48 protein-coding genes and 1 tRNA gene (1 of these 49 running past the window's edge) are annotated in these 57,671 nt (G+C 66.7%); 30 read left to right on the top strand and 19 right to left on the bottom strand.

Annotated elements, in window-relative coordinates:
• Window positions 1-602: hypothetical protein (locus tag KF785_14650; GenBank protein ID MBX3148002.1), on the bottom strand; the 602-nt coding region annotated here is incomplete at its 3' end.
• 180 nt (window positions 603-782) lie between these two features.
• Here KF785_14650 and KF785_14655 point away from each other — a divergent pair.
• The 8 genes from KF785_14655 (at window position 783) to KF785_14690 (ending at window position 11,206) form a co-directional block, all read left to right on the top strand.
• Window positions 783-1,577, top strand: coding sequence for an SDR family oxidoreductase (locus KF785_14655; protein MBX3148003.1), 795 nt, complete (start codon window positions 783-785; stop codon window positions 1,575-1,577).
• A 3-nt stretch (window positions 1,578-1,580) separates the two neighbouring features.
• A complete protein-coding gene (locus KF785_14660) occupies window positions 1,581-2,516 on the top strand; it encodes a proline racemase family protein (protein MBX3148004.1) in 936 nt (311 codons plus the stop codon).
• Window positions 2,517-2,824: 308 nt separating this feature from the next.
• Window positions 2,825-4,726, top strand: coding sequence for an ATP-binding cassette domain-containing protein (locus KF785_14665; GenBank protein MBX3148005.1), 1,902 nt, complete (start codon window positions 2,825-2,827; stop codon window positions 4,724-4,726).
• 77 nt (window positions 4,727-4,803) lie between these two features.
• A complete protein-coding gene (locus tag KF785_14670; protein MBX3148006.1) occupies window positions 4,804-5,475 on the top strand; it encodes an outer membrane beta-barrel protein in 672 nt (223 codons plus the stop codon).
• 111 nt (window positions 5,476-5,586) lie between these two features.
• The gene (locus tag KF785_14675) at window positions 5,587-7,428 is read left to right on the top strand and encodes a hypothetical protein (protein MBX3148007.1); all 1,842 of its coding nucleotides are present in this window, start codon (window positions 5,587-5,589) and stop codon (window positions 7,426-7,428) included.
• 140 nt (window positions 7,429-7,568) lie between these two features.
• Window positions 7,569-8,231, top strand: a complete 663-nt coding sequence (locus tag KF785_14680; GenBank protein ID MBX3148008.1) for a TetR/AcrR family transcriptional regulator — start codon at window positions 7,569-7,571, stop codon at window positions 8,229-8,231.
• Window positions 8,228-10,354 carry an alpha/beta fold hydrolase gene (locus KF785_14685; protein MBX3148009.1) on the top strand — a complete coding sequence of 709 codons (2,127 nt, stop codon included), beginning with the start codon at window positions 8,228-8,230 and terminating at the stop codon, window positions 10,352-10,354. The genes KF785_14680 and KF785_14685 overlap by 4 nt, the downstream gene beginning before the upstream one ends.
• A 69-nt stretch (window positions 10,355-10,423) precedes the next feature.
• Window positions 10,424-11,206: an isoprenylcysteine carboxylmethyltransferase family protein gene (locus KF785_14690; protein MBX3148010.1), complete on the top strand. Its 783-nt coding sequence runs from the start codon at window positions 10,424-10,426 to the stop codon at window positions 11,204-11,206.
• A 7-nt stretch (window positions 11,207-11,213) separates the two neighbouring features.
• Here KF785_14690 and ggt read toward each other — a convergent pair whose 3' ends face one another.
• On the bottom strand, window positions 11,214-12,887 hold the full coding sequence (ggt, locus tag KF785_14695) for a gamma-glutamyltransferase (protein ID MBX3148011.1): 1,674 nt from the start codon (window positions 12,885-12,887) through the stop codon (window positions 11,214-11,216).
• 136 nt (window positions 12,888-13,023) lie between these two features.
• Here ggt and KF785_14700 point away from each other — a divergent pair, with 136 nt between their 5' ends.
• Window positions 13,024-14,928 carry a CocE/NonD family hydrolase gene (locus KF785_14700; protein MBX3148012.1) on the top strand — a complete coding sequence of 635 codons (1,905 nt, stop codon included), beginning with the start codon at window positions 13,024-13,026 and terminating at the stop codon, window positions 14,926-14,928.
• Window positions 14,929-15,011: 83 nt separating this feature from the next.
• On the opposite strand, the gene KF785_14705 is transcribed toward KF785_14700, so the two are convergent.
• The 4 genes from KF785_14705 to KF785_14720 all read right to left on the bottom strand — a co-directional run bounded on the left by KF785_14705 (window position 15,012) and on the right by KF785_14720 (window position 21,975).
• Window positions 15,012-16,202: a hypothetical protein gene (locus KF785_14705; GenBank protein ID MBX3148013.1), complete on the bottom strand. Its 1,191-nt coding sequence runs from the start codon at window positions 16,200-16,202 to the stop codon at window positions 15,012-15,014.
• Window positions 16,203-16,327: 125 nt separating this feature from the next.
• Complete coding sequence (locus KF785_14710) at window positions 16,328-18,832, bottom strand: hypothetical protein (GenBank protein ID MBX3148014.1); 2,505 nt, start codon at window positions 18,830-18,832, stop codon at window positions 16,328-16,330.
• A gap of 126 nt (window positions 18,833-18,958) precedes the next feature.
• Window positions 18,959-20,980 carry a hypothetical protein gene (locus KF785_14715; GenBank protein ID MBX3148015.1) on the bottom strand — a complete coding sequence of 674 codons (2,022 nt, stop codon included), beginning with the start codon at window positions 20,978-20,980 and terminating at the stop codon, window positions 18,959-18,961.
• 77 nt (window positions 20,981-21,057) lie between these two features.
• Window positions 21,058-21,975, bottom strand: coding sequence for a hypothetical protein (locus tag KF785_14720; protein MBX3148016.1), 918 nt, complete (start codon window positions 21,973-21,975; stop codon window positions 21,058-21,060).
• Between the two features lie 59 nt (window positions 21,976-22,034).
• On the opposite strand from KF785_14720, the gene KF785_14725 reads away from it, so the two are divergent.
• Complete coding sequence (locus KF785_14725) at window positions 22,035-23,552, top strand: serine hydrolase (protein ID MBX3148017.1); 1,518 nt, start codon at window positions 22,035-22,037, stop codon at window positions 23,550-23,552.
• Here the strand turns inward: KF785_14725 and KF785_14730 are convergent.
• Both KF785_14730 and KF785_14735 read right to left on the bottom strand, forming a co-directional pair.
• On the bottom strand, window positions 23,539-24,411 hold the full coding sequence (locus tag KF785_14730) for an MBL fold metallo-hydrolase (GenBank protein ID MBX3148018.1): 873 nt from the start codon (window positions 24,409-24,411) through the stop codon (window positions 23,539-23,541). The two genes, KF785_14725 and KF785_14730, sit on opposite strands and share 14 nt — an antisense overlap.
• Window positions 24,408-25,232, bottom strand: a complete 825-nt coding sequence (locus tag KF785_14735; protein MBX3148019.1) for an NUDIX hydrolase — start codon at window positions 25,230-25,232, stop codon at window positions 24,408-24,410. The genes KF785_14730 and KF785_14735 overlap by 4 nt, the downstream gene beginning before the upstream one ends.
• Window positions 25,233-25,432: 200 nt before the next feature.
• On the opposite strand from KF785_14735, the gene KF785_14740 reads away from it, so the two are divergent.
• Window positions 25,433-25,663, top strand: a complete 231-nt coding sequence (locus tag KF785_14740) for a hypothetical protein (protein MBX3148020.1) — start codon at window positions 25,433-25,435, stop codon at window positions 25,661-25,663.
• 20 nt (window positions 25,664-25,683) lie between these two features.
• Here the strand turns inward: KF785_14740 and KF785_14745 are convergent, their stop codons facing one another.
• A complete protein-coding gene (locus tag KF785_14745; protein MBX3148021.1) occupies window positions 25,684-27,558 on the bottom strand; it encodes an amidase in 1,875 nt (624 codons plus the stop codon).
• Between the two features lie 105 nt (window positions 27,559-27,663).
• Entirely contained in the window at window positions 27,664-28,914 is a 1,251-nt protein-coding gene (locus KF785_14750) for a hypothetical protein (protein MBX3148022.1), read from the bottom strand.
• Window positions 28,915-28,972: 58 nt separating this feature from the next.
• Here KF785_14750 and KF785_14755 point away from each other — a divergent pair, with 58 nt between their 5' ends.
• Entirely contained in the window at window positions 28,973-30,994 is a 2,022-nt protein-coding gene (locus tag KF785_14755) for an Ig-like domain-containing protein (protein MBX3148023.1), read from the top strand.
• Between the two features lie 132 nt (window positions 30,995-31,126).
• Here KF785_14755 and KF785_14760 read toward each other — a convergent pair whose 3' ends face one another.
• A complete protein-coding gene (locus KF785_14760) occupies window positions 31,127-32,644 on the bottom strand; it encodes a beta-lactamase family protein (protein ID MBX3148024.1) in 1,518 nt (505 codons plus the stop codon).
• A 382-nt stretch (window positions 32,645-33,026) separates the two neighbouring features.
• Between KF785_14760 and KF785_14765 the strand changes: the two genes are divergently transcribed.
• The 3 genes from KF785_14765 (at window position 33,027) to KF785_14775 (ending at window position 34,796) form a co-directional block, all read left to right on the top strand.
• Window positions 33,027-33,500 (top strand): hypothetical protein, encoded by a 474-nt coding sequence (locus KF785_14765; GenBank protein MBX3148025.1) that lies wholly within the window; start codon window positions 33,027-33,029, stop codon window positions 33,498-33,500.
• Window positions 33,500-34,720, top strand: a complete 1,221-nt coding sequence (locus KF785_14770) for a TlpA family protein disulfide reductase (protein MBX3148026.1) — start codon at window positions 33,500-33,502, stop codon at window positions 34,718-34,720. The genes KF785_14765 and KF785_14770 overlap by 1 nt, the downstream gene beginning before the upstream one ends.
• 5 nt (window positions 34,721-34,725) lie before the next feature.
• A tRNA-Cys gene (locus tag KF785_14775) sits at window positions 34,726-34,796 on the top strand.
• Window positions 34,797-34,873: 77 nt separating this feature from the next.
• On the opposite strand, the gene KF785_14780 is transcribed toward KF785_14775, so the two are convergent.
• Window positions 34,874-36,286, bottom strand: a complete 1,413-nt coding sequence (locus tag KF785_14780; protein ID MBX3148027.1) for a Glu/Leu/Phe/Val dehydrogenase — start codon at window positions 36,284-36,286, stop codon at window positions 34,874-34,876.
• A gap of 31 nt (window positions 36,287-36,317) precedes the next feature.
• The gene (locus tag KF785_14785) at window positions 36,318-37,505 is read right to left on the bottom strand and encodes a DUF3500 domain-containing protein (GenBank protein MBX3148028.1); all 1,188 of its coding nucleotides are present in this window, start codon (window positions 37,503-37,505) and stop codon (window positions 36,318-36,320) included.
• Window positions 37,506-37,681: 176 nt separating this feature from the next.
• On the opposite strand from KF785_14785, the gene KF785_14790 reads away from it, so the two are divergent.
• Together KF785_14790 and KF785_14795 are read left to right on the top strand one after the other, a co-directional pair.
• Window positions 37,682-38,656, top strand: a complete 975-nt coding sequence (locus tag KF785_14790; protein MBX3148029.1) for an aldo/keto reductase — start codon at window positions 37,682-37,684, stop codon at window positions 38,654-38,656.
• Between the two features lie 95 nt (window positions 38,657-38,751).
• Complete coding sequence (locus KF785_14795) at window positions 38,752-39,660, top strand: serine hydrolase (protein MBX3148030.1); 909 nt, start codon at window positions 38,752-38,754, stop codon at window positions 39,658-39,660.
• An 83-nt stretch (window positions 39,661-39,743) separates the two neighbouring features.
• Here the strand turns inward: KF785_14795 and KF785_14800 are convergent, their stop codons facing one another.
• From KF785_14800 to KF785_14810, 3 genes are read right to left on the bottom strand one after another with little or no spacing between them, the layout of a single operon-like run.
• On the bottom strand, window positions 39,744-40,202 hold the full coding sequence (locus KF785_14800) for a hypothetical protein (GenBank protein ID MBX3148031.1): 459 nt from the start codon (window positions 40,200-40,202) through the stop codon (window positions 39,744-39,746).
• Between the two features lie 3 nt (window positions 40,203-40,205).
• Entirely contained in the window at window positions 40,206-40,649 is a 444-nt protein-coding gene (locus tag KF785_14805; protein MBX3148032.1) for a cbb3-type cytochrome c oxidase subunit I, read from the bottom strand.
• Window positions 40,649-40,987 (bottom strand): hypothetical protein, encoded by a 339-nt coding sequence (locus KF785_14810; GenBank protein ID MBX3148033.1) that lies wholly within the window; start codon window positions 40,985-40,987, stop codon window positions 40,649-40,651. Before KF785_14810 ends, KF785_14805 begins: the two co-directional genes overlap by 1 nt.
• A gap of 99 nt (window positions 40,988-41,086) precedes the next feature.
• Here KF785_14810 and KF785_14815 point away from each other — a divergent pair, with 99 nt between their 5' ends.
• From KF785_14815 to KF785_14840, 6 genes are all read left to right on the top strand, one after another.
• Complete coding sequence (locus KF785_14815) at window positions 41,087-41,785, top strand: Crp/Fnr family transcriptional regulator (GenBank protein ID MBX3148034.1); 699 nt, start codon at window positions 41,087-41,089, stop codon at window positions 41,783-41,785.
• A gap of 42 nt (window positions 41,786-41,827) precedes the next feature.
• Window positions 41,828-42,370 (top strand): DUF2249 domain-containing protein, encoded by a 543-nt coding sequence (locus KF785_14820; GenBank protein MBX3148035.1) that lies wholly within the window; start codon window positions 41,828-41,830, stop codon window positions 42,368-42,370.
• 219 nt (window positions 42,371-42,589) lie between these two features.
• Window positions 42,590-44,635 carry a patatin-like phospholipase family protein gene (locus KF785_14825; protein MBX3148036.1) on the top strand — a complete coding sequence of 682 codons (2,046 nt, stop codon included), beginning with the start codon at window positions 42,590-42,592 and terminating at the stop codon, window positions 44,633-44,635.
• Window positions 44,635-44,841, top strand: a complete 207-nt coding sequence (locus KF785_14830) for a hypothetical protein (GenBank protein MBX3148037.1) — start codon at window positions 44,635-44,637, stop codon at window positions 44,839-44,841. The genes KF785_14825 and KF785_14830 overlap by 1 nt, the downstream gene beginning before the upstream one ends.
• A 72-nt stretch (window positions 44,842-44,913) precedes the next feature.
• Window positions 44,914-46,443 carry a hypothetical protein gene (locus tag KF785_14835; GenBank protein MBX3148038.1) on the top strand — a complete coding sequence of 510 codons (1,530 nt, stop codon included), beginning with the start codon at window positions 44,914-44,916 and terminating at the stop codon, window positions 46,441-46,443.
• Window positions 46,444-46,525: 82 nt separating this feature from the next.
• Window positions 46,526-46,777 (top strand): hypothetical protein, encoded by a 252-nt coding sequence (locus KF785_14840; GenBank protein ID MBX3148039.1) that lies wholly within the window; start codon window positions 46,526-46,528, stop codon window positions 46,775-46,777.
• Between the two features lie 43 nt (window positions 46,778-46,820).
• Here KF785_14840 and KF785_14845 read toward each other — a convergent pair whose 3' ends face one another.
• Complete coding sequence (locus KF785_14845) at window positions 46,821-48,104, bottom strand: HlyC/CorC family transporter (protein MBX3148040.1); 1,284 nt, start codon at window positions 48,102-48,104, stop codon at window positions 46,821-46,823.
• 335 nt (window positions 48,105-48,439) lie between these two features.
• Here KF785_14845 and KF785_14850 point away from each other — a divergent pair, with 335 nt between their 5' ends.
• From KF785_14850 to KF785_14875, 6 genes are all read left to right on the top strand, one after another.
• Window positions 48,440-49,039, top strand: coding sequence for a nitroreductase (locus tag KF785_14850; protein MBX3148041.1), 600 nt, complete (start codon window positions 48,440-48,442; stop codon window positions 49,037-49,039).
• A gap of 25 nt (window positions 49,040-49,064) precedes the next feature.
• The gene (locus KF785_14855) at window positions 49,065-50,573 is read left to right on the top strand and encodes a serine hydrolase (protein MBX3148042.1); all 1,509 of its coding nucleotides are present in this window, start codon (window positions 49,065-49,067) and stop codon (window positions 50,571-50,573) included.
• A 217-nt stretch (window positions 50,574-50,790) separates the two neighbouring features.
• The gene (locus KF785_14860; GenBank protein ID MBX3148043.1) at window positions 50,791-51,780 is read left to right on the top strand and encodes an ATP-grasp domain-containing protein; all 990 of its coding nucleotides are present in this window, start codon (window positions 50,791-50,793) and stop codon (window positions 51,778-51,780) included.
• A 2-nt stretch (window positions 51,781-51,782) separates the two neighbouring features.
• Entirely contained in the window at window positions 51,783-52,832 is a 1,050-nt protein-coding gene (locus KF785_14865) for an LLM class flavin-dependent oxidoreductase (protein ID MBX3148044.1), read from the top strand.
• 78 nt (window positions 52,833-52,910) lie between these two features.
• The gene (locus tag KF785_14870) at window positions 52,911-54,005 is read left to right on the top strand and encodes an NADH:flavin oxidoreductase/NADH oxidase (GenBank protein ID MBX3148045.1); all 1,095 of its coding nucleotides are present in this window, start codon (window positions 52,911-52,913) and stop codon (window positions 54,003-54,005) included.
• A gap of 437 nt (window positions 54,006-54,442) precedes the next feature.
• A complete protein-coding gene (locus tag KF785_14875) occupies window positions 54,443-54,850 on the top strand; it encodes a hypothetical protein (GenBank protein ID MBX3148046.1) in 408 nt (135 codons plus the stop codon).
• 1 nt (window position 54,851) lies between these two features.
• Here KF785_14875 and KF785_14880 read toward each other — a convergent pair whose 3' ends face one another.
• Complete coding sequence (locus KF785_14880; protein ID MBX3148047.1) at window positions 54,852-56,117, bottom strand: hypothetical protein; 1,266 nt, start codon at window positions 56,115-56,117, stop codon at window positions 54,852-54,854.
• 161 nt (window positions 56,118-56,278) lie between these two features.
• On the opposite strand from KF785_14880, the gene KF785_14885 reads away from it, so the two are divergent.
• Window positions 56,279-57,670 carry a DEAD/DEAH box helicase gene (locus KF785_14885; GenBank protein MBX3148048.1) on the top strand — a complete coding sequence of 464 codons (1,392 nt, stop codon included), beginning with the start codon at window positions 56,279-56,281 and terminating at the stop codon, window positions 57,668-57,670.
• Here the strand turns inward: KF785_14885 and KF785_14890 are convergent.
• Window positions 57,667-57,671, bottom strand: the 3' end of a protein-coding gene (locus tag KF785_14890) for a DUF2207 domain-containing protein (protein MBX3148049.1). 1,723 nt of this gene lie beyond the right edge of the window; only the last 5 of its 1,728 coding nucleotides appear in the window; its start codon lies off the right edge, out of view; it ends in the stop codon at window positions 57,667-57,669. The two genes, KF785_14885 and KF785_14890, sit on opposite strands and share 4 nt — an antisense overlap.

Consider the following 57,671-nt stretch of genomic DNA (forward strand, 5'->3'; position numbering starts at 1 on the left):
CGAGTTGCGACCCGAAGGCCGAGGTTGAGACTGTGGTACCGGGTGCCCTCACCGAAGCCCCGGGTCCAGGTAAACTCAGGCCCGAGATCCAACTTGCCGGTTCGGACGAGATAGCCGATCGACGCCGCCGCCGTCGCGGCTACGTCCCGGCTGATTGGACTGCACGTCATGTGGCACACGGTGCCGCCCGGCTCCCGCATCACGCCGGCCGCGAGCGAGAGAGGAATCTGCCGACTGCGGCCGAGCCGCAGCTCGAAGCCGGCCGTGGCCCATTCCACGTTCGCGCCGTCCGGCGCACGTAAAGCGCTGACGTGAATCATCGATCCGAGCCGGTCCGTGTGAGACAGCGTCACCTTGGCCCCAACCGACGCGCCCCAGTACCAGTCGGCATAGGTTGATCCTCTGGCCGACCGGTAGCTCGATCGGAGCGCGGCTGGTCCGGCCGTCAAGCTGAGCCATGACGGCGTGTCCGGCTCCGTCGACTGTGCCCGCAGCACGCCAGGTGCGAAGAACGCGGCAACAGTCGCTGCCAGTAGCACGGCGCAGCAGGTTGTCGCTCGGCACGGTTGCCCGCCGCGGTCGTGCGGTGATGGTTTCGTCATAGAGCGAAGGTACGCCTTTGCCCCCGCTCGGTGCTGTGATCCCGGTCACCGGCGCTCAGTCCATCCGGTCGGAGTGGTTCTGACTCGACGCGAGTTTATCTTCTTCCCCTTCTCGAGGGCGAGTGAGCTCCGGCATTCCCAGGCCGGGGTCGCCCCTCTTCACCCGGAATACCAGGACCAATGGCGCGAGAACTCGAAGGCAAAGTGGCGATCGTAACCGGCGCAGGGTCGGTCGGCGAGGGTGTCGGCAACGGCAAGGCGACGGCGATTCTCTTCGCGCGCGAAGGCGCCAAGGTGCTGGCCGTCGACTACAACCCGGCGGCCGCCGCCGAGACCCAGCGACTGATCCAGGCCGAGGGCGGGGACTGCACCGTCCACCAGGCCGACGTGAGCCTGGCCGCTGCGTGCCAGGGCATCGTCGACGCCTGCCTAACGACCTACGGCCGGATCGACATTCTACATAACAACGTCGGAATCGAGCTGGCCGGCGGACTCGCCGAAACCACCGAAGCCGACTGGGACCGGACCCTGACCGTCAACCTCAAGAGCATCTTCCTGCTCTGTAAGGCCGCGATCCCGGTCATGGTAGCGCAAGGCAGCGGGGTGGTCATCAATGTGTCGTCGATCAATTCGATTCGGACGCTTCCCGCGTTATCACTCGCCTACGCCGCCTCGAAGGCCGGCGTCAACGCGCTCACCCGCGAGCTGGCCATCGAGTATGCCAAGACGGGGGTCCGGGTCAACGCGATTCTCCCCGGGATGATGAACACGCCCTTCGTGCGCGCCGCGCTGACCGAGGCCTACGGCGGCGACATCGCCGAGATGACCCGGTTTCGCGACGCCCGCTGCCCGACCGGGAAGCAGGGCGAGTCGTGGGATGTCGGCAACCTCGCGGTGTTCCTCGCGTCCGAGAAGGCGAAGTACATCACCGGCGCCGAGATGGTCGTGGACGGGGCCCAGACCCTCAGGATCTAGCCGATGATGATTTCGACGATCGACACCCATACGGCCGGCGGCCCGACCCGCATCGTGCTGGACGGTTTGCCGCCGCTGACTGGCGCGACGGCCGCAGAGCGCATGGGTGTCTTCCGAACCGAGCACGACGCGATTCGGAAGTTCCTGCTCAACGAGCCGCGCGGTCATCGCGGCATGTACGGCGCGGTGGTCAGCCCGTCAGATGATCCCGAGGTGGACCTGTCGGTCTTTTTCATGACGACCGGCGGGTATCTCCCGACCTGCGTTCACGGCTCGATCGGCGTGGCAACCGCAATGCTCGCCGAGGGGAGGCTCCAGCCTCGGCCCGACGGTAACCTGTACTTCGACACCCCGGGCGGACGAATGCCGCTGACCCCGCGGTATCAGGGCGGTGCCTTGGCCGCGATCTCGTTGCGGACTCAACCAGGGACGGTCACTCAGCCCCAGGTCGAGCTGGACGCTGACGGCGCCCAGATCGTGGCCTCGGCGGTGTTCTGCGGTGTGCCTTTCCTCCTCGTCCCCGCCGATCAGACTGGCAAGGCGGCAGTCCAGGACAACCTGGCGTTCTTCGTAGACCTCGGGGTGCGGCTGCTCGCCCAGGCGGGGCCGAGCTACGTCCTGGCGCTGTTTTACGAGGCGCTACCGGGTGGAGGGTTCCGCGATGTTGTCATCGGACGGACCGGTGGCATCGATCGATCGCCGTGTGGCGCCGGTGTCGGCGCGCTGGCAATCCACGAACACGTCGCGGGCCGCCTTCCGGTCGGTGCCGAGCTGACGGTCACGGGGCTCATCGGAACTCAGTTTGCGGTCCGCGTGGTGAGCGCCGACGCGGGCGGGGTGACCCCCGAGATTTCGGGGAGCGCCTGGGTCACCGGCACCCATCAGTTTGTGCTGGCCGAGTCGGATCCGTTGGCGGAGGGTTTCGATCTGGGCCGGTAGCCGGCGGCCGCCGCTCAACGCCCTGGGCGTTGAACTCGGACAACGGATCTTTGAAGTCGGGGAGTATCGGTGCCTGCCGGTGACCACTGCATGCCGAGACAAGTCAGGGTCCAGACGGCTTCGATCCGCTCTTCCCGGGAATAGCGCAGCCACTCCAGGTCGGTGAGCGGTTGAGTTTCCCCCGGACGTACGACGCGGCTAACGATATGGCGATGGGAACGAGGGGTCTCGGCCATGTCGCAATATAGTGATTGGGCCTCGGCTGCAGCCTGTGCCATCCTGTCGGTTCCGTCCCCTTATCTTCGGGCATGCCTGCTCTGAGTTTGCGCGAAGTAACCGTAGCGTTCGGTGGTCCCCCCCTCCTCGAGAACGCCAGCTTTGTGCTCGATGAGGGCGAACGTGTCGCTGTCCTGGGCCGGAACGGAGCCGGCAAGAGCACCCTGCTGAGCCTGCTCGATCGAACCCTTCCCCCGGACAGCGGCGAAGTCATCCACCGGTCCGGACTCACGGTGGCGCGGCTGGGGCAGAACATCCCGACCGACCTCGATGGCTCGATCTACGACGTCGCCGCCGGCGGACTCGGCGATGCCGGCACCCTCCTGGCTCGCTACCACGAGGCCAGCCACGCAACCGCCGCCGGCGACGAGGCCGCCCTCGAACGAATGGGCCGGCTCCACCACGAACTCGACGCCCGCGATGCCTGGCAACTCGGGACCCGGGTTGAGACCGTGCTCTCCCACCTCGGCCTCGATCCGGACCTGCCGTTTCGCGCCGCCTCGGGCGGACGCCGTCGTCAGGCGCTGCTGGCCCGCGCCCTGATTCGCGAACCCGACGTGCTGCTGCTCGACGAGCCGACCAACCATCTCGACGTCGACGCGATCGAGTGGATGGAGAACTATCTCATCGAGCGCGGCAGCACCCTCGTGTTCGTGACCCACGATCGCGCCTTCCTGCGCAGACTCGCCACCCGCGTCATCGACCTCGATCGCGGCCGCCTGGTCGACTGGGCCGCCGACTACGATACCTACCTGGCGCGCAAAGAGGCCGCCCTCGAGAACGAAGAGCGCGAGTGGGCCCTCTTCGACAAGAAGCTCGCGAAAGAGGAGGCCTGGATCCGTCAGGGCATCAAGGCGCGCCGCACCCGCAACATGGGCCGAGTCCGTGCGCTCCACGCCTTGCGCCAGGAACGCGGCGCTCGGCGCGAGCGCGTCGGCACCGTCACCATGCAAGCGCAGGAAGCGGAGCGCTCCGGCAAGCTGGTGATGGAGACGAAGGGTGCCGGTTACACCGTGGCGGGCCGGACCATCATCTCAGGGCTCACCACCACGATTGCCCGCGGCGACCGGATCGGCCTGATCGGGCCCAACGGCTCCGGCAAGACGACGCTCCTCCGCCTCCTGCTCGGTGAGCTGGCGCCGAGTGACGGTACCGTGCGCCATGGCACCGGGCTCGAGATTGCCTACTTCGATCAGCTCCGCGATCAGCTCGACCCCGAGCGCACCGTCTTCGACTCGATCGCCGGCGGCGCCGAGTTCGTGGATATCGGCGAGAATCGCCGTCACGTGCTGGGCTACCTGCAGGACTTTCTCTTTACTCCCGACCGCGCTCGCACCCCGGTTGGTGTGCTGTCGGGCGGCGAGAAGAACCGGCTCCTCCTGGCTCGGCTCTTTACTCGAAGCTTCAATTTCCTGGCGCTCGACGAGCCGACCAACGATCTCGACATCGAAACGCTCGACCTGCTGGAGGAGCTGCTGCTGGCGTTCAGCGGCACCTTGCTGATCGTGAGTCACGACCGTGCCTTTCTCGACAATCTGGTGACGAGCACCATGGTACTCGAGGGCAACGGCATGATTGGCGAGTATGCTGGTGGTTACACCGACTGGCTGCGGCAGCGTCGAGCGCCAGCAGCGCAGATCGCGGTGGCGCCCGCCAAGCCGGCTGCCGCGAAGCCGGAGCCGATGCCGCCCAGGCGTCGCAAGCTGAGCTTCAGGGAAACCCGTGAGCTGGAAGGGTTGCCCGATCGGATCGATGCCCTGGAGCAGGAGCGCGACGAGCTCTATCGCTCGCTGGCCGACGCTGAGTTCCTCAAGAACGGATCCGCGACCGCCGCGGCCAAGGCGCGACTCACCGCCATCGACGGCGAGCTCGCCGCGGCGGTCGCGCGCTGGGAAGAACTCGAACTGCTGGCGGCGAGCCTCCAGGCTCCTTGACGGGGGCGTCCCCTGGCACCGGACCGGGTGGGACGGGCGGGTCACGATTGGGTTCGGGCGGCTTCCTATCTTGGGGCATGACTACTCGTAACCGTTGCGATGCACGCATCGCCAGCCGCCTTGCCGCCGCCTTCGTGTTCGCGGCCGCTGCCCTCGCCACCTCGCAGGCCCCTGCCGCCGCACAGATCACCGTCGCCGGCGGCTACACCTATATGCCTGGCCGGATCGGCGATGCCCGGTCGGAGCACGGCCCGACGCTCCGTCTGGACTTGCGCCTCGTCTCCAACCGGTGGGCCCGGCTGTCGGTGGAGGGTAGCGTCGATCGACTGAATCAATCGCGGATCCAGGGCGGCAACGACGCGTGCCTGCTGCCTGGCAACGTGGTCGGGCGGTGCAACCTGGATATTCGGAATCGCGATCTGGTGCTGACCGGGGCAGTCGTGACTCGGTTCGGTCCGCAGGGGTCGGGCGTCAATCCGTATCTGCTCGTCGGCGCCGGGGTCACCTCCGTGCGGACCAAGCTGGATCAGGTCGGGACCGATAACGCGGGCAACGTGCTGCCCAACTTTACCGTCTCGGGCACCTCTACCGATGGCGGCCTCGTGGCCCCGCTCGGCGCAGGCGTGGCCATTCCATGGGGTGGTCGGGCCTTCACGATCGAGGCACGGGCTACCCCGATCCTCCACAACTACTCGGGCGGGCCCCAGTTCAACGTGATCCCCAGCCTGACGGTCGGGTTGCGGTTCTGATCCCGACGCCGCCACCGCGGTCGCCGGCATCCAGCCGGCGGCGCGGAGCGGCTGATCCACCGGTCTCCACCCGCTGGCGCCGCGCGGCTGGCGGCGTATCTTCTCGCCACCATGTCCTGGCTGCTTTCCATCCTCGTAGGCTTCCTCGCGGCGGCCGCCGGCGGCGTCATTGCCGGCGCCATCGCGTCGGGGGCGGTTTCCTGGTACCGGATCTCGAGCTTCGAAGGCGGCTCCGGCTACTTCGTCGTCGGCATGATCATCCTCGGCCTGATGGCCGGCCTGCTGATCGGTGTGATCGGCGCCAGGATCGTGGCCGCCGGCCCGAATCCCGGCTTCCTCAAGGCGCTGGGTGTCGGGGTCGGTGTCGTGGTCGGTCTGGGCGTTCTGATCGGTGGGGCGGCCCGGCTCCTCGCCGACGTACCGCCGACGGTTGGCGGGCAGGAGTTGCACGTCATGGTCGAGGTTCGCTGGCCCGAGGGTGAGCCGGTTCCGGACCCGGAGAGCACCAGGGCCCGGATCGCGCTCGGCTCGGTCAGTGGTGCTCGGGTGCTGCGCGGGTCCTCGGATGGTCCGCTCTGGCTCGGCGACGTTCGACTCGAGGAGGGGCGGCAGGTCGTGCCCGGTGCGGTCGAGCTGTTCACCGAGCGCGGCAAGCGGGTCATCGACATCCAGGTCGGCGACTCGAGCCTCGCCGGTTTTCTGCTGCCGATACCGCGCCGGCCCGGGCGGAGGCACTTCGAGTGGAGTCCCTGGTACCCGACGCCGCGCGGCGGATCCGAACCGTGGCCCCCGCACAAGTTCTCGATTCGCTACCGGATCCAGCCGCGCGACCAGCCGGTTCGGGTCGATCGGATCGGTGACTTCGAGGTGGCCACGATCGCATGGGGATTCTGGGCCGAATCGGGGGGGCGCCTCGCCGCCAGCGCCGAGTACCTGATCAGCCACCGCGGCCAGCCGGTGGATTTCGCGGTCGACACGGCCAGCAACGGACCGGTGCCGGGCGCTGCGCATCGAGCGCAAGCTGTCGGAGTCGTCGTCGGCGCGACCCCGGCGCTGGTGGCGGCTGTACCCGGCAGGGCAGCGTCCCGGCACTGCTATCTGGTGGTCCCGGCCGGCGACTCGGCGCGGGTCGAGCGGATCGGCCCCTGCGGCTACACGGTCGATGCCGATCTGCTGACCTCCGATACGGCACAGTTCTGGGCCCACCGGTCCCGCACGACGGTGCGGGGGACGATCGACCGGGTCACCTATCGCGAGCCCGGTCGCTATCAGGTGGGCGACGCGGTGCTCGATACCCGCCGCCTCACGATCCAGCCGCTGCCGCAGTTTCCCAGCGAGACCAGTCAGCCGTCGGACGTTCCGCCGCTCGGCATTTCACCGGATGAGCGGAGCCTGGTGCGCTTCGTCTATCATGGCTATTCGGTCAGCACGACGGTGTTGCTCGACGTGGATCTGGTGGCGGGCACGGCGACGATGTTGCCGATCGACCGGAATCGGATGCGCTACGCCGAGGGAAGCGAACTCGACCCCGCCTGGGTGCTGCACCACTTCGAGTGGGTCCGCGGCGCCGACGGGATCGATCGTCTCAGGGAGCGACCGAACTTCACGCCGCTACCCTATCGGGGTCGGATCTCCACCGCGCACGACGGGGGGCACTACTACACCTTGAAGCCGGCCGGCCAGGCGCTGGCGGACGCGGTGGTCGAGTTCCTGGTTGCGGAGCTGGGAGGGACGGTGCTGCCTCGCGGGGAGTACGCCACCTGGGACAAGGTCCGGATTGGCGAGCGGACCGTCAGCGTGATGGCTACCGGCAGCGCCGCCGAGGCATACGTGATGGTGTCGCTCGAAATCGGCGAGAAGGACCCGGCTCTGATTCCGGACGTGGCGCGTCGGTTCGATGCGGCGCTCGCGACCGGCCGGTACGACGCGCTGTTCGGCGTTCCCGAGTCGTGAAGGCTTGACGGCCTGCGAGGGAGGCCTTAGCATATCTCAGAATTAGTCAATTGACTAAATCGTACGACTAAGCAGAGCCAACCGGGGGCACGAATGGCGACGATGCGGGGCGTTTCTGGTGCCCGGAAAGCAGTGCGAGGATGACCAGCCACTCGGAGCGGGCCGCCGCCGCGCGGCAGGACACCGAGCAACGGTTCCTCGATGCCGCCGAGCGGCTGCTGGTGGAGGTCGGCTACGCCGCCATCACGACGCGTCGCCTGGCGGAAGAGACGAGGGCCAACCAGGGCCTGATCCACTACTACTTCGGCTCGATGGAGGAGCTCCTCCTCCGCGTGCTCGAGCGCTTCACGGAGCGGCTGGTGGCGCGGCAGCGTGAGATGTATGCCTCGCCGGCGCCGTACCTCGAGAAGTGGCGCACGGCGATGCGCTACCTCGACGACGACCGTCCCTACCAGAAGATCTGGTGGGAGCTGCAGGCCATGGCGTGGAATCGGCCGGAGTTCCGCGAGCGGGTGGCCCGGGTGCAGGCTGCCTGGTGCGATGCGATGCGGCCGGCGGTCGCTGAGGCGGTTCGGCGTTACGGGCTCGAGGGTCCGCTCTCGGCCGACCATTGGGTCACGCTGGTGGTCGCGCTGAACGAGGGGATCATTCTGGAGCGGCTCTCGGGCACCCGGCGCGGCCACGCGGAGCTGCTTGCTGCGATCGATGCCTGGCTGGTCGCGCTGGAAAGTGGGGTGCAGGCGTCGCGGCCTCCCGGGCTCCCGGCGAGCGAGGGGAGCCGCGCCACCGCGAGGACTCGATGAGGGCCGTCGAGCCGGTTCGGGCCGGGTACGCCGAGCGCGAGGGGGTACGCCTCTATTACGAGGTGTTCGGCGAGGGCAGCCGCCCGACCCTCTTTCTGCTCCCCACCTGGTCGATCATCCATTCGCGGCAGTGGAAAGCGCAGGTACCATACCTCTCGCGCCACTTCGGCGTCCTGACCTATGACGGACGCGGCAACGGCCGCTCCGACCGACCCCAGACCCCCGAAGCGTACACTGCGGCAGAGTACGCCCGGGACGCGCTGGCGGTGATGGACGCCGCCGGGACGGAGCGCGCCGTGCTGGTCTCGCTGTCGATTGGTGCCCAGCATGCGCTCCGGCTGGCGGCGGACCACCCCGAGCGAGTGGACGGGATGGTCTTCATTGCCGCGACCGTTCCGCTTGCCCCGGGACATTCCGTGCGCAGCGCCCACTCCTTCACCGAGCCGCTCGCCACCACGGAAGGGTGGGCGCGCTACAATGCCCCGTACTGGCGTCGTGATTTCGTCGGCTTCCTCGAGTTCTTCTTCTCGCGGATGTTCAGCGAGCCGCATTCGACCAAGCAGATCGAAGATTGCGTGGCCTGGGGGCTCGAAACGGATCCCGAAACGCTGATCGCCACGGCCCGGGCTCCCTGGCTCACCGAAGCGGAGACGCTGGCGCTGTGCGGCCTGGTTCGCTGTCCAGTGCTCGTGCTGCACGGCGACCAGGATGAGATCAGTCCGCCCGCTCGCTCCGTGGCGCTGGCCCATGCCACCGGAGGGGCGCTGGTTACCCTCGAGGGCTCCGGCCACGGTCCCCACGGGCGCGACCCGGTGACGGTGAACCTTCTGGTGCGAGACTTCGCCGGGAGCATCGCTGCGCATCAGGATGCGCAGCCGAGTGCTGCGCCGCCGCCCGCAGTCTGGCGGCGGGCGCGGGCCCGGAAGCGGCGGGCGCTCCTCGTGTCCTCACCGATTGGCCTGGGCCACGCGCGCCGGGGTCTCGCGATTGCGAGGGAGCTCCGCCGGCTGGTGCCGGACCTCGAGATCGACTGGCTGGCGCAGGACCCCGTGACCCGCGTGCTGGAGGCGGAAGGGGAGCGGATCCATCCCGCCAGTGCGCACCTGGCCAATGAGTCGCGTCACATCGAGAGTGAGTCGGGCGAGCATGACCTGCACGTCTTCCAGGCGTGGCGGCGCATGGACGAGATCCTGCTTGCCAACTTCATGGTCTTCCTCGATCTGGTGCGTGCGGAGCCGTACGACCTCTGGATCGGCGACGAGGCGTGGGAACTCGACTACTACCTGCACGAGAATCCCGAGCTCAAGACCGCGGCCTACGTCTGGCTGAGCGACTTCGTGGGATGGCTGCCCATGCCGGACGGCGGGGAGCGGGAGGCCGCACTCACGGCCGACTACAACGCGGAGATGATCGCTCAGATCGCGCGGTACCCGCGGGTCCGCGACCGCTCGATCTTCATCGGCGACGCGGACGACATCGTTCCGGAGCGCTTCGGCCCCGGCCTGCCGTGGATCCGCGAATGGACCGAGGCGCACTTCCGGTTCTCCGGCTACATCGGCGGTTACGACCCGGCCGAACTTCCGGAGCGCAGCCGGCTTCGTGCCGAGCTGGGCTACGGACCTGACGAGCAGGTCTGTCTCGTCACGGTGGGTGGCTCCGGCGTGGGACGTGACCTGCTGGCGCGCACCGTCGCGGCCTTCGACGAGGCGCGCCAGCGGGTGCCGGTGCTCCGGATGGTGGCGGTTGCCGGCCCGCGGATCGACCCGCGTGGTTTCGGGGAGCGGGAGGGACTCGAGGTCCTTCCCTATGTGCACGGACTCTATCGCCACCTGGCGGCGGCCGACTTCGCCGTGGTGCAGGGTGGGCTCAGCACCACGATGGAACTCGTGGCGGCCGAACGACCCTTCCTGTACGTCCCGCTGCGGCATCACTGTGAACAGAACTTCCACGTGCACCACCGGCTGCTGCGCTACGGCGCCGGTCGGAAGCTGGATTTCGACGAGGCGTCGCCCGCGGCCATCGCGGAGGCGATTGCGAGTGATATCGGCCGCACCGTCCGCTACCGACCGGTCCGGTCCGGTGCTGCGCGGCGAGCGGCAGAGATCATTGCCGAACTGCTCTGACTGAAGGCTTTCGGGCGGGAGCCGGTTCGTCCCGCCGTGTCTCCATACTCCTTCGACCGGGAGGCTCTGATGCGTCGCACTCTCTACCTTGTCTACGGGCTGGTCGCCTACGCGCTCTTCTTCGGCACCTTCCTCTACGCCATCGGATTCGTTGGCAACCTGGTGGTGCCGAAGTCGATCGATTCCGGTACGCCGGGCTCGCCGATGGCCGCGTTCCTGGTCAACGCCCTCCTGCTCACCCTCTTTGCCGTGCAGCACAGCGGGATGGCGCGACCCGGATTCAAACGCTGGTGGACCCGTCTCGTGCCCGAGCCGGTCGAGCGCAGCACCTATGTGCTGCTCGCCAGCCTGACGCTGCTCGCCCTCTTTGCGTTCTGGCGTCCGCTCCCGCAGGTGGTCTGGGACGTGGGCGGGGGTACCCTTGCCGGCGCGGTGCTGCTAGGCCTCTTTGCGCTGGGTTGGCTGATCGTGCTGCTGTCGACGTTCATGATCGGGCACGCCAACCTCTTCGGCCTCGAGCAGGTCTGGACGAACCTGCTTGGTCGGATGCGCGGCGACGATCAGTTTCGGACGCCGCTGCTCTACGGACTGGTGCGTCACCCGATCATGCTGGGCTTCCTGATCGCGTTCTGGGCCACACCGGTCATGACGGTTGGGCACCTGCTCTTCGCGGTCGCCACGACGGGATACATTCTGATCGCCACGCGGCTCGAGGAGCGCGACCTGATAGCCCATTTCGGCGATCGCTATCGCGAGTACCGGCGCCGGGTCCCTGCGTTCCTGCCCGTGCCGCGGGTCGGGCGTCATGCCGAGGTCCGGGACGGGGAACGGGGACGGGCCGGCGCGAGCTGAAGGGGCGTCAGTAGCCGGCCGCCACGCCGTCCCGGCGCGACTCGGTGCCGCCGATGTAGCCGCGCTCGCTCCGCATGATGGCCTGGGCGCCGCCGAAGAAGACCGGCAGGCCGTTGAACACCGTCTTCGAGTCGAAGCGCTCGTGACCCATCGCCATGAGCCGGGCAATCACGTCCGGCCGGATGGCCGACTCGAGCGCGACCGAGGCGCCGCGCACGTGATTGAAGCGCGGCGCGTCGATGGCGGCCTGCACATCCATGCCGAAGAGCAGAATGTTGAGCAGGATCTGGATGTGGGCCTGCGGCTGCTGCGCACCGCCGACTACGCCGTAGCTCATCCAGGGCTCGTCCTTGCCGTCGGGGCCGATCCTGGTGACGAACCCCGGAATGATGGTGTGACGCGGCCGGCGGCCGGGCGCCACGGTGTTCGGCTGCCCCGGTTCGAGGCTGAAGCCCACGCCGCGATTCTGGAGCGGAAAGCCAGTGCCTGGCACGACCACGCCCGAGCCGAAGCCGCCGGCCACGCTCGTGATCAGGGAGACCATGTTGCCCTCGGCGTCGGCGGCGGTGAGGTAGGTCGTGTTGCCACTGCCCGGGATCGCGCCATGCGCAGGGCCGGCCGAGGCGCGGGCCGGGTCGATCAGTGCGCGCCGAGCGGCGATGAACTCGTCGGTCAGCAACTGCTCGGCTTTGACGGTCATGTAGCGCGGATCGCCGACATAGTGATCGAGATCGGCATAGGCGAGCTTCTTCGCTTCGATCAGGTGGTGGAGGTAGGGCGCCGAGTTGTGACCCATGGCGGCAAGGTCGTACGGCTCCAGGATCCGGAGCATCTCGAGCGCGGCAATGCCCTGACCGTTAGGCGGCAGCTCCCAGAGCCGGTAGCCTTTGAACGGCACTCCGACAGGGTTGATCCACTCCACCTCGTGGCGGGCAAAGTCCTCGACCGTCAGGAAGCCCTTGAGCGACTGAATGCCGTCGGCGAGCTGGCGCCCCAGCGCGCCACCGTAGAACACGGCGGGGCCCTGCGCCGCGACGGTGCGCAGGGTCCGAGCCAGGTCCGGGTTGCTGAACCACTCGCCAACCTTGGGGGCCCGGGTGCCGTCGATCAGAAGGTTCTGCCGTGCCCCAGGGTCCTGCCGGATCGGATTCGCCATGACCTCCCACTCGGCCGCGATCATCGGACTGACCGGAAAACCGGCCTCCGCCAGCGCCACCGTCGGTGCGATGGCGTCAGCCAGCGAGATCGTGCCGTAGCGCGAGAGCAGCGCCTGCCAGCCCGCCAGCGCGCCCGGCACTGTGATCGTCTCTGCGCCGATGCTCGGCATCCGGGTGTGGCCGCGGCGCTTGAGCTCTTCGAGCGTCATCAACGCGCCGGCCCTGCCGCTCGAGTTGAGGCCGACCAGCCGCTGCTCCTTGGCCGACCACATGATCACGAAGAGGTCGCCGCCGATGCCGCTCATCATCGGTTCGACCAGCCCGAGCATCACGGCGGCAGTCACGGCCGCGTCGACCGCGTTGCCGCCGTTCTGCAGGACGCGGAGCCCGGCCTGACTGGCCAGCGGCTGCGAGGTGGCGACGATGCCGTTAGGCGCATAGACCGCGGCGCGAGGCTGGGCGACCACCGGGGCAGCCACGGGGGCGGCCAGCACGAGCGAGGCGGCAATGAGGTATCGAGTCATTCGCGCAATCTAAGCGGGTGGTGGAATCACGACCTCGAAGCGGGTAGTGGGTCCACCCACTACCTCGAAGCGGCGCTCCTTGCGTTGTCTCGCCGACGCCGTAGAATCAACGGTCTCCCCTCCAGCCGAGAACCGGATGTTACAGCGCAGTCTTGCCGCCGTTGCGGTGTTGATGCTGGCCGCTTGTGCGCCGCGTGGCGCCGACGAGAACGCCGGCCGCATCTCCACCTTCGGACAGTATCAAGGGTACGACGAGCCGCGGTTCACCGAGTGGGTCCGCACCTCGGAGTACGTCACGGTGCGAGACGGCACCCGCCTCGCGGTCGACGTGATTCGCCCGGCGGTCAACGGCCAGGCGGCGGATGGCAAGTTTCCAGTTGTCTGGACTCACTCGCGCTACCACCGTGGTACGCCCGAGGCGGCGGCCGTGCTGGCGAGTCGCGACGTGCGGAATCTCGGGTCGAAGGCGCGGGCTAGCGAGGAATCGCTGGCGCGCCGCAACGCGCCGTCGATGGTCGACGTCAATCCGACCCTGCAGCGGCTGGTGCGACACGGCTATGCGGTCGTCGCCGTGCAAGTGCGCGGCGGCGGTGCCTCGTTCGGCCGGTACGAGGGGCTCTTTTCCCCGACCGAAACGCGCGACGCCTACGATGTGATGGACTGGATGGTCAAGCAGCCCTGGAGCGACGGCAATCTCGGCATGTTCGGCGGCTCCTATCTCGGTATCACGCAGTACATGGCGGCCAGCACGGCGCATCCGGCGCTCAAGGCGATCTTTCCCATCGTGGCGGCGTTCGACATGTACAACGTGGTGTACGAGGGCGGGATCTACCGCGAGAACACCATGCAGCACTGGGGCATCCTGACCCACAGCCTCGACAAGGTCTACCCCGAGCCGCCGGTCGATGCCGACACGAGTGGCGCCTTGCGGGCCGAAGCGCTTGCCATGCACGAAAAGAACTGGGACGTGGTCGAGCAGTATCGTCGCGCGGTCAATCGCGACTATGACGCACCCGACTTTGCCTGGTCGCGCCATGATCCGGCTGGCGTACTCGATGCCATTAATCGGGCCGCGGTGCCAGCATATCACTTCGGCGGCTGGTACGACATCTTCGCCAGGGACGAGATGCTCTGGTTTGCCAACTACAAAGGCCCCCAGCGGGTCACCATGGGCGGCTGGGCCCATGCTGCGCACGACAGCATCGTCAACCTCGAGTACGTCCGGGTCCTCGGTGCGGAGCAGCACCGCTGGTTCGACCGCTGGCTCAAAGGCATTCAGAACGGCGTCGACAGCGGCGCACGAATCAACTATGCGCTGATGCTCGACCCCGGCAAATGGGAATGGCGCTCGGCCGATGAGTGGCCGGCCAAGGGCGTCAGTAATGTCGAGTACTTCTTCGGCGGCGGTGGGTCCGGCAGCGTCAAATCGGTCAACGACGGTGTGCTGGCGACGGCGGCCTCAGCCGCGGGGAGCGATCGGTACCTCGTCGACCTGACGACCACGACAGGCACCGCGAGCCGCTGGGACAACGCAGTCGGGCAGGGACCGATGCGTTATCCGGACCTGGCCCCGAACGAAACGAAAGCGCTGACCTACACGACGGAGGCGCTGGCTGCGGATCTCACGGTCGTCGGTCATCCGGTGGTGACGCTCCACGTCAGCTCGAATCAGAGCGACGGTGATTTCTACGCCGTGCTCACCGAGGTCGACAGCGCCGGGGTCTCCCGCTACGTCACCGAGGGCATTCTGCGGGCCTCGTATCGCGATACCACGACGCCGCCATACGATTATCTCGGTTTGCCCTGGCACCGTGCGTACAAGGCGGATCGGAAGCCGCTGACCCCAGGTCAGGTCGTGACGCTGCAATTTCCGCTGCATCCGACTGCCACGGTGTTCAACGCCGGCCACCGGCTCCGGGTCACGATCATGGGCGCCGACGCCGACAACACCGAGCGGCCGCCGGTGCGGGGTCGCCCGACGGTAACGCTGCATCGCGGCCCCGAGCATCCGTCGGGCATCCGGCTGCCGGTGATGAAGTGATGGTTGCCGGGGCGATCGGCGGCAGGGTGGTGGGCGCTGAGACCGATCGTGTGTTGGATACTGACCCGGCCCGCGCCGTCAGCTCAGGCTGAGGCGCGCGTGCTGGGCGCTTCGTTGAGCAGCCATGCCAGGGCGTAGCGGTTGGCTCGGTGGTCGCCGGTGGGTAGCGTCGTTGCCCCGAGCCGTGTGGTAATCGGGTGGCGCTCACTCCGAGTGCTCAGGTAGCGGAGAGCGAAGGTGACGACGTCGGCGGCGGTGTAGGCCGAGCGGCCGCGGAGCAAGCGCCTGAGCTGGGCCAGGTCGCGACCGCTCGTGACCAGCCCGACGGCAAGGGGCGGCGTCGGCGACTGCCAGTGCCGCCCGCGTTCGCCGCCTTGGCCAGCGGTCGGACTCGCGTGGTCGGCTTCCTCGCACCAGGCAAAGAGATTGCGGATATAGATGCCCGCCGCCGCGGAGCGACACTGCGCGTTCGCGCAACCCTTGCTTCGCACGCCTTCGGTCCAGTAAGGAATCCCGCGCTCGCCGAGCTGGCTCAGCCTGCAATCGTCACCTTCCTCGGGCAGGCCGCAGTCGACCACCACGCCATCGACCGGGCTCGCATCGAGGGTGCTCTCGATGGCCCGGGGGCCGACGATTGGTATCAACCAGGGACGGAAGGCGCGTTGCCTCGGCAACGGCCCGAGCTGCCGCGGGTCGAAGGAGACTGTGTCGGGGCCGATGACCGGGCCGCGGGTCGGCAGTTTGATCGATACGAGCTCGTGCTGAGCCAGGCGCTCGAGGGCATTGCGGAAGCCGCGTGGTAGCTGGCCCTGGATCAGCACGGCGTCGACCCCGGCCAGGATGGCTCCGTACAGGACGGCGAGATTCGGCACTCCCTCGCCGATGGTGAGCGAGATCCCGACAGGAGCGTCGTGACCTTCCTTGGCGAGCCCGACCTCGACGAAGGCGGCCAGCGCCGCCAACCCTGCGGGGTCCGTACTGGCGGCACGGCGGCAGGCCGCGAGCAGGCTTTCTCCGGTGGCGGCGGGCCGACGACCGGCAAAACAACTCTGCTGAACCCTGGTGGCCAGGTCATGGTATGGAAAGTCGGCCATCAGCCGACGAATCCGTCCACCGGGGTCACCAGCCTGGAGGTGCCGGATCAGGAAAGCCTCCACATGATTGCCGGAGACCACCCCGAGTTGCCCGGCCCGTGATACCGCGCTGGCCAGGCGCCAGCCAGCGGCGCCATCGGGGCCCTGGATGATCCGAGGCAGGTTCAGTCGAATGCTCATGGGCCAATGCTAAGGCTCGGACCATGAGATTCCCGTGAAGGCGGGGTGAACCCCGGCCGGAGTGGGCGCCGGGCCGCTTGCGACCAGGGCGCAATCGGCTGACTCCCCGGGCGCGGCGGCGATGGCTAGCCCCAGTTGGTGCCGAACGAGCAGGGCGGGGCCGGTGCCGGGCTGCCCTCCCAGATCTGCCGGGCATAGAAGCGCAATGTTATGGCGGGCGAAAACCCCGAGACCCGCGCCCGAACGGTGCCCCGCGCCCACCCCGAGTTGCTGACTTCCATCATCATGAACACGAGCATCTGGGTCCCGAAGATGTTATCCAGGACACTGCCGCCGTAGTTGCGCGAGAATCCGGAGGGCCCTCCGGGAGACTCGGACGCGCTGCCGATGTAGACCCGCGCCTCGAGCTTGGGCGAGTGGGTCGTGTCGGCGGGAAAGAGCGGCAGTGCCTTGGCAGACGCTCCCTGCCCAGCTGCCGTCACCACGAAAAAGGTGCCGAACTGGCGCCCCGTGTTGGGGGTCAGCAGCGAGAGGAAGCCGTCCCTCGGGGTGGCGACGACCTTGTTGACCTGAGCGAGCCACCGCCCATACGCACTGGCCTGGGCGCCGCTGAAACTGTTGCTCGGACTGTCGGCCTCCATGGCAACGCACTCCATCCGCCAGTGGTACCCCTCCTGAATCGTGATCAGGAGGGAGTCGGCGGCCAAGCGGGTTCCCGCGGCGTCGAACAACTCGACCTTGGGACGGTAGGCGCCTCTCACGGGGAACCGGTGGATGACCGTCGCATCGGCGAATCCGGTTTCGATGGGCGCGACGTGAGGGCCGAAGCTGAAGCGATACTTTGATCCAGGTCCTCCGAGGCCCTCGTTGACGACCGACCAGGTGATTTCCTGCCCGATGATGGCCTGGAAACGGTCTCGGTTGATGCGGAAAGGAACTCGCTCGACGTCGACCATGGTGAAGTGAGAGTAGAGCCACTCACCGATATTGGGGTCGTCGTGGGTGACGCGATGCGTCATCCCGAACCGGTGAGCGCCGAGGCTGACCGGAACCTTGACCCCGGGCAGGAGATCCTCGCGGTCATCACCGAGGAAATCGCCCTCGACCTTGTAAGCTCCGGTAAAGACCCGATCGGGATGGGTGTTCGCAGGGCCGCGAGACACTTTGCAATCGCGACAGAGGGTTCGGAAGGTTAGATCGGTGCTCGCGGTCCTGATACCGCTGGTGACCGAACGCCAGAGCGTGTCGACCGGGTCGCGATACTCGAGCCCGACCGGGTGAAACAGATTGTCGCCGATCGTCTTGTTCTCCAGTTGCTCCCAGAGCGCTGCGAACTTGGTGTTGTCGACCAGCGCGCTGACGCCCATCACGACGAGTCGCGAGTATGGTTCGGCAGGGCGCTCAGCGTGCTGCGCAAACTGAAACGGTGTCACGTTCTCGGTGCTGAACTCGAGGATCCGCTCCTGGCCCGGGACGTTCGGGTCCGAGACATAGATTCTGCCGCCGGTCGTGTTCGGCTCGATCGCCTGCGCAACGATCGAGTGTCCTCCGGTCCAATCGGCCCGGTAGATGCCCAGCGCCTGGGCCCGCCCGGTCGTGAGCATGGCAAGCGCCAGCGCCTCGGATTGCGTGATCACCCACGCCGGGCCGCCGAACGTCGTCCCGGCCTCGGCTGTCGTTTCCTGAAGGATCTGGGCGATGATGCCGGGCCTGGCTCCGTCCCAGTCACCGGTTCGCTGAACCACGGATGCCAGCCGAATGCCCTCGGGGTTGTCCACCTCCAGGGTCGCGACCTCATCGTAGAGACCGTTGAGTGCGCCGTGGCTGGCCTTCCTGGTGTAATGGTGGTGGAGTGCCGAGAGCGTCGACCCCGCGCAGAAGCCTCCGGGAGCGAGGACTGAGCCGCGGTTGATGAAGTCCCAGTCATCGACGCCGGGCGTGAACGAGGTGCGTATCAGGGTTCGGAGGTCGGCGAGCGATGCCCCGATCAGGATGATCTCGACTTCGCCGGTGGGCGGCACGACGGCCGCAGCCGGGCGGAACGCCGAGCTGCTCGTGGTCGGGATGACCATCTGGGCGGCCGAGAGGTGTTGGGTGACCAGGCCGAGCGAAGTGTCGGTGCGCGCCGCCAGGGGGATCAGCTCCAGCGTTCCGGTGCTCGGGTCGCGGAAGAACGCGGCGACCGCCGAGTCACTGCCGATCCGTGCCGGGACGAAGAGCCGAAACGGCTTCGCGGCGAAGGCCTGCCCGTTGCTGATCCGGATGGTGGACCCGATCTGCCGGGTCCGGGCCGGCAGGGTCGGTCGGACCTCCTTCATTTCGCTTACCGTCCACTGGGTCCCGGTCGTGAATGCCCCCGCAGGCACCGTGATCCTGAGCCCGGCAAGCGGGCTGCCCGTTTTGGTAACCGTCAGAGTCCCGCCTCCGGCACCGAGCGGCGCGTCGAGCACCACGTCGATGGGGCTTGGTGGCGGCGGTGGCGGAGGAGGAGGTGGTGGTGGCGGCGGTGGTGGCGGCGGGGCCGGCGGCGGCGCGGGCGGATTGGGCGTTACGGCCGGGTCGCCGCCACCGCAGGCGGTCGCGAGAACGGCCAGCAGCAAGACAGCGAGAAGTGCACGGACCGGGCGCATAGTGAATCTCGATTGAGAACCATGCTATACGCGCAAGCGGCCCGGGCGCGGGATCACCCGTGCAGCATCTGGCCCGGGAAGGTCAGTTCCTGGTTCGCGGGCCACCCGTCATCGGCCAGTGGGGCGCTAGTGCCGCGTCGCGTGAACCCAGTCCCAGTGATCGGCCGCGCGCTTCACGGCGCGGTCGATGTCATCCTCGAGCAGCATCCGTCGGGCTACCAGGCTGTTGGCGACTCGACGGGCCTGCGCAAGGTACGCATCGCGGTTCGGGTAGAGTGACGCGATGGCGGGGCGCGGATCCCGCGCTGCGGCGCGCGCGCGACCATCGACCGGAAGCGCCAGGTAGCTGCCCAGGATCCGGGTCAGCTCGGTGGTGTCGCCCGGCTGGCCGCGACGCAGGTTCCACGAGAGGTAACTCGCGAGCGGCGCCTCCAGTTCGACCGAGCGCATGCCCCCCACTTCATTGCCGAGCGAATCGACCTGGGGGACCAGCACCGGGAACGGTTTCGACAAGGTCGGCGGCTCGCGGTCGACGATGCCCTCGCGCCAGCGCGGCCCATAGTCGAGCCGATCGGGCTGATGCACCACGGTCGGTCGGCCCAGGTCCGGCACCGAGGGTATCGCGACCTTGTCGATGCTGACGAGATCGCCGCGGGCAAGGGTCGGATAGGCGCTGGGCAGCGGTTCCTTGCCGTCACGGACCCACTCGACCAGCCCGACCAGCAAGGCGCGAAGAGGCAGGCGGTAGTCGAGCGCCTGACTGCGATAGACCCGAGATCCCGGATGTCGGGTTGCGTCCGGCGGCGGGAACGGCCCGGGAACATGCTGGGCCGAGGTGAGCAGGTAGATCCGCTCGTTGGCCGGGGGCGCGAGGTCGCGAGCGCCATCCGGCGTGGTGTGAATCAACGACGCCGCGCGGCCCCAGTACTCGTAGCCCGAGTTGGTCTGGAAGACATAAGGCAGGTGCGCCCGATCGAACAGGTGCGAGTTGATGCCGTCCGTCACGCCAGTCTCAGGATCGGTGCTCGGCTCGCTCGTGAAGGGAAACAGGTCGGTCGGGAAAAAGAAGGCGTCGTAGCGATGCCCGTCACGCGATGGCTGCGCAAAGCGGTGGTTGAAGCTGCCCCGCCCGCCGCCGGCAACATGGATCAGCATGCCGTCGAAGACCTTGCGGCCGCGTTCGTCGGTGTTGAAGCCCTGGTAGAGGAAGTGGCGCAGCAAGCGACCGGTCTGGGAAATCCCGAAGGCCACTGCGTGGCGAGCGGCAAAGGGGCTCGACGGGTCGTACTTGGCGTGGCTCATCGCGTCGCGAATGGCGGCCAGACCCAGGCCCGCAACCCGAGGGTCCTGACTCCGATAGACCAGTTCGTAGATCCGGCCTGCCTCGAACCCCTTGGCGCGATAGATCCAGGCCGGGTCGGCCACCGGAGCACCGTTGACCTCGCGGGCAAAGCGCCACTCCGAGCGCGGCACCGTCTGGCGCGGCGCGTAGCGCCCGTCGCGTACCGTCAGCACATGCTGGTCGGAATCCGGATCGATCGCGGGATAGGCGACATGATTGCCATGCGCCACCGAGAGCGAGTTGACCGTGCGTGCCACCACCCAGTCCGCCCGGAGCACGCCCGTGATGGGCGAGCCGTCGGCGTTCCGCACCACCGGTACCTCGAGGCCGAGTCGATCGGCGTCGTCGGGAGGAACGTCGTGCTGCCAGCCGACCCAGACCAGGGTGAGCCCCTGTCGCAAGAGGAGCGCGTCGCCGACATCCTCGATGGTGGTCGGGCGCGGCGCCATGGTGCCGTAGTCGAGAACCTGAAGCAGATATTTGAGTCCGCGATTCGACACCTCGAACAGCGCGACGCCATTGGCCACCGGCTGCTTGGGGCGCAGCGCGGTAAAGTCGGCCCAGGCCTCGACTCGGCCATTCCGCCGCGGCGCCTTGTCGAGATCGACGATCCGCGCGTTGTATCGATTGGCCGGATCGAAGGCAAAGAGGATCCGTCCCTCGATCATCTCATAGGCCCCCGCCGCGCCGAACGATCGACCGCCGGCAACATCGGCTCGGCGGGTGATTTCGATACTGACGACCTCGGCAGCCGCCGAAGCGATCGAGGAGACGAGCAGCAACAGAAAGACGCGAAGCGCGCGCATAGGTGCCCTGGCCGAGTGAAAGGAATGCCTGCCGGAAACTAGAGAGAGTGCCGACCCCACGCGAGAGCAGGTGCCGCTTACGCCCGGGTTGCCGCGAGGCGCTCGGCCCAGACGGCCAGCCCGGGAGCATCGAGCCCGTCGGCGAGGACCCGGAAGTCAGGCGTGGCGCCGGTCCAGCGCAGTTCATCGACGTCGCGGAACAGCTCCGTGTCATCGCGCAGTGTGGCGAGCTGGCGGAAGAGCAGCGCCCTATCCCGTTCGGCCGCGAGGGTGGTCGCGAGCCGGGCCGCACCGCGAACGCTGACCGCCCACGCGGCTGGATCCGAGGGAATCGCCTCGATGTGGCCGTAGTGCGCCAGGACCGTCGCGGCGCTCTTCTCGCCCCAGCCGGGAAGGCCCGGGTAGCCGTCGGCCGTGTCGCCCACCAGCGCGAGCCAGTCGGGAATCGACGCCGGGGGCACTCCAAACTTTGCGACGACGCCCGGTTCGTTGCGCACCTGACGACGCATCCGGTCGAACTGAACGACCCGGTCGCCCACGACCGCTTGGCTCAGATCTTTGTCCGGGGTGCAGATCATCACCTGCGTGACGCGCGGATCGGCGGCCGCAATCCGTGCGGCCGAGGCGAGGCCGTCGTCCGCCTCGAGCTCGATCATGGGCCAGACCACGACACCCATCGAACGGAGCGCCGCCTCGAGCGGATGGAACTGCGAGAAGAGGGCAGGGTCGATGCCGTCGCCCGTCTTGTAGCCGGACCAGAGACTGTTCCGGAACGACTCGATCACATGATCCGTCGCAACGCCGACGTGGGTGGCGCCGCTCTCGAGGAGGCGGAGCACGGAGTTGAGCACGCCGACGGTGGCGCCGACCTCACGTCCGTCGCGGTCTGAGGCGGGCGGAACAGCGTAGAAATGACGGAACAATTCGAAGGTGCCGTCGATCAGGTGAACGATCATCCCGGAAACGTATCGCGATCGAGGTCGAAACGCTTCCACTCGTCAGACTCCGGGCTTATGCTACAAGCTTCACTCCGCCACAATCTCGAGGTCATCAAATGCGACGACGCTTGTCACCGATCGCCTTCTGTCTGGCGCTCCTTCTCGCGCTGATTGCGCCGCTCTCGGCGCAAAGATCCGCCGCCCCCAACCTGGCCGGCTTCGACCAGTGGGTTACCTCTGTCATGGCTGAGTGGAAGGTGCCCGGCCTTGCGGTCGGTGCCGTTCAGGATGGCAAGGTCGTGTTCATCAAGGGGTACGGGCTTCGCGACGTCGAGGCCAGACTGCCCGTTACCCCGCAGACCGTGATGGCCATCGGCTCCAACTCCAAATCGTTCACCGCAGTGCTGATGGCCATGCTCGCGGACGAGAAGAAGCTCGACTGGGACACCCCGGTTCGAACCTATCTCCCCGACTTTCGGCTCTATGACGAGATTGCCACTCAGGAATTGACGCCGAAAGATCTCGTGACGCACCGCTCCGGGCTGCCGCGGCACGACAATCTCTGGTATGGCCGTCCGTTCACGCGGGAGCAACTCTTCCAGCGGCTTCGTTATCTCGAGCCGAGTGCGTCGATTCGGTCGCGGTATCAGTATCAGAATCTGATGTTCCTCGCCGCTGGCGTCCTGACGGAACGCCTGACGGGCCGGACCTGGGAACAGCAGCTGCAGGAGCGGATCTTCACGCCACTCGGTATGTCGCGCGCCAGTGCGTCGGCCAATGACATCGTCCGAGCCGGCGACTTTGCCTACCCGTACATGATCCGGGATGGCGCGGTGGTGCGGGTGCCGTATCGGAACATCGACGCCGTCGGTCCTGCCGGTTCGATCAACGCGAGCGTGGAGGACATGCTCAAGTACATCCAGTTCCGGATCGATCAGGGCACCAGCGGTGGCACCCGTCTGGTGTCGGAGGCGCAGGAGCGGCTGCTGCAGAGTCCGCACATGGTGTCAGGCGCCGGATTCAGCTACCCCGAGCTGGGGTTGGGCAACTACGGGCTTGGGGTTGGTGTCTCGACCTATCGCGGCCACAAGATCGTCAGCCACGGCGGCGGAATCGACGGCTTTATCTCGGCGATGTCGTGGCTGCCTGATCGTAAGATGGGCATCATGGTGGTGACCAACTTCTCGGGCGACAATCCTTTGCCGGTCATGGTGATGCGCACGCTGTACGACCGCTTGCTGGGCGCGCCGGCGGTCGACTGGGCGGCCCGCGAGCGGACCGAGTCGGCGCAGAATCAGGAGCGGCAGAAGCGGCAGCGCGAGGCCCGGATGGCGGAGCGCAAGATGGGGACCTCGCCGAGTCAGTCGTTGGCGGCGTATGCCGGAAGCTATGAACACGCCGGGTACGGGACGCTGGTCGTGACGGTGGATGGCGGCAAGCTGACCGCGACGCTGGATCCGCACCGGGTCTCGCTGGATCACTTCCACTACGATGTCTGGGAAATCAACGATCCAGGCAACATCGTGCCGTTCGGGGGGCGGTTGCAGTTCCTGACCAATGCCAAGGGCGAAATCGATCAGGTCGCCTTTCCGCTCGAGCCCAACGTGGCAGCTATCCGCTTTACCCGGAAGTAGCCCGTTCGTCGTCGTTGAGGCGCCGCCATCGTGCACCTCCCGATGGCGGCGCTTCTGTATTCGGTCGCGCCACCATGCCCGCTGACTCCAACGCCAGCAAGTGCGCCAGCAGCGACTGCGCGGCTGCCGGGTAGAGCACGGGGTCGATGTCCGTGTAGATCCGGCGGACCAGGCCCTCCAGCGTATCCGGCTGCTCTGCCAGCGCGTCGAGCGCCTGCCGTGTCCGCATCATCCGGTGCTCGCGAAGCGCCTGGAGCCTTCCGTACGGATCGACCACGGCTTCGCCGTGGGCGGGGTAGAGGGCCGCCAGATCCGGCAGGCGCAGCATCCGCTCCAGCGACGCGAGGTAGTCCGGCAGATTGCCTTCCGGTGGCATGATGATCGTGCTCGACCAGGCCATCACGGTGTCACCGGGGAAGAGGGCCCCTTCCGCAGGGTAGTGGAACGAAAGGTGGTCGGCGGTGTGCCCCGGCGTGTGGAGCACGTGGACCAGGGCATCTCCCAGGGGAATCGTGTCGCGATCCGCCAGGGTGCGATCGACCCGAAACCCGGCGTGGTGACCGAAGAACATCACCGGCGCCCCCAGTCGCTCGGCCAGTTGCGGAGCGAGCGGCCAGTGGTCGGGGTGTCCGTGACTCGGAACTACCGCGCGGACCGAGGCGTTGCCCACGGCCGCGATGATGCGGTCGGCGTGGCCGTCGTCGCGCGCTTCACCGGGGTCGAGAATCAGCAGGTCGGAGGTGCCGATCAGATGGGTATTGGTGCCCGGGCCGGTGAACGGTCCCGGGTTCTGCTGCGTGATGCGACGGATCGACGGCGCGAGGGTGACGGTCTCGCCATAGCGGATCGGCGGGGTCATGGCAGGAAAGCGCGGTCCCGTCCCTCGCGGTCGAGCAGGGAGATGTCGGGTTCACCCAGATCGTAATCCTCGTCGCCGGGCAGCACGAGCCGACCCTGGTACACCTTGGGCAGAATCGCCGGCAGCGGCAGCCGCTGACGACGTGCCCAGCTGACGGCCTCTGCAGCCGACGGGTGATCGGCAATGGCGCGAAGGTTGGCCATGGTTGGCAGAATGATCTGCCACTCGCGCTTCCGAGCCCGCTCGGTGGCCTCGTCCGGACGGACCCAGTCCGAATCGGTCAGCTCCCAGTCGTCGTGCGCGGCAACCTGATTGGCCGGCGCCTCGGCCGCGAAGAAACGCGTGTCGAAACGGCGCGGCTCGCCCATCGGGGTAATCCAGTGGGAGAGGTACGCCAGACGATCGAGGGCGAGGGTCAGGTCTTCCTGTTCGAGCAGCGCGCCGAAAGACAGGGTGCCTGCGTTCAGCCGATCACGGAGCGACCGGTAGTGGGCATCGGCCTCCGGCGCGCTGAAGTCGAGCAGGTTGCCCTGCCGGTCGTAGGCGAGCAGCACGCCAGCTTCTTCAAAACACTCGCGCACGGCCGCGACGTGGAACGCCAATCCTTGTCCGGCCACACCAAGCCGTTGATCGGCGGTGCGGGCATCGAGACCGCTGCAGCGACCCGGGTCGATCGCGTCGAGTACGTCGACCCGCCCGCCCGGAAACACGTACGCACCGCCGACGAACGCCGAGCTTGGATTGCGGCGGACCATGAAGACCTCGACGCCGACCGCTGCATCACGAAGCAGCAGAATCGTCGCGGCAGGGCGAATTGCCATTGTCAAACGCGCGGTCCTCCTCAGTGAACCTCGGTCACTGGAATGATACCCCGTCGGTCCGATGCCCGGAAACCGATCGATCGCTGGCTGGAGCGATCTCGCGGCATGTGTGCGAGCGAGCGATGGCGGTCGTCCGAGTTCTAAGGGCGGGCTCGTTTACCCTGCCGCCCGAACCATCGTCGAGAAGGAGGGACGTTGCGATGACCCGTCATACTCCAGGCGTACTTGAGTCGCTGGTCTCCCGCATTCGCCGCTGGTTCTCCGGACGTCCGGACAGCGGTGAGCCCGGGCCAACGACACCGTCGCAGGTCACGGCGCAGCCCGCCGATACGCCCCTGGGTCAGCCAGGACGGAATCAGGAAGACCGGCTCGACGAGGCGCTTCAGGAAACGATGCCCACCAGCGACCCGATTTCGGTGCGCATCGAGTAGACCTCCATTCCCGTGCGCTCCTAGCGAGCGGACAGCGTGGCTGCGGCCGTGCCCGAGGGTGCCTCCGTCGTGAAGAGCTCGATCGAGAGCTGACCCGCGTCGAGCGCCGACCGATTGACGCCGACCAGTGTCAGCACGCCTTCGCCGGTCAGCGTGCCGGGACGCACCAGCCGTTCGATGACCGGGCCCGGCGTACCGCCGCTGTTACGCCGGAGCACCACAGCGTTCACCTGGTCGGCCGGCACGCCAGTCACCCGGACCCGATAGCGCAGGTCTCCCGTGCTTGGCTCGAAGCTGAACTCCCCGACCGTGCGACCCGAACCGTTGCCGCCGCGAACCGTAAACCTCTGCGCGGCTGGCGCGCGTCCGCGGACCAGCGGGGGCGTATTGGGTGGCGGCCGTCGGCGCGGCCCGACCCGCTCAAAGGCGGCCGCAATGGCTACGAGTCGGACATCATCGTACGGGCGGCCGAGCATTTCGTAGGCAACCGGAAGCCCGTCCGCCGTGAAGCCGGCCGGCGCACTCAGGGCCGGCATCCCCGAGTTGGCACTGAGCTGACAGGTGCCCCCGAGTTGCGGATCGCCGACGAGGACGGGTCGTCGCTGCATGGTTGGATAGACCAGGGCGTCGAGCTTGAGGCTGTCGAGGACGGCCACGAGGCGCTCCCGCAGCACCGCGCGCCCAGCCAGCGTCTGACGATAGGGTTCGCTGTTCGGCGACGAAACGGTATCGGCGCGGCGGAAGCGGGCATCGAGCGCGTCATGGTAGAGACCGCGGTCGAGGATTTCGCTCAGGCTCGCAACCGGGGCGCCCGGCACGCGGCTCAGGTACTCTGCCAGGTCGAACTTGGTTTCGTAGTTGAGCACGCCGGAGGCTCGCAGCAGGCCATCGAGCTCCGGAATCGCGACCGGGACCAGCTCGGCGCCATGCTGCGCCATGGCCGCAGCCGCGGCGCGCACAGTGTCGCGGATATCGGCGTCGGCAGCTTCGATCAGGGCGGTCAGCATGCCGAGTCGCACGCCGCGCAAGCTGGCCGAGTCGACCGCCGCCAGGAAGCGGAACGGCGGGCGATTGGCGAGCGATGCCGTGGTCGGGTCGGCCGGGTCGTAGCCGACACTGACCTCGAGGGCAATCGCCAGGTCCGCAGCGGTGCGGGCCAGGGGGCCGGCAATATCCTGGGTGTGCGAGAGTGGCTGGACCCCCGATCGGCTGACCAGACCCTGCGTCGGCCGAAGCCCGAACAGGCTGTTGTAAGCCGCCGGGATCCGGATCGATCCGCAGGTATCGCTGCCCCAGCCGATGGCGGCAAAGCTCGCCGCAATGGCGACACCGGTTCCGCCGCTCGAGCCGCCGGGGCAGCGGCGCGGGTCGTACGGATTGCGGGTCTGGCCGCCCAGCGACGAGATCGAGGTGATCCCGGCGGCCAACTCGTGCATGTTGGTCTTGCCGAGAATGATGGCGCCGGCCTCACGGAGGCGTTGCACCACGAACGCGTCGGCCCCCGGCCGGAGCGTTGCGAGCGCCAGCGAGGACCCGCTGGTTGGCGCGTCGGCCGTGTCGAAGTTGTCTTTGAGAAGAATCGGAATGCCGTGCAGGGGTCCGCGCACCCGCCCGGCGCGTCGCTCGGCGTCGAGTCGGGCGGCGTCGGTGCGGGCGGAGGCGCTCTGACGAATCACGCTGTTGAGGCCGGGGCCGCCGACATCGTAGGCTGCGATCCGCGCCAGGTAGGCATCGACCAGGGCTACCGAGGTCACTGTGCCGGCCTGGAGAGCGGCTTGCAACTCGCGGGCGGAGCGCTCGGTCACGTCGAAGCTTGCCTGCGCAGCGAGGCAGGCGGGTCCAGTGGCGAGCAGCAAGGCTGCTCCGAGCCGACGACCGAACGGGGCGATGCGCATGCGAGAATACTCCAACCGAGGTGAAACAGAACGGCGGGCCACTCGTTGGGCCCGCCGTTCGCGACCAGAACCGGGTGCCGCGACGGTGCCGCGGTGCCGAGCAGGTTACTTGCCGGCGGCCGGCTCCATCTTCCAGAACGCGATGCCGCCCGCCTGCTGCCCGACGTCGACGGTAGCGACCTTCGCGAGCGCCTGCAGGTCGTAGATGTCGACCTTGCCAGGCTCGGCGCCTTTGCCCTCGTTGCTCACGAAGGCGTAGCGGGAGTCCGGGGTGATGACGACGCCATGGGTTACCGTCGTCGAACTGGTAAACTTGCCGACCTGCTTGCCGGTGGTGAGGTCGACGACTTCGACGCCGTTGCCCTGCTTGAGCGTGATCACCAGCAGCTTGCCGTCGGGCGAGGTGGCGAGGTTGTACGGCCCGCGACCGGCAGCAAAACGGCGGCTCACGGCCCACGCGCCGTGGTCGACTTCCAGAATCTCATCCGACTTGTTGCAGGCCACATAGATCCGGGCTCCATCCGCCGACGGCTGCGCCCAGGTGGGTGAGCAACTCTGCGGTTCCATCGCGTGGCGCATGCCGCGGTAGCCGACATCGGCGGGGTCGACTTCGGTGCCGGGTCGGGCCGGGGCATGCCCGCTGTGCATATGCGCAGCCATCGCGCCGCGATCGTCGACGGGCAGGGGACCTTCCTTCCCCTTGGCCACCGAGAACCGGCGGGAGACTGCAAACTTGCGGGTGTCGATCTCGACCAGCTGATCGTCCATCATGCAGCCCGAGTAATGAAAGCGGCCGCTCGGATCGATCCGGCTGCCGTGGGGCATGGTGCAGGTGATGATCCGGGTGACCTCGGTGTGAGTCGGCGTGTAGACCACCGAGAAGGTCGAGGGCACCATGTCGCCGTGCAAGTTGAAGTTCGCCGCCAGGGCGTAGAGTCCGTCCGGCGAGATGTCGATCGAGGCAGGGAAGTTGCCGAGCAATACGCCCGGACCGACCAGGGTGTCCGGACCAAGCTCGTAGCGCCAGTACTTGCCGTCAGGAAAACCATGACCGGTCGTCATGTGCAGGTACTTGCCGTCGCGCGAAATGGCCAGGCCGTGCGGGCCTTCCATCTCCGCGGCGAGCTCACCCACGGGTATGGTCTTTTCCACCGTGGCCCCGTCCGGCCCAAACCGGATCCGATGGATCAGGTCGGCCGACTCGGCGCCGACATAGGCCCAGTAGGTGGCCTTGGGCGGTGCCGGCTTGGCGGCCTGGGCCGCGAGCTCGGGTGCCTCGAAGGCGGCCAGCCCGGCCAGCACCCCGACCAGGGTCAACGAAAGGCTCGTCTTGCGCGTAGGGCTAATCGTCCGCATCGTTCCACCTTCCTCGCCAAACTTACGGATGTCCGTCACCCGTCGTGGAGTCATTCGCATGAAGCTAACTCGTATCGGCGCCATCCCAACAGCGTTACTGCTCCTCCCGCTGGTCGGGGCGCCCCTCCAGGCGCAGAGCCCGGCCGTCGCCAAGCTGGTGGCGGAGCCGACGGCCCTGCGGATTCAGGCCGGTGACTCGACCCGGATCCGGATCCGGGCCTATGACGCCCAGGGTCGCGAGATTGCCGACCCGGAGGTCCGGGTTTTCGGCACCCGCCGAGCGGTCGCCTACAGTGACGGTATGGTCCACGCCCTGGCGGCCGGAACTCATACTCTGACAGCGGCGGCCCAGGGCTCGGGCGGAAGTCCGATCATGCTGGAAATCCCGGTGACCGTGACTTGGCCACAGATCACTAAGCTGGAGATTGTGGCCGATCAGGGCAAGCTCTACACCGGGGTGACCCTGGCTCACCGGGCCCGGGGCCTTCACGCCGACGGCAGCGAGCGACCGGGACTGGCCCCGACCTGGCGCAGTTCCGACCCGTCGGTGGCCACGGTCGACCGGTTCGGCAACGTCCGCGGCGTCAAGCCGGGCACGGTGACGATCTCGGCACAGGATGCCGGGGCGTCGGCTACGCTGACGCACACGGTTGCTGCACATCCGGTCACGGCGCTGGAGATTTCGCTGCCCGACTCGACGCTCAGGACCGGCGACGTGATCCACCTCAAGGCCGTGGCTCGGGGTGCCGGAGGACGGGTCGTGACCGACGCTCCGGTCACCTGGAGCTACAGCTATGTGCCCGCCGACACCGTGGCGCCGTCGGGGCTTCCAGGTGGATCCGGCATCGTTCAGTTCGGACGCTTCGCGGCGAACCATCCGGGGCGGTACACCGTCATGGCGCGGTCCGGGACCGCCTTTGCCGAGAAGACGCTCGAGGTCGTCGAGCGGAGTGCCCGGCGCCCAATTCAGATCACTGCCCGTGGCAACATCAACCACGTGCACACCTCCGATCTCTGGCCCTGGGCAGGGAAGGACGGCCGCGACTATGCGCTGGTCGGGACCTGGGGCGGCGACGGCTATGCCTACGTCTTCGACATTACGGACCTCAATAACCTGGTCAAGACCGACTCGATCAAGATCGACGCCCGCACCATCAACGACGTCACGGTGTCACCCGACGGCCGCTACGGAGTGCTGGCGCGTGAAGGCGCGTCGAACCGGATCAACGGCGTCGTGATTCTCGATCTGGCCAATCCGCGGCACCCCAAGGTCGCGTCGACCTTCGAGCAGGAACTCACCGGCGGCGTGCACAACATGTTTGCCACCGATGACTACCTCTACGCCATCTCCGGCGGGGCCAAGTACGTCATCATCGACATGAGCGACATTTACAAGCCGAAGTATGTCAGCGAGTACCGCCACCCGAATGCCCGGATTCACGATCTCTGGGTCAAGGACGGCATTGCCTACTCGGCGCAGGGCGGGGCGGGGACGGTGGTTGTCGACGTTGGCAACGGGAAGTGGGGCGGCTCGCCCCAGAATCCGAAGCTGATTACGACCTACGCGGTCAACAGCGGTCACGAAATCTTCCCGTACTACCAGGAGTCGACCGGGCGGACCTACCTGTTCATCGGCGACGAAGAGATGAACCGGTCCAATCGGGTCTGGGCCGGCACCAACTATCGCAACGAGATGACCACACCGGGCGGCGTACCGCAGACGTCCGGCGGATACGTCCATATCGTCGACTTCACCGATCCGATGAAGCCGATGCCGGTGGGCCGTTATCACATCGAGGACTTCGGTGCGCACGACATCATCGTCAAGGACGACGTGCTCTACCAGGCCTACTATGAAGGTGGCGTGCGGGTCGTCGATGTCTCCGGCGAGCTGATGGGCAACCTGGTCGACCAGGGCCGTGAGATTGCCGTGTTCAAACCGTACGATCCGAAGGGCTTCACGCCCAATGCGTCGTTCGTGATGAACGCCATGCCGTGGAAAGGGCATGTGCTCTTCACGGACTTCAACACGGGTCTGTGGGCGGCGCGGGTCATGCCGAAGGAAACGCTGACGCCCTGATTCGCGTCGTTCGGTCTTTGTCGCCCGTCGAACCTGGATCCGGTTCGGCGGGCGACATTTTTTGGGGCGGTGATCCGGCGCTTCGAGTGGCAGGCGGATCTGCCGCCTGCCGACCGGATGCCGGATCAATCGCTATCGTTTGCGGAGCTCCAGATACGAAGCAACCGAGAAGAAGAGCGGATCGATGCCGGTCTGGGCGCTGGCCTGACCGCGTAGAACGCCATTGACGAGACGCAGGTCGAAGGCGACGGTATGGGACACCCAATCGACGTCGGGTGTCGGAATGGTGCCGGCAAAACGGCCGCTCAGGACGCCGTCACGGTAGCTTGGCATGTTGACCAGGGCGCGGAGCTGTTTGCGAAGCAAAGGGTCATCGCCTGGACGCATCGCCTCGCCGATCTGGGTCTGCATTTCGCCTGATGACCGGACTTCCAGCTCGAAGGGAAGGGTTCTGGTCCAGGTACGCAGCGTGCCGGTCCAGGTGCCGACCAGCTCGGCCGGTGGCGCGAATGCGGCTGGCGCGGGCGTCGGTCGGGGCCGGGCGCGCTCCGCTTTGAGCGAATCGGCGTAGCCGGGCAGGATGACGGCAGCCGCCTCGCTCAGGACGTCGCCGAACGGTGCGGCCGACGCGTTGGTCAGCACCACGATGACGGCGTTGGCTTCCGGATAGAGGTGGAGGATGGTGCTGACTCCAGGCATCCCGCCGCTGTGCTGAACCAGCCGGTGTCCGCGATCCTGACCGACGACCCATCCCAGGCTGTAGTGCGAACCAAAGGCCGGTGTCTCCGGGCGCTGCATCTCGTCGATTCGCGATGCAGGCAGAATGGCCCGCTGCTCGGCTAGCTTGTTCTTGAGGTGGAACATGCCGAAGCGCACCAGGTCGTGCGCGCTGGAGTAGACGGCCGACCCGCCCGGATGATCGAAGGTGTAGAACGGCACCGGTTTGCCTCTCCAGTACCGCTCGGCGACATAGGGCTCGAGTCCGGGGGCGATATCGATCGAAGTCCGGGTCAGTCCCAACGGCAGGAAGACTTCGTTCCGCATGAAATCGGCGTAGGTGCGGCCGGACACCCGGCTGATGATATCGTCCAGAATCCCGTAGCCAAGGTTCGAGTACTGGAAGGTCTCGCCAGGTGCGGAGACCAGGATGCCGTAGCGACCGACGGTTTCATCCATCGAAGGGCGGCGGCGGGTTGCCTCGTTGTCGTAAAAGAACTGGTAGTGAAGAGGCAGGCCCGAGGTGTGCGCCAGGATTCGTCGGACCGTGGCACCCGAGGCATCGCCGGCCAGACCGGTAATCTTACCGAAGCCGAGGTAGTCGTTGGCGGGCCGATCGAGATCCACCTGACCGCGGTCGACGAGAAGCATCAGGCCGGTGGCCGTGATCGGCTTGGAGATCGAGGCCAGCGAGAACATGGTGTGCTCGGTGGCCGGGATGAGTTTTTCTCGGTTGGCCCAACCGAAACCCTCCTCCCAGACGATCTTGCCGTCTTTGGCAACGGCAACCGCAACGGCGGCGACACCGCGCTCGACGACCAGGCGGTTGGCGGCTTCGCGCACGGGTTGCCAGCGATCGGGGCGCGGTGAACTTTGGGCGCCGATCAGGGTCGGCGTCAGGGCAAGGAGGATCAGGCCAAACGATCGTCGCATCGTCGCGGCTCACGGTGGAGATGTGGACTGGTGTTGCGGTTGGGATCCTGCAAGTTATCGTCATGCCCCGATCCGGCGCGAGGTGTGGGGACCCTCGAGCCACTTTACAATCTCGAGGTCTCCAGATTATCGTCCTCCCTCGACACTACTGATGTTCGGAGTTTGCTGATGCCGCTGGTCCGCGCCACTGTCGCCTGTTGTTGTCCCCTCGAATCCGGGTGGGGCGGCGCGCGGCTATAGCAGCATAGTCTATCGCGCCACGGCGGCGCGCAGTCAGATCGCTTCCGGCCCACCCTGTTCACGGGTGGGCCGTTTTCGTTGTGGCCTGCCCGAGACCTGACTTGTCAGTGGACGGTCGTACCTCGGCGTAAGGAAGGAACCAATGCAGGTCTCATTGAAGCTGGTTATCTGGTTGTCCGTGCTCGCGGTGTCGAGCGCTCAGGCGCAGGGCCCTGATCCGGTTCGCTGGTCGGTGGCAATCGTGCCGACGCGTGGGGGCACCCCGGACGTGGTCACCCTTGCGGTGACGGCGTCGATCGAACCTGGCTGGAAGGTGTATTCGCTGACCCAGACATCGGGCGGGCCCTATCCCCTGCGGATCGCGCCGGGCGGCGAGTCGGTCGTGCTGGCGGGCGCCGTCACGGGTCCGACGCCGATCGTTCAGGAAACATCGGCATTCGGTATTCCGGTCGAGGTCTATGGCGGCGAGCCCCGATTCGTGGTGCCAGTTCGGGTTGGCTCAGGAGGATCGAAGGCCGGGGCCGAACTGCGCGTCCGCTACCAGGCCTGCACCGAGACCACCTGCCTGCCGCCCCGGACCGCCACCCTCGTTGCGCAGCTGCCAGGAGCCCGGTGATGCTGGAACTGAGCAGTCTCGCGCGTGGGTGGGTTGCCATCGGGCTGCTGACTCTTGGCTCGGCAGGTCTCGCGGCGCAGGAGCCCAGCGGCCGCTGGACCGGCACGATCAGCTATGACTCGTTGCGCATCGACTTTCCGCTCGAATGGGCCGTCGAGTCGGGGCGCCAGCTGGTTCGGCTCTACAACGGCGACCTGCCGGTGACCTCGACGGCAGTGCATCGGCAGGGCGACTCCGTCGTGGTCGAGTTTGCCCACCTGGCCACGAGGTTCGAAGGCGTGCTCGAGGGCGGCGCCTTCCGGGGTCGCTATGGCAACGAGCGGCGCGGTTACCATCCGGTCGAGGCGGCGCCGACCCTCGAGGCGGCACGATTCGCAGCCGGGGCCCCTCGGATCGACGGAGAGTGGTACCTGCCGGTCGAAACCGCCAAGGGCGAGCGCGCCTGGCGTTTCGTGGTACGGCAGGACGGATCGCAGCTGTCCGCGACGATCCTCCGGGTGGACGGCGATGCCGGAGCTCTCACGGGCGGCTGGACGGGGTCCAGGTTCGTGCTCAGCCATTTCGCCGGAACCCGTCCGGCGCGGCTCGAGATCGATCCGCAGTCGGATGGCACGCTCCGGCTGACGCTTCATGCGCCGCGGGGAGCGCCCCGAAGCTTCGAGGCGATCCGACCCGAGCTGGCCCGTGCCCGGGGGCTCCCCGAGCCCGCCGACGTCGCGACGCACACCAGGGTTCGCGATCCGAAAGAGCCGTTCACCTTTGCGTTTCCCGATCTCGACGGTCGGCTGGTCACGGAGCGGGACGCCCGCTTTGTCGGCAAGGTCATCGTGGTGAATGTCACCGGCAGCTGGTGCCCCAACTGCCACGACGAGGCGCCCTTCCTGGCCGATCTCTACCGGCGCTATCGGGACCGGGGGCTCGAGGTCGTCGCCCTGGACTTCGAAGAAGCGGAGGAACTGGAGGATCTCAGCCGGCTGCGCGCGTTCGTCGCCAGGTATGGCATCGAGTACCCGTACCTCGTGGCGGGCGAGCCCGGCGAGGTCGCTGCCAAGCTGCCGCAGGCCGTCAACCTGAACACCTGGCCCGCCACCTTCTTCATCAACCGGGAAGGCCGGGTTCACGCGGTGCGAAGCGGCTTTGCCGCCAAAGCCAGCGGGTCGTATCACGACGCGCTGGTGCGGGAGTACATCGCCATCGTGGAGGGTCTGCTCGACCAGTAAGACTGGGCGCCGTGGCCAAGTGGTAAGGCAAGGGTCTGCAAAACCCTGATCACCGGTTCGATTCCGGTCGGCGCCTCTGGACTCCTCGAATGCAGGACGGCCCGAGCAACCATGGCTGGTTGCCCGGGCCGCGGCCGGCGATCCTCGTGCGGCTTAGGGGAAGAGGCCCAGTTCCTCGTAGCTGACGGCAATCTTGTCGATGGCGGACACGAACGCTGCGGTGCGGAGGTCCGTCGGGCCCTTGGGCCGGAGCAGGATGTCGCGAATCTGGTGGTAGGCTACGGCCATGGAGTCTTCCAGGCCCGAGTTGACCAGATCCTCTTCGCTTGCTCCGTGGGCAATCCGATCGAGCTCGGCCTGATCGATGGCACGTCCGGTCGACTGCTGGACCAGATTCAGGATGCCCAGGTTCGATTGCTCTTCGAAGCGCCGCTGCATGCGTCCGAAACGGACGTGCGAGAGGTTCTTGAGCCATTCGAAGTACGAGACGGTGACACCACCGGCATTGAGATAGAAGTCGGGAATGATGTAGACGCCCCGCGCTTTGAGGATGCCGTCTGCCTCCGCCGTGGTTGGTCCGTTGGCCGCCTCGCCGATGATCTTGGCTTTGATGCGCGGAGCGTTGTCCGCGGTAATCACATTCTCGAGAGCGGCAGGGATCAGGATATCGCAGTCGAGTTCGAGCGCAGCGATCGACTGTGGGATATCCTGAGCCCCCGGATAACCCAGGATCGACTTGTTGGTTTTCCGGTGCTGCATCACCCGGTCGAGGTCGAGACCCTTCGGGTTGCTGATTGCGCCTTCATACTCGGCCAGCCCAACCAGCACGGCGCCCTGCTCCTGGAGAAACTTGGCGGCGTAGTAGCCCACATTGCCGAGACCCTGGATCACGACCCGCTTCCCGGCCAGCCCGGGAGTCAAACCGAGCTTCTTCATGTCGTCGGCGACGTTGCAGGCTTCGCGCAGGCCGAACATCACCCCTCGACCGGTGGCTTCGGTGCGGCCCCGGATTCCACCCTGCGAAGCAGGCTTGGCGGTCACGCAGGCCATCGCATTCAAGTCATTGCTCAGGCTGCGGTAGGTGTCGGCAATCCAGGCCATTTCGCGCGAGCTGGTGCCGTAGTCGGGCGCCGGAACGTCCACGCCAGGTCCGATGAAGTTCTTGCGCCAGAGCTCGAAGGTGTAGCGCCGGGTTATCCGCTCGAGCTCCGCAGCCGAGTACTTGTGGCGAGCAATCCGGATGCCGCCCTTGGCGCCACCGAAGGGCACATCCAGCAGGGCGCACTTGAACGTCATCAGCGACGCGAGACCCATCACCTCGTCGGCCGTGACGGCCATCGAGTAGCGGATCCCGCCCTTGGTCGGCATCCGATGGTGGCTGTGTTCCGCGCGCCAGGCGTGAATCACCTCGATCGTGCCGTCGTCGCGACGAAGCGGGAAGGTCATCTGATAGACGGCATTGCATGCCTTGATGTGCGCCAGCAGGGTCGGGTCGTGCGGGGTCAGGGCCGCGGCCTGGTCGAACATGGCTTCGACCTGCGCGAGGAGACTGACTTCGGTCGTCATGACGGCTCCCGGATGTGAAGGTGTCGCGTGATCAGTGCGGATGCGTGTGCCGGCGATGGTGTTCTCGGAGCAGGTCCTTGCCGTAGTCGTTGCCATTCGGGGTTCGGACCACGGCATGAATGTGGTGGCGGGTTGGCCCGGTTCCGTGCTCTCGCAGCGCAATCGGGCGCTGATGGTCGAACTCGATCAGAATGACGGGGCTGTGGATTCGGTAGTAGAAGACGGCGTCGGGCTCGGTCGGCCCGATCCAGGCGAAATGGGTCCGGTCGAGGTGCGCCTCGACCTCGGCCATGCGCACCCGGGCGTGACCTTCCCGCATGTTGCCGACGTAGAGGCCGATCAGGTCCAGCAGCTGACGCCGCTGGCTGGGCGAAAACGAACGAGCCGACACACCGGCGTAGTCGAGCACGACGTTGTCACGAAAAGCCTCGGTCAGCGTGTTGACGCCTGCCTTGGCGCTGTCGATGATCGCCGCCTTGCGTTGACCGGGCATCAGGGCATTGACCAGGGCCAGGCCGGCGTCCTGCTCCTGCTGCAGGATCGAGACGCCCTGGTACTTGCCTGACGTCGCCGTGACAGGCTCGGAGCCGACGAACATCGGGGTCATCACCACCTGGTCGCCCAGGACGAAGTAGTTGATGATCAGGTGATGCCCGTCGAGCTGCCAGCCCCAGGGTTCGGTTTCCGAGGGCTCGCCCATGATGGTGATCCAGTAGAGCCACTCGCCGTACTCCTCGAAGTTGCCCGTCAGCTCCGCCAGCGTGTGATTGAGTCGCATGATGTCGCGGCTCAATCGCAGGCCCTTGGCGCTCAGCGAGGCGCCCAGCATGGCAAAGGCCGCCTCACGCTGGGCCTCGCTCATCTCCCTGAAGCCAACGCCCTGGCGAACGTAGAAATGCTGGTTCATCCATTTACGCCACTCGGGGTCGTCGTCGGCAAAGAGCGTCTTGGCTTGCTGAATCGGGGTCAGAGACTTGATGAAGGTGCGTGCGGCCTCCACGGCAGGAGCTGTGGAGACACCGGTCGATCGAATTGGAAAGAGGCCAGTGAGCGGGGTGCCGTCGGTAGTGATGCCCTTGAACGGCTCGGCGAGGCCGCGGGCTTCCGCCTCGCGGGACAGCCGCGCTGCGCGGGCCGCGGTACTCTCCTGCTGCGCTCCGAGCTCTGGTACTCCGACTGTTACGAGCAGACTCACAACGGTGACGGCCAGCAAGCGCATGGATCCGTGCTCCGAGGCAGGTGCCTGAATCTAGCCGGTCCGAAGGCCAAGGCCAGCGGCTGGCCCTGGCCAGGGCCGAGGGCACCTGCCGCCTCAACGTTTCGTGGGGGCAGGACGTAGTGCTTTTATGTGTCCAACTTCGCGTCGCCACCCCACGCTCGAGAGGTAGCCGGTCTATGTCGTTCCAATCAAATCCCTCCCGTCGAGACGTCGTCAAGTTCGGGCTGCTCACAGGTGTCGGCCTGGTGGCCGGGACCAGCAGGGGCCTCTGGGCCGAAGAGCTGGCGCGTCTGGAGCAGCTCCCGCTCATCACCAAGGCGATCCCGTCCTCGGGCGTCAAGATCCCGGTCGTGGGTATCGGCACCAACCAGTACAACTTGGCCGCCGATCAGCGCGACTCGCTGCGTGATACCATGAAGCGGTTCGTCGAGTTGGGCGGGTCGGTCTACGACACGGCAACCGGCTATGCGAGGGGCGAGTCCGAGGCGGTTCTGGGCGAGCTGTCGAGCGAGCTCAAGCTGCGTGACAAGCTCTTCTTCGTCACCAAGGTGGTGGCTCCGGAAAACAATATCGAAACCGGGCGGGCGGGTTTTGCCACCTCGCTCGAGCGCCTCAAGACCAACGTGCTCGATGGCCTGCTGGTCCACAACCTGGCCGGCACCGACGTGCTCATGCCGGCCTTCCAGGAGTGGAAACAGCAGGGTAAGATCCGTCACCTGGGCATCTCGACCTCCAGCGAACGGCAGTATGACGCGCTGGCTGCGGAGCTGACCAGGCACAAGCTCGACATCGTCCAGATCGATTACTCGCTCGGCAACCGGGGCGCCGCCGACCGCCTGCTGCCCCTGGCCATGGACCGCGGGGCGGCGGTGATGATCAACCTTCCGTTCGGCGGCCGGCGGGGCGCCAGCGTCAACTTCCCGAAGCTGGCCAGCGTGCCGTTGCCGGGGTATGCCGCCGATTTCGACATCAAGACCTGGCCGCAGTTCTTTCTCAAGTACGTGGTGTCGCACCCGGCTGTGACGATTGCGATTCCGGGCACCCGTCGGGTCTCGTACGTCGAGGACAACATGGGGGCGGCACGCGGCAGGCTGCCCGATGCGGCGGCGCGGAAAAAGATGGAAGAGACGTTCGACGCGCTTCCGGCCTGATTCGACTGCAGTAACTTTGAACGGTCCCGCGCCGGCTGGTGCGGGACCGTCTCTTTTGGGTTGCACTCCATCACCCATGCCATTCCGGGGTCATCGTGACAGGTATCGCGCGCATTTTCCGATCGGGGCTGCTCCTGGCCGGCCTCCAACTCGCTGCGTCCACGTCGGCGGCGGCGCAGGCCAAACCCGATGTACTCTGGAAGAATCTGGAGGCAACCGTTCAGCGCGCTGCCGCCGGCTTCGATGGGGTGCTCGCGGTGACGATTCAGGACCTGACGGATGGCCGCACCGTGCGGATCCGCGGCGATGAGGTGATGCCGACCGCCAGTATGATCAAGATTGCGGTGCTGGTCGAGCTCTACCGGCAGCGACGCATGGCGGAGCTCTACACCCTCGACACCACCGACCTGGTGTCGGGCAGCGCCATCATGAGTCGCTACACTCATGGCGTGACACGACTGACGCTTCGGGATGTGGCAACCGCGATGATCGGGGAGAGTGACAACGGCGCCACCAATATCCTGATCGACAAGCTGGGCATGGATCGGATCAACGCCATGCTGGCCGGCCTGGGGTACAGCAAGACCCGGCTCGAGCGGAAGATGATCGATCTGGAGGCCGCGCTGGCAGGGAAGGAGAACATCGCATCGACGGACGAAACCGTTGCGATGCTGGCCGCGGCGCATCAGGGCAAGCTCTTCTCGGCTGATCTCACCGCTGATTTCTTCCGCGTGCTTGCGACGCCCAAACGCAGTCGGCTCATGTCCCGTCTGCCCGCGGGCGCCCGCGGCGCGACGAAGACAGGCACTCTCGATGCCGTCGTCACCGAGGCTGGCGTGCTCTACCCGCCCGGGCGCCCCTTCGCGATTGCCGTGATGACGACGTACGTGCACGATGTCCCTGGGGCCGAGCAGTTGATCGGCGAGATCTCGCTCGCAGCCTGGAACCACTTTGCCCGACTGGGCAAGGGCTCGGCGTACGGTCGGGGTCTGCCGGTTCGCTGAACGGTTCCTCAGGTATGTACCGGACGCCGCCTGGTCGACGCTGTCGGCCGGGCGGCGTCGTCGTTACGGCCTGGCCACGGGGGCTAGCTGCTTGGTGCGCGTGCGTCCTCTGGGGCCGACCGAACTGCTGCCGGACGGATCCGGTGGCGAAGCGCGAGCAGGCCGCAGACCAGTCCGAGCGCCTGGGCAATGCCGCCCGCGACGATCGCTCCGCGGAGCCAGTCGGGCCCGTCGGCCCGATGAAACTCCGCGGCAGCGCGAACGGCTGTGCCGAGCGTGATTGCCCACCAAGCTAATTCGCCCGCCACCTCACGACGCGGTCGTTGAGACCTTGGAGGCCGTGGGAAGAGCCAGAGGGCGGTGCCGAGGATGGTCTGGAGCACCGCGCCGACGAGTATCAGGTGGGCGTGGACGCTGACCTGATGGCGTGCGGGCCACTGGCCCAGGAGTTCTCGGGCAAGCAGGAGCCAGAGACCGATGCCGATGCCCGCGGCCATGAACAGAGCGGCCGAAACCAGGAACCGCCGTGACAGTTCGGACACGGACTACCCGGCAGCTCGGGTCGGCGCCCTGGCGAGTTGGCTGAAGGGCAGGGCGGCCCGATCGAGGGTGCGCCAGAGGTTCCAGACGAAGGCGTATGCCCCGACGGCTGAACCGATGCCACCCAGGGCGAGGAACCAGGTGGCCATGGGAGCCGCACGCGCGCGAAGAGCAAACCCGGTCACCAGCAGAGCCAGCCCGACGTTGGCGAGATACACATGGGCCATGGCCAGACGCGGCGCGTGGAGCGGCGTTGCGGCAAAGCGCGGCAGGACGTGGTACGCTACCCCGGCAATCATCATGAACACGAAGCCCAGGAGCAGCATGTGCAGGTGGACCGGCCGGTAGACCTGCCAGGCTGGTCGCAGCGCCATGGCGGCGCCGAGGGTGACGCCCAGAAGGAGCCAGACCAGCGCGCTGCGCAGAAAGCGCATGACATACGGATCCATCAGCACATCCGGCAGCAGGAGGGAGCGATCGTCACCGTGAGTTCGAGCCCATCATCGTCCGCCTCGACGGCGTGAGGCGTCTGCGGCTCGAGCTGAACCACCACGCCTGCCGTCAGTCGGCGGAGTTCGGACTCCCCGAGCCGGAGCGTGCCGGAACCGCTGTCGGTTGCAATCACGACCCGCTCCGGGTTCTGGTGCAACGGGAGCGCTTGGCGGGCTTGGAACAGGAGCCGGAAGGTGCGGCCGTCAGGTGTGGTGACAAGATCGACCACGGCGGGGCGGTCCGGCGAGCGCGCCGCGGGCAGGTCACAGGTCTTGGACGCGAGTGGATCCGTCATGGCAGTCCTCGAGAAATAGGTACCTGGATAATGGGCCGCTCGCCGGTGAGAGCGGTGTGACGCTTGTCACAGGGAATCCGGCTGCGTTTGTTTTCGGGTATGACAGCCCTGCTCGAGGCCTTGCGCGAGGCGTCCTTTCTTTCCGGCCTTTCCGAGCCAGCGCTGGAACGGTTGGCGGCCCGCTGTGTGCCACGAACCGTCGGCGCCGGTTTTTCGCTCTTCCGCGCTGGCGAGCCGTGCAGCGGCGTGTACATCGTCCTCGAAGGCCAAGTCCGGGTCTATCGGACCGCGCCCGACGGCAGGGAACAGACCCTCACGGTCGAGGGGCCGGGGCGCCCGGTGGCCGAGTTACCCTTGTTTGACGGCGGGCCGTATCCCGCCAGCGGGATAACGGTGGTAGCCTCGCAGCTTGCCTTTCTTCCGCGGGCGGAGTTCGAGTATGCCTTCCGGCACGATCCGGAGGTGGCGGCTGCCGTGGTTGCTGCGCTGGGGCGTCGCCTCCGGCACCTGGTGCAATTGGTCGAAACCATTGCCTTTCGCGATGTCGCGGCCCGACTGGCAATGCATCTCGCTGACTACGCCAGCCGCGATGGTCATCTCGATGGCCCCGATGTCGTCCTCGATCTGCCGCGAACCCAGGAAGAGCTGGCGACGGAAATCGGGACGGCACGCGAGTCCGTCTCACGCGCCATCAAGCAGCTCAAAAAGGTTGGACTGGTTCGTGACCTGTCAGGAACGGTTTGGCGTCTGTCACCGGTCGGCCAGTTGCGGGACTGGGCCAGGGGTGGGGCCTCGTGACACTCCGGAGCGAGGGACGCGCTGTTCGCCCAGGTTGGTGGCATGACTGACGAGTCCGGTGACCCGCTGCCCGGCCTCGATCCCGAGTCTATCGTCGATCTCGACGTTCGGGGTGACCTTGCCGAGGGCAACCCGCCGCTCGGTCGTGTGCTCCGCGCGGCGGCGGCGCTGGCACCGCACCAGGTGCTCCATCTGCGATCGCCCTTCCGACCGGAGCGCTTGCTGGGCCGGCTCGCTCGAGAGGGCTATGCCTGGCACACGGAACGTTTCAGCGAGGGCGACTGGTCGACCTGGTTCTGGCGCAGGGAGGGTTTGTCGGTCCCGGGCGCGAGGACGAGCGATGACGCCGCGGCCGCCGTCTCGGATCTGGTGCCGGAGGGAGTAATGGATCTGCGATTACTGCCGCCGCCGGAGCCGATCCTTCGCGTGCTCGAACGGATCGAGGTCGATCCCGGGCCGTTCGATATCCTGGTTCCATTCTACCCCGAGCCGCTGGTGCGAATCCTCGAGCCGACGGGCCGCCGAATTGTCCTGGTTCAGCATCGACCGGACGGCGTGCAGGTGCGGATCGAACCGGCGTCCTGACGGGCCGATTCGGCCTCGTTCCGCTTGCAGCGGCGGGACCAGGAGGGCATCATTGATGATGCCTTCCTCAGTCATGGAGTCGCCTGAATCACAACCGGCCGGTCGGTCAGTCTCGACCAGACCGGCGCAGGGTCAATTCGCCTGGTGCGGATCACCGGCACCCTCTTCATGGTCGACGCCGTTTGCATCGGTTATCAGCGATGCTGCCAGTCTGAGACCGTGATTCGACTCATCCTCCTCGGCTTGATGCTGGCCGGACCGTCGTGGCTCGGCGCGCAGGAGCGCACCTGCCGACCAGCGCGGACGGCGCTCGTGTTGAGCGGCGGGGGCGCCAAGGGGATTGCCCACATCGGGGTGCTCGAGGCGCTCGATCGCATCGGCTATCGCCCGGATCTGATCGTCGGAACCAGCATCGGCGCCATCGTCGGCGGCCTCTATGCCAGCGGCTACTCGGCGCGTCAGATCGACTCGCTGACCCGGGCCCTGCCGCTCGCGGACATCGTCCGTCCGTTCCGGGTCACGGCGCCCGATGCCTGGGACGATCGCCTCCCGCTCGTGTTCATGATTCGCGGTCGCAATGGATTCGAGTTTCAGACTGGTGTGGTCGACGAGAGTCGGCCTAACGCTCGGCTCAATGCGGCACTGCTGCGCGGCAACCTGACGGCCCGGGGCGACTTCGATCGGCTGCCGATTCCGTTCCGTGCCATTGCCACCGACCTGCGAACCCGCCAGCCGGTGGTCATCCGGGATGGCGACCTCGCCCGGGCGGTCCGTGCCAGCAGTGCGGTGCCTCTCGTCTTTCCGCCCGTCGTGCGCGATGGTGCGGTCCTCGTCGATGGCGGGCTGTCGGCCAATATCCCGATTGCCCAGGCACGGGAGGCCGGGGCGGACCGCGTCATCGTGGTCGACGTGACCGCGCGCCTCTCGTCGGATCTCGATCCGGAGTCGCCGTTCGGGCTGGCCGAGCAGTTGATCGGGTTTCTCTTCAATCAGGAGGAGGCTCCGCTCGGTCCCGACGACATCTATGTTCGGCCGGCGGTGCAGGGCTATCGGTCGCTCGACTTCTCGCCGGAGACGATCGACGAGATCCTGACGCATGGACGGCGTGCGGCGGACACGACGATCATGCGGGGGCAATGTCTGGCCCGATCCGAGCCGATGGGTTCGGCGGCGTCGCCATCGGTACTGAGCGGATGGAGCGTCGCGAGCGGCATCGCCGCCGACGGCATTCTGCTGAGGCGGATACTGCCGCTGGATGCGTCTCGCAAGCTCGATGTCGAGCGGCTTCGCGCCGGCCTGCTTGGGCTGGCCGAAATCGAATCGTTTCGGGGGGCGTGGCTCAATCCGACCGGTCGGGGCGACAGCGTTCATCTGCACCTCGAGCCGATGCCGGTACCGCGCACCGTCGGCGGCGGCGGAGTCGCCTACGATCACGAATGGGGCGGCAAGATCTGGGTCGGCCTGTTCGATCGCCGCCTGGCGGGAAGCACACTCGAGGGCAGTGCGCTTGCCTCGCTTGGTAAGTATCAGCAGGAACTGTTCGGCTCCGTGTTCTGGCATGCCAGGGGAGGGTGGTCATCGGTGGCTCCGCACCTCACGCTCCGGGCCCGGTCCGATGACATTCGGCGGTTTTCGGCGGACGGTACCGAGTTGCCGCACCTGGTCGCCCGGGATGCCCGACTCACAGCTGGCGTGGAACTCCGACCCGCGCCCGGCTGGCGAGTCGCGGTCGGCGGCGACGCCCTGACCTGGGGATCCGACTCGACCCGTGGTAATGCGGCCATCGGCGGGTCGCTGCGCGTGTCACGAGCCGGGCCGCGGGGCGTCATGCTGACTGGCGACGCCCTCGTGATGGACGCCTTTCAGCGAGTGCGAGCGACGGCGTCCTGGCCGGTCGTGCGCAGGCGGTGGCGAGTGGCGCCATCTGCGCGGGTAGGCCTCGGGTCGTCGGGGCTTCCGGTGCAGCTGACCTTTCCGCTTGGTGGCAACGACGGCTTTCCCGGCGTGCATCACGGCGAGTGGCGGGGTACCCGGGAACTGATGGCGTCGCTCCAGGCTGGAGTGGCAGTGGTGCGTCCGCTCGAGGTTCGGCTCCAGTTCGCGGCGGGCCGGGCCTGGTCACCCGGTCTCGCGCGGGTCGACGGGCTGTACGGCGCCCGGGTCGGCCTCGGGGCCGAGACGCCTGCAGGGCCGATCGAGGTGGGCTATGGGGTCACGACCTCGGGCCGCGAAGCGCTCTACGTCAGGATAGGGAGGTGGTTCTGATGGCCGGACTGATCGGGCTGCTGGCCGCCGTCGCTCTCGTGATCTGGTTCGTGAGCCGGCCGAAGCGCGCGGCGGACCCGTCGCCCGTTGCCGATCGAGAGGAACTCGAGGCGGCCGAACGTGAGCTGGCCGATGATGGCAACCCACGGGTCTTCGACGGGCAGGACGACGAGGACGATTGGGGTCCAGGAGCGCCGTCTCGATGATGTTGCCCCGGCAGGAGGCTCCGGATAGAATGGGGCCGAACCGCTGAATCACTCCTTGACGAGATCCTGCTGATGCTTCGTACTCTGTTCCCACTGGCCCTGATCGGCCTCCCGTCGTCAACGCTTCTTGCGCAAGATACGGCCGCGCCTCCGGCTGCCGCCGCGGCTCGCGTAGCGGGCCGCGATGCCGCCGTCCGCTTCCCGGCAGATTCCGCAGTACGGCGGGACGGGGTCGTGACGATCAAGGGCCAGCGGGTCCCCTACCGCACCACGGTCGGGACCCAGCCCGTCTGGGACGAGAAGGGCGCCGTCGTTGCGGCCGTCTTCTACACCTACTACGAACGCAGTGATGTGGCCGATCGATCCACTCGACCGCTGGCCATCTCGTTCAACGGTGGTCCGGGGTCGGCCTCGGTCTGGATGCACGTCGCCTATACCGGACCCAAGCTGTTGCGGATCGATAGCGAAGGGCATCCGGTGCAGCCCTACGGCGTCGTCGACAACCCGCACTCGATTCTCGACGTGGCGGATATTGTCTATGTCGATCCGGTCAACACCGGTTTCTCTCGCATCGTGGGCGACGCCAAACGCGATCAGTTCTTCGGCGTCAATGAGGACATTGCCTACCTGGCGCGCTGGATCGATGCCTTCGTCGGTCGGCAGGGCCGCTGGACCAGCCCGAAGTATCTGATCGGCGAGAGCTATGGAACCAATCGCGTCTCCGGTCTGGCGCAGCGCCTGCAAAGCTCGCACTGGATGTATCTGAACGGAGTCGTGCTGGTCTCGCCCACGGTCCTGGGGGTTGACCGCGGCGGGCCGGTTGGTGCAGCCCTCAAGTTGCCGTACTATGCGGCGACCGCCTGGTATCACAAGGCGCTCCCTGCGGATTTGCAGGCTCGTGATCTCGATCAAGTCCTGCCTGAGGTCGAGCGCTTTACGGTTGACGAACTGATTCCCGGGATGGTCATGGGCGGCTCGCTCGAGGCGACCAAACGCGACGCGCTGATCAAGCGGTTTGCCCGGTACAGCGGCCTGTCGGAGGTCGTCGTGCGAGAGCACGCGCTGGCGGTGCCAACGTCCTTCTACTGGAAAGAATTGCTGCGCAGCAGCGGCTTCACGGTCGGACGGCTCGACTCGCGCTATCGCGGCTTCGACCGGGTCGATGCCGGCACGGCCCCGGACTTCGATCCAGCGCTCACCGCCTGGAACCATGCCTTTGCCCCGGCCATCAACCACTACCTGCGTGACGTGCTCGGCTGGAAAACCGATCTGCAGTACTGGCTCTTCGGGCCGGTCCACCCGTGGAATCGGGTGGGAGACGAGACCGGCGCCAACCTGCAGCAGGCGCTTGGTGCCAATCCCTATCTGCATCTGCTGGTGCAGTCGGGCTACTACGACGGGGGCACTCCGTACTTCGATGCCAAGTACACCATGTGGCACATGGATCCGAGCGGGCGCTTTCAGGATCGCATGAGCTTCAAAGGATACCGGTCCGGCCACATGATGTACCTGCGGCAGGAGGATCTTGCGACTTCGAACGAGGACATTCGCGCCTTCATTGCCAGAACGTTGCCGAAGGCGGGACAGCCCGCAAAGCGCTGACCTCTGATGCGGGTATATTGAAAGGCAGACGTTGCGCTCGGATATCGATCCGCCGCATCGGAGACCATGATGGAGACTGACCATGAGTGATGACGATCTGAAGGCTGAACTGGAACGCCTGCGGGCTGAGAATGCGTCCCTCAAGGAGCGAGACAAATCGAAGCGGGCTGTCTACCTCAAAGTGAGCGAGAAGGGGGGGCTCTCGCTCTATGGATTGGGCCGCTTTCCGGTCACACTCTACAAAGAGCAATGGAGCCGACTGCTCGACATGGCGGACGAGATTCGCACCTTCTTGCGGGACAACGACGCGACCCTCAAGAGCAAGGGCGATTGACTGATCGCGGCTCCCGGGTGAATCGGCCCGGGAGCCGCGAGCGTCAGCCGCCCACCCGGCTGGCGAGTACTTTGTCGATTCGCTTCTCGTCCATATCGACGATCTCGAAGGTCCAGTTGTCCCACTGCACTCGATCGCCCGTCGCACCGACTCGTCCCAGCAGCAGCATCATCATTCCGCTCACCGTGTGGTAACGTCCGGCGTCTTCTTCGGGGAGTTGCCTGATTCCCAACCGGTCTTTTAGTTCAGGAATCGGAATGGTTCCGTCGAGGAGCCAGGATCCGTCCTCGCGCTGCAATGCCCATGCGTCACCCCCGCCGGGGGTCGAGAGTTCGCCGGTCACGGCCTCGAGCAAGTCCTGCAGTGTCACCAGTCCTTTGATGCCACCGTACTCGTCCAGCACGAAGGCGGCCGACATGTGGTTGGTGCGGAAGCTCTCGAGCAGCTCGAGGCCGGTCAATGTCTCGGGGACGAAGGCAGGGGTCAGGAGCCCGGTCTGGATGTCCGGAGTTTCACCTTTGAGGGTCTGCGCCAGGATCTGCTTTGCCGTCACCACGCCAACCAGGTTGTCGAGGTCGCCGTCACAGACCGGGAAGCGGGAATGCACCGAGTCGGCGACGCGGGCCATATTCTCCGTGATGGGCGCCTTGGTGTCGAGGTAGACGATGTCGGCTCGTGGCACCATCAGCGACCCGAGTTTTCGATCGTCGAGGCGGAAGAGGTTGCGGACCATCTCATGTTCCTCACGCTCGATCACACCAGCCTCAGACCCTTCGGCGAGGAAGGCGTGAATCTCCTCCTCGGTGATCGACGCACTCGTGCTGTTCCGAACACCCATGAGGCGGAGGATCGTATTGGTCGAGAAGGAGAGCAGATGGACGAACGGCCTCGTGAGTTTGGCCAGGAGCAGCATCGGACGCGCGACCAGCCGTGCCACGCTCTCGGGGCTGAGCTGCCCCAGGCGCTTCGGCACCAGTTCGCCGATGACGATCGACACATAGGTGATTACGATCACGACCAGGCCGGTTGCCAGGATCGACGCGGCCGCCTCGTTCAGCCCAACCGAACTCAGCCATAACGCGAAAGGTCCTGCGAAGACCGCTTCGCCGACAATACCGTTCAGGATGCCGATCGAGGTTATGCCGATCTGGATGGTGGACAGAAAGCGGGTTGGGTCCTCCCCCAGCCGGAGCGCGACTTGGGCTGCGCCGTCGCCGGCGCCGGCGAGCTTGGTCAAGCGGGCCTTTCGAGCGGTCACGAGCGCGATCTCCGACATCGCGAACAGGCCGTTGAGCAGAATCAGGCCGACCAGCAGGGCTATGGCCATCGACGGTGGTTCCTCACAATGGTAAGGGAGGGAACGGCTTCTCGAGGGAACCTAGGTGCGCCCGGGTCTCCGAATCAACGGGATTCGGTGCCCCGGCTGCGCCGGAAGGTGCCAGCTTTCTCGAGATCGGAGTGTCTAAGCGATTGAGATGCAATGTGTTGACGCCTCCCCTCGCGTGGAACTCTGAGAGCCGCATCGCGCTTGGGTCCGGCGGCGCCGATCGGTCCGATCGGTCGGATTGGTCCCTGGGGAGCGTGACCGTTAGGTTTGCCTTCCGCGCGTTCGCCCGCGGTGCGGGCGCACCCGAGGTCTTCACACGAACATGGTAGAGCGCAATGGCTATCGATCCAGCCGACCTGCTTGCTCTGATGCGAGCCCGTCGCAGTCACAAAATGCCCTTCCTGAAGCCCGATCCCGTCGACGCCTCGCTGGTCGAGCAGGTGCTCGAGGCGGCCCGCTGGGCGCCGAGTCACGGCAAGACGGAACCATGGCACTTCACCGTCTATTCCGGCGAAGGCCGCCGCGGGCTCGGGGATGCCTTTGCTGAAGCATATCGGATCCAGGCCGAAGCCAAGGGGACCTACACTCAGGAGGCGTTCGAGACCAGTCGCGACAAGGTCTGGAAGGTGCCGGTGTGGATTGCCCTGACGCTCAAGCCCGGGGTCAAGCCTGACGGGTCGTTCGTGATGCCCGAATGGGAAGAACTCCTGGCGTTTGGCGGAGCGGTCCAGAACCTTCACCTGGCGGCGACGGCACTCGGTCTGTCGGGTCAGTGGTCGACTGGTGCGCAGGCCGTGCTGCCCCATGTCGCGGAGTTCGTTGGTGTGCCTGCGCCGTCTCGGCCCCTTGGATTCTTTCTGCTCGGCTATCCCGGCAACGTACCTCCGGATGTGGGCCGCCGTCCGCTCAGCGACAAGGTGACCTGGCGCAGCTGAAACACTGAGACGAGGGAGGGTGCTCATGCGGTGGCAGATCGGACTGGCGCTGGCGTTGACGTTGAGTTGGGTTGCCTCGCTTTCGGCGCAGCGATCGGCCGGATCGCGGCCGGCCGGGCCGTTCGCGGCGCTGGACCGGTACGTACCCGCGGCACTGGCAGCCTGGGACGTGCCGGGCGCCGCGATTGCGATCGTACGCAACGACTCGATCGTCTACATCAAGGGGTTTGGCGTCCGGGAACTCGGCCTGCCGGCGCCAGTCGATTCTGCCACACTGTTCGCCATCGGCTCCAACACCAAAGCGTTTACGGCCACTGCCGCTGCGATGCTGGTGACCGATGGCAGGATGGCCTGGGACACGCCGCTGACAGCCTACCTGCCGGGTTTTGCGGTTGCTGATCCCTATGCGACCCGGCAGATCACGCTGCGGGACGCCTTGGCGCACCGGACCGGTCTGGCTCGCTACGAGTCGGTCTGGTACGGCACCGGTTACTCGCGCGAAGACCTGCTGGCCCGCCTCCGTTACGCGGAGATGGAGGGTGGCCTGCGCAGCGGCTTCGGATACAACAACCTGGCGTACCTTGCCGCCGGTGCGGCTATCGGCGCGGCTGCGGGGAGCAGTTGGGACGCTGTCATCGCCGAGCGGATTCTCACACCACTCGGCATGGCGTCGACCAGTCCGGTCGGGGCTCCGCTGGAGCAGCCGGGCAATGTGGCGGCGCCGCACCAGCGCATCGGCCCCACCGTGCGCAAAGTCCCGGTGCGAAACATCGACAATGTTGCTCCGGCGGGCGCGATCGTCTCGAACGTGCTGGACATGGCGCAGTGGCTGCGCTTTCAGCTCGCCAATGGCAGCTATCGCGGCCAGCGGCTCGTGAGTGAGGATGCCCTGCGGGCCACCCGCTCCGCGCAGGTGGTGATGGGTGGCCCGGTGCCCGGTGAACCGTATCAGCCGTTGATCTCCGCGTACGGCCTCGGATGGGTGGTGTCGGAGTATGCCGGTCAGTCGCTCGTCTGGCACAACGGCGGGATCGATGGCTTCATGGCTGAGGTGCGTCTGCTGCCGGGCCAGAACGCCGGGTGGGTGCTGCTGACGAACAGCTATGGCACCAACCTGATGCCGGCAATTTCGTATCGGATTGCCGACCTCCTGCTCGGGCGTCCGGCCCGCGACTGGAGTGCGGAGATGCTGGCTGCGCAGAGAGCGAGGCCGGTTCGAGCGCCGCAGGAGGCAAACATGGTCACCGGCGCCGTGCCGCTCCTGCCGCTCGAGCGCTACGCCGGTCGATACACCGACCCGCTCTTCGGCGAGGTGACGGTGGAGCTGCGCGGCGACCGTTTGCGGCTCGGGTACGGGCCCAACTTCTCGGGGCCGCTCGATCACTCGCTGATCCACACCTTCCGGGTATCCTGGGAGGGCCAGACCGCCGTTACGCTGCCCGGGGCAAGCGTCACTTTCGGGGTGGATGCCGCGGCGAGGCCGATCGATGTCACGATCAGCGGGCTGACGACCTTTCGTCGGGTCCGGCCGTAGAGCTTGGAGCATGAGCGGCTCACCGTTGACCCTGGTGGGTCGGTCGCTTAGAGTCCCTGGATGCAGCTGGTTCACTCCGTGACCCCCGCAGTACCCCCTGTGTGCCTCTCCCGCCTCGTCGGGACGGGTCACCAGGACTGTTGTTGTTGCCGCTAAAGACGTCCCAGGCGTCGTCCGAAGTTCGTCGTTCGTCAATTCAATAATCGAGGCAGGTCTTATGTCGTTTCCATCGGGGACACTTCCCGTTGCGGTGTACTATGAGCACCCGGACTGGTTCAAGCCGCTTTTTGCCGAGCTCGATCGGCGCGGGATTCCCTGGGTTGCCCTGGATGCTGCGGCGCACGAGTACGATCCGGCCGACCTGACGCGCCACTATTCGCTGGTCGTCAACCGCAACAGCCCGTCGGCCTATCTCCGGGCCCATGGTCAGGCCACGTTCCATACTCTCAACTGGCTTCGTCACGTCGAGCGTACTGGCACTCCGGTCGTCAACGGCTCGGCGGTCTATGGGCTCGAGATCTCGAAAGCGTTCCAGGTCGAGGTCCTTTCCGAGCTCGGCCTGCCGGTGCCGCGTGCACTCGTCATCAATCATGCCTCCCGGGCAGCCTCGGCAGCACAACGGTTGCGGTATCCGGTGGTCGTCAAGGCCAATATCGGCGGCAGCGGCGCGGGAATCGTCCGTTTCGATTCCGAAGCCCAATTGACCGAGGCCGTCGCGGCCGGCCGGATCGATCTCGGTGTCGATGGGACTGCCCTGGTTCAGGAACTGGCTCCACTGTCCGGGGGGCGGATTACCAGAGTCGAGGTCCTCGACGGCAAGTTCCTCTATGCCATCAACGTCTATCCGACTGGAGAGTCGTTCAACCTCTGCCCGGCCGACATCTGCCAGACGACGGAAGGGCGGGCGCTGGATCGCACCTTCTGCGCAGCAGACGCACCCAGGACCGGGATGCGGGTCGAGCGGGCGGATCCTCCCGCTCACATCATCGCGCAGGTCGAGAGGATCGCCCGTCATGTGCATCTCGATATCGGCGGCATCGAGTATCTGGTCGATGAGCGCGACGGTGAGCACTACTTCTACGATATCAATGCACTGTCGAATTTCGTTGCCGACGCCCCGAACGTGATCGGGTTCGACCCGTTTGCCCGCTTCGTGGATTATCTCGAAGTGCGAGCGGGTCTGGTCGCACGGGCTCTGGGTGCCTGACGATGCGTTTCGGATACTGGTTGCCGGTGTTCGGCGGGTGGCTTCGCAACGTTCCGGATGAGGGCATGGATGCGTCGTGGAGCTATGTCAGCCGCCTCGCGCGCCGCAGCGAAGAGATCGGCTTCGATCTGACGCTGATTGCCGAGTTGTTCCTCAACGATATCAAGGGTGTGAACGCTCCCTCGCTCGACGCCTGGTCCACTGCGGCAGCGCTGGCGGCAGTTACGCAGCGGCTCGAGCTGATGGTTGCCGTGCGGCCGACCTTTCACCAGCCGGCCATCCTGGCCAAGCAGGCAGCCGCGATCGATCACATCTCCGGAGGCCGGCTGGCCCTCAACGTGGTCTCCTCGTGGTGGGCGGACGAGGCGCGACGGTACGGGGTGCGATTCGATCAGCACGACGACCGATACGCCCGCACCGCGGAGTGGCTGGCGGTGGTCGACGGGGTCTGGCGAGAGCCCGAGTTCTCCTTCGACGGTACCTACTATCAGGTCGAGGGAACGATTCTCGAACCCAAGCCGGTGCGCCGGCCTCGACCGCCGATCTATGCCGGCGGCGAGTCGTCGGCGGCGAAGCGTCTGATCAGCCAGCAGTGCGATGCGTATGTGATGCACGGCGACCCGATTGAGGTGGTCTCAGCCCGGATCGGTGAGTTGTCCGCGCTGAGAGAGGCAGCAGGGCTGCCGCGGCTGTCCTTCGGCATGGCCGCCTATGCTATCGTGCGCGATACCGAGCAGGAGGCGGCCCGGGAGCTGGAGCGAATCACCAACGTCACTCCGGGCTCGCCCGGGTACGGCAACTATCGCGACTGGATCGCCAATACCCAGCTCGAGCGTCAGGTGTCGCTGCAGGATTACTCGGTATCCAACCGGGGGCTGCGGGCGGGCTTGATCGGCACGCCGGAGCAGGTGGCGGAGCGGATTGCGGCCTTCGAAGCCGCAGGAGTCGACCTTCTGCTGTTACAATTCAGTCCGCAGGCAGAGGAGATGGAGCGCTTTGCCGACCAGGTCATCGGTCGGCTCAGCGCGACCCCCGCCGGGGGTGGTGCCTGACCATGGGTCGGGCCGCCGCGATGATGCGGCGGCCTGATCCCCATGGGCCGAACGTCGTCCTAACCCAGCCCATAGCCGATGACGAGTTTGTTCGAGCCTCTCGCGATTCGCGGTGTCACCCTGCCGAATCGAATCGTGGTGTCACCGATGTGTCAGTACTCGAGTGTCAGCGGATTTGCCAATGACTGGCATCTGGTCCATCTCGGCAGCCGAGCCGTCGGCGGTGCGGGGCTGGTGCTGACCGAGGCCGCAGCCGTTCTGCCCGAGGGCCGTATCAGTCCCGAGGATCTGGGGCTCTGGGATGATGAGCACGTCCCTTTCCTCGCGCGAATATCAGCCTTTATCAAGCAGCAGGGCGCGGTGCCCGGTGTGCAGCTGGCGCACGCAGGACGGAAGGCCAGCGTGTACCGCCCCTGGCACCCGGTACAGGGGCAATTGCCCACCGAGCGGGGTGGCTGGCAGGTGGTCGGCCCCAGCGCGGTGCCGTTCAGCGACACCTACCCGACACCCGTGGCACTGGATCTGGCTGGCCTCCGAGCGGTGGTGCTCGGCTTCGGCGCCGCCGCGCGTCGCGCCCGCCAGGCGGGGTTCGAAGTGCTCGAGATTCACGCGGCTCACGGTTACCTGCTGCACGAGTTCCTCTCGCCCCTGAGTAATCAGCGGGTCGACGAGTATGGCGGCAGCTTTGAGAACCGGATCCGCCTGCTGGGCGATGTGGTGGCCGAAGTCCGGCGGCACTGGCCTGATCACCTTCCCTTGCTGGTGCGCATCTCGGCGACGGAGTGGGTCGAAGGCGGCTGGACCCTGGACGACTCGGTACGGCTCTGTCAGGGCCTGGGGGAGCAGGGGGTCGACCTGATCGACTGTTCGTCGGGCGGCAACGTTAGTGGGGTTCGGATTCCGATTGGACCGGGCTACCAGACCGGCCTGTCTGAGCGGATTCGGCGTGATGCCAACGTTCGAACCGGTGCGGTCGGGCTGCTGACGGCGCCGGCGCAAGCCGATCACGTCATCCGCACGGGGCAGGCCGACCTGGTCCTCTTGGCGCGTGAGCTGCTGCGCGATCCGCATTGGCCGCTTCGCGCCGCTCGTGAGCTCGGGGTCAGGACCTCGTGGCCATCGCAATATTTGCGGGCGGCACCGCAGGGTTCGACTGAGCGGCCCCCGCGCTAACGGTCCGATTCAGCACGCCGAGGCCCATCGAGACTGCGCAGCTGCCGTCGTCGTTCGCCGCTGGTCAGCGGGCGACTGCCAGTGGTCGAGTGCTGCCGTGCGTCACTGGTGCTGGCAAGGCAGGGATCTGCGTTGCTGGCGCGGTCGGGCCGGGCCAGGGCAGCGCAATCGTGGCGATGAAGACCGTGGGCTGGAGGTGGCTGGCGGGCTGGTTGGCGGGCATATCCAGAATCCGATTCAGGTGCGGGGTCGATCCATTTTCCTTCACAGTAGGAAGAATCGGGCCAGCATGTTCTGCTTATGTAAAGTGTTTTACTGCAAAGATTTAGCTGATCGTACCTCGGCCGGTGGCCCGCCCGTCGTGTCCTCGGGACGGGTCACTGTCGCTGGATTGGGACGGTCGGACGTCCTAGAGAGAGACGAATCCGGCAGGGTGCATGCTGCAATCGATCAAGCGAGAATGGCGTCTGCTGCGCGACGCGGAGCCTGGCCGTCGCTTTCGTGACCGCTATCGGCGAACCCGCAAGGGTGGATCATCGTTCGGTGCTCGGGTCGCGCGCATGGTTGCGGGGCTGGCCATCACCGCTGCTGGTGCGTTCATGGTTCCTGCCCCAGGACCGGGCTGGCTGGTCGTTGCCCTGGGGCTTGGCCTGATCGCCAGCGATATTCGCCCGCTCGCGACCTTTCTCGACCGCGCCGAGTTGCGCGTCCGCGACATCGGCGAAGGGCTGTCGGTGTGGTGGTCCGCCCGTTCGCGCTCGGTGCGGATGATGCTGGGAGCCCTGGGAGGTCTGGTCGCCGTTGCCGGCAGCTACGGGCTGCTCAGGCTCTTTGTGCTGAGCTAGTTCACGGTTTCAGGATGCGATGGACCCGGACATGCTCCAGGCCGTCGTCGTCGGTCCAGACCCCGAGGATTCGGTCCGCCTCGACCTGGATCAGGCGAAACCCGGCTGGCGTCGAGAGCCGACCCAGCAGTGCGCCATCGGGGCCCACCACGGCAAATTGCCGTTGCTTGATCCCGGGCCGCACCGCCTCTTCGATCCAGACGCCGCCATCCGGGGCAGGGAAGAGACCCTGGATCCACAGCATGGCCGTCGGGTAGCGGATTCCATCGAGCTGCGCCAGGTACTGCGTCTTGAACTGGTGTGGCGCCGCTCGCATCTGTGGCGCCGCATCCAGCATTTCGCGCCACTCGGCCCGGTGAACCGAGATGTCGCTGGCGCTCAGGCGCATCGCGTCGATCGGCGCGCGGATCAGCAGATCGAGGCTCCCGTCCGCCCGATATCGTTCGACCTGCCAGCTGTTGTTCTGCGCCAGAAATATGTGCGCGCCGCGGATCCCGGCGACGGTCTGCTTGCCCAGCGGCACCGGGGTCGGGATCGGCACGGTTTGCGGTCCGAAGGTGACGGTTACCTGGGTCATCTCGGTGCCCGGCACGGATGCGATGGTATCGGCCGCCGTGCCGTCAGGTGCGTACCGGATGAAGCTGACCGTATCACGGGTCATCGATTCCCGGCGCTCACCGACGGTCAGGCTGAGCCGCTGCCCCACGACAGATCCGTCCGCCAGCGCACCCATCGGGACGGCAAAGGCCATCCGTCCGCCTTCACCGGGTGTCAGGCTCGATTGACCCCCGAGCGAGTAGGCGCGTCCTGCCTTGCCGTCGGGTGTGATCACCGTGAGTCGCTGGGTCATCACGTCCGCCGCGACGAGCGAGTCACCCGCAGCCGCCCAGACGCCCGACAGTGCTTGGAACTCCCCGGGGCCGCTTCCGGGTCGCCCGAGGCTGCCGGCGGGTCGTCCTGAGCTGTCGAAGAAGCGGATCGCATTTGCCAGGGCGGACGCCGCTGCGAGGCTACCGTCGGGTCGCATCACGGCGCCGACGATCTGCGTCAGCTCGGCCTCCGCCGTGCCGGCAATGCTGATCAGGGGGGCTGCCTCGATCGTCCAGGCCTGGTCCGCCTGCCAGGTGCCCTGTGCGTTGTCAACGATTCGGATTCCCGCACTGTCGCGGGTCGCGGCGGTGCTCCCGCCCTGGGAGGAACTGCTGCAGCCGGTCAATGCGAGCAGCAGTAGGGTCGCAGCGGCCGGGGTGTCGAGGTCGAGTTGCATCGTGCCTTCCATGACGGGTGGTGCAGAAAGGTAGTCTCCTCGACTATCCGAGACCTGTCTGGCGTGAGCTTGGGGTGACGAAATAGCCCCGGGATGGGCTGCCCCCCTTAGATTGAGCGACGTCGAAGCAGGTTTGACTCGCACCGTATCCTGGAGTTGTCGTGCCGTTTTCAGGTCTCAAGCTCGATCGCAGTCTGCTGACCGGTCTCAAGGAGTTGGGGTACACGCGCCCGACGCCGATTCAGACCGATGCCATTCCTCTTGCGCTGGAAGGGCGTGACCTGCTGGCGTGCGCCATGACAGGCAGCGGCAAGACGGCCGCCTTCATCTTGCCAATCCTGCATCGCCTGCTGAGCCGTCCTCGGGGTACGACCCGAGCGCTCGTGCTGACGCCAACCCGCGAACTGGCGGCCCAGATTCTCGAGAACCTGAATGACATGGCGGTTCACACTCCCCTCACCGCAGCGGCCGTCTTCGGTGGCGTCGGGATGGGGCCCCAGGAACATGCCTTTCGGGTCGGTGTCGACGTCATCGTCGCGACGCCGGGCCGTCTGCTCGACCACCTCCGGGCGCCATATGCCAAGCTCGATCGGATCGAGCACCTCGTGCTCGACGAAGCCGATCGGATGCTCGACATGGGCTTTCTGCCGGACATCCGCCGGGTGCTGCGCCATCTTCCCACCAAGCGCCAGACGATGTTGTTCAGCGCGACCATGCCCCGGGAAATCGCGACCCTGGCCCGAGAGATCCTGAGCGCGCCGGCCACCATCAATGTCGAACGGCAGGCTGCCCCGGCGGTCGGGATCACCCAGGCGGTTTATCCGGTACCGCAGGATCGAAAGGCGGCACTGCTGGCAACCCTGCTTCAACGTGATGAGATGCACGAAGCGCTCGTGTTCACGCGGACGAAGCATCGAGCCGATCGCCTCACCAAGTTCCTGGTGCGCGAGGGCATTGCGGCGGAACGGATTCACGGCAATCGGTCGCAGGCGCAGCGGACGGCGGCACTGGCGGGCTTCAAGAACGGCACCCATCGAGTCCTGGTAGCTACGGACATTGCCGCGCGGGGTATCGATGTCGAGGCGCTGGGCCATGTCGTCAATTTCGATGTGCCGGAGGTGGCGGAGGATTACATCCATCGGGTGGGGCGCACGGCGCGTGCCGAGGCAACCGGTGAAGCGTTCACTTTCGTGGCGCCGGAGGAAGAGGGCGACCTCCGACGCATCGAGCACGCTATCGGCAAGCGCTTGCCGCGGGTTACGCTGCCGGATTTCGATCTGACCTCGCGCGCGGATGCGCCGCTCGAGGTGCCGCTGGCGCAGCGGATTGCCGAGATTCGGGCCCGCAAAGCCGAAGACCGGGTTCGGGCCAAAGCCAATGCCGCGCGTCGCGAAGCGGTGCAGCGTCAGCAACAGAGCGACCGACGGGCCGCTTCATCTCAGCGAGAGGGCTCGCGGTGGGATGCAAAGTCGCGGTCGGAGTCGTCGACAGGTTCGGGCCGGAACAAGCGGCGGCCGGGCGGCCCCAGGCGTCCGCCAACCAAGGGGCGTTAGA

Source organism: Gemmatimonadales bacterium, assembly GCA_019637315.1.
GTDB lineage: Bacteria > Gemmatimonadota > Gemmatimonadetes > Gemmatimonadales > GWC2-71-9 > SHZU01.

Bases quoted from the DNA above. Each gene is read 5' to 3' on its own strand.
- KF785_14655 (MBX3148003.1), top strand. From the start codon at position 783: ATGGCGCGAGAACTCGAAGGCAAAGTGGCGATCGTAACCGGCGCAGGG.
- KF785_14660 (MBX3148004.1), top strand. From the start codon at position 1,581: ATGATGATTTCGACGATCGACACCCATACGGCCGGCGGCCCGACCCGC.
- KF785_14665 (MBX3148005.1), top strand. From the start codon at position 2,825: ATGCCTGCTCTGAGTTTGCGCGAAGTAACCGTAGCGTTCGGTGGTCCC.
- KF785_14670 (MBX3148006.1), top strand. From the start codon at position 4,804: ATGACTACTCGTAACCGTTGCGATGCACGCATCGCCAGCCGCCTTGCC.
- KF785_14675 (MBX3148007.1), top strand. From the start codon at position 5,587: ATGTCCTGGCTGCTTTCCATCCTCGTAGGCTTCCTCGCGGCGGCCGCC.
- KF785_14680 (MBX3148008.1), top strand. From the start codon at position 7,569: ATGACCAGCCACTCGGAGCGGGCCGCCGCCGCGCGGCAGGACACCGAG.
- KF785_14685 (MBX3148009.1), top strand. From the start codon at position 8,228: ATGAGGGCCGTCGAGCCGGTTCGGGCCGGGTACGCCGAGCGCGAGGGG.
- KF785_14690 (MBX3148010.1), top strand. From the start codon at position 10,424: ATGCGTCGCACTCTCTACCTTGTCTACGGGCTGGTCGCCTACGCGCTC.
- ggt (MBX3148011.1), bottom strand. From the start codon at position 12,887: ATGACTCGATACCTCATTGCCGCCTCGCTCGTGCTGGCCGCCCCCGTG.
- KF785_14700 (MBX3148012.1), top strand. From the start codon at position 13,024: ATGTTACAGCGCAGTCTTGCCGCCGTTGCGGTGTTGATGCTGGCCGCT.
- KF785_14705 (MBX3148013.1), bottom strand. From the start codon at position 16,202: ATGAGCATTCGACTGAACCTGCCTCGGATCATCCAGGGCCCCGATGGC.
- KF785_14710 (MBX3148014.1), bottom strand. From the start codon at position 18,832: ATGCGCCCGGTCCGTGCACTTCTCGCTGTCTTGCTGCTGGCCGTTCTC.
- KF785_14715 (MBX3148015.1), bottom strand. From the start codon at position 20,980: ATGCGCGCGCTTCGCGTCTTTCTGTTGCTGCTCGTCTCCTCGATCGCT.
- KF785_14725 (MBX3148017.1), top strand. From the start codon at position 22,035: ATGCGACGACGCTTGTCACCGATCGCCTTCTGTCTGGCGCTCCTTCTC.
- KF785_14730 (MBX3148018.1), bottom strand. From the start codon at position 24,411: ATGACCCCGCCGATCCGCTATGGCGAGACCGTCACCCTCGCGCCGTCG.
- KF785_14735 (MBX3148019.1), bottom strand. From the start codon at position 25,232: ATGGCAATTCGCCCTGCCGCGACGATTCTGCTGCTTCGTGATGCAGCG.
- KF785_14740 (MBX3148020.1), top strand. From the start codon at position 25,433: ATGACCCGTCATACTCCAGGCGTACTTGAGTCGCTGGTCTCCCGCATT.
- KF785_14745 (MBX3148021.1), bottom strand. From the start codon at position 27,558: ATGCGCATCGCCCCGTTCGGTCGTCGGCTCGGAGCAGCCTTGCTGCTC.
- KF785_14750 (MBX3148022.1), bottom strand. From the start codon at position 28,914: ATGCGGACGATTAGCCCTACGCGCAAGACGAGCCTTTCGTTGACCCTG.
- KF785_14755 (MBX3148023.1), top strand. From the start codon at position 28,973: ATGAAGCTAACTCGTATCGGCGCCATCCCAACAGCGTTACTGCTCCTC.
- KF785_14760 (MBX3148024.1), bottom strand. From the start codon at position 32,644: ATGCGACGATCGTTTGGCCTGATCCTCCTTGCCCTGACGCCGACCCTG.
- KF785_14765 (MBX3148025.1), top strand. From the start codon at position 33,027: ATGCAGGTCTCATTGAAGCTGGTTATCTGGTTGTCCGTGCTCGCGGTG.
- KF785_14770 (MBX3148026.1), top strand. From the start codon at position 33,500: ATGCTGGAACTGAGCAGTCTCGCGCGTGGGTGGGTTGCCATCGGGCTG.
- KF785_14780 (MBX3148027.1), bottom strand. From the start codon at position 36,286: ATGACGACCGAAGTCAGTCTCCTCGCGCAGGTCGAAGCCATGTTCGAC.
- KF785_14785 (MBX3148028.1), bottom strand. From the start codon at position 37,505: ATGCGCTTGCTGGCCGTCACCGTTGTGAGTCTGCTCGTAACAGTCGGA.
- KF785_14790 (MBX3148029.1), top strand. From the start codon at position 37,682: ATGTCGTTCCAATCAAATCCCTCCCGTCGAGACGTCGTCAAGTTCGGG.
- KF785_14805 (MBX3148032.1), bottom strand. From the start codon at position 40,649: ATGGATCCGTATGTCATGCGCTTTCTGCGCAGCGCGCTGGTCTGGCTC.
- KF785_14810 (MBX3148033.1), bottom strand. From the start codon at position 40,987: ATGACGGATCCACTCGCGTCCAAGACCTGTGACCTGCCCGCGGCGCGC.
- KF785_14815 (MBX3148034.1), top strand. From the start codon at position 41,087: ATGACAGCCCTGCTCGAGGCCTTGCGCGAGGCGTCCTTTCTTTCCGGC.
- KF785_14820 (MBX3148035.1), top strand. From the start codon at position 41,828: ATGACTGACGAGTCCGGTGACCCGCTGCCCGGCCTCGATCCCGAGTCT.
- KF785_14830 (MBX3148037.1), top strand. From the start codon at position 44,635: ATGGCCGGACTGATCGGGCTGCTGGCCGCCGTCGCTCTCGTGATCTGG.
- KF785_14835 (MBX3148038.1), top strand. From the start codon at position 44,914: ATGCTTCGTACTCTGTTCCCACTGGCCCTGATCGGCCTCCCGTCGTCA.
- KF785_14840 (MBX3148039.1), top strand. From the start codon at position 46,526: ATGAGTGATGACGATCTGAAGGCTGAACTGGAACGCCTGCGGGCTGAG.
- KF785_14845 (MBX3148040.1), bottom strand. From the start codon at position 48,104: ATGGCCATAGCCCTGCTGGTCGGCCTGATTCTGCTCAACGGCCTGTTC.
- KF785_14850 (MBX3148041.1), top strand. From the start codon at position 48,440: ATGGCTATCGATCCAGCCGACCTGCTTGCTCTGATGCGAGCCCGTCGC.
- KF785_14855 (MBX3148042.1), top strand. From the start codon at position 49,065: ATGCGGTGGCAGATCGGACTGGCGCTGGCGTTGACGTTGAGTTGGGTT.
- KF785_14860 (MBX3148043.1), top strand. From the start codon at position 50,791: ATGTCGTTTCCATCGGGGACACTTCCCGTTGCGGTGTACTATGAGCAC.
- KF785_14865 (MBX3148044.1), top strand. From the start codon at position 51,783: ATGCGTTTCGGATACTGGTTGCCGGTGTTCGGCGGGTGGCTTCGCAAC.
- KF785_14870 (MBX3148045.1), top strand. From the start codon at position 52,911: ATGACGAGTTTGTTCGAGCCTCTCGCGATTCGCGGTGTCACCCTGCCG.
- KF785_14875 (MBX3148046.1), top strand. From the start codon at position 54,443: ATGCTGCAATCGATCAAGCGAGAATGGCGTCTGCTGCGCGACGCGGAG.
- KF785_14880 (MBX3148047.1), bottom strand. From the start codon at position 56,117: ATGCAACTCGACCTCGACACCCCGGCCGCTGCGACCCTACTGCTGCTC.